Raw genomic sequence first — 56,235 nt, forward strand, 5'->3', positions numbered from 1 at the left:
CTCAAGGTGCGGACGCTTCCTTCGTTCCCGTCTCCGGGCCCTCCGGGCGCTTCCTGCGTTTCCGACTCTATCAGATCTTTCCGATCCGATTTCCTCGGTGCTTTCCGGTCCCTTTCGCTTTCGCTCCGGGCCCTTCCGGCTTTTCCGACTCTATCAGATCCTTTCGGCGTCTGATTCCCCGTCAGAGAGGGTTGTCGTCGCGGCTGTTGGGCCGTTCCGACGAGTGAGACATTAGCGGATTCCCCGGCCCCGAAGCCAATCGGGGCCTGCGTCCGGACTTCGAACGCGGATTCCTCATTTCGCAAAAACGCACGGAAAGCAGAACGGCGCGACGAATCGCGGCCGTCAGGCTCGGTGGTTCTTGCGGAATCGCTGTCCGGGGCCGACCGGAGTCGGTGCTCACGTCGGACAACTCGGAGAACACTACGTAGCGGGTAATCCCGTGTCAACCCCGGGCCAGGGCGTACCCTCTCCGTATGACTACGCATGCGCACACCACCCAGTGGTGGGCCGCCTGAAGGCGGCCCGTACTCACGCATGCACACACGGCCGCCGACTCGGCGGCCGTTCGCGTATCCCCCTCCGGGAGCCGGGCCGTCGGGCCGGCGCGGTACGGAGAAGGAGCGGAACGCGATGACGAGGATCTTCAGCGGGGTCAAGCCGACGGGGCACCTGACGCTGGGCAACTATCTCGGGGCCGTACGGCGGTGGGTCGAGGTGGACCAGCACCGGGGCGAGGCGCTGTTCAGCGTGGTGGACCTGCACGCGCTGACCGTGGAGCACGATCCCGCGCGGGTGCGGAGGCTGAGCAGGCAGGCGGCGACGCTGCTGCTGGCCTCGGGGCTCGATCCGGAGCTCTGCACGCTGTTCGTGCAGAGTCATGTGGACGAGCACGCCCGGCTGTCGTACCTCCTGGAGTGCACGGCCACCGACGGCGAGCTGCGGCGGATGATCCAGTACAAGGAGAAGAGCGTGCGGGCGCGGGAGGCCGGGCAGGGGGTGCGACTGTCGCTGCTCACCTATCCCGTGCTGATGGCGGCGGACATCCTGGCCTACGGGACCGAGGAGGTGCCGGTGGGCGAGGACCAGACGCAGCACGTGGAGCTGACGCGGGACCTGGCGGTGCGGTTCAACCAGCGGTACGGGCACACCTTCACCGTGCCGAGGGCGACGCGGCCGGCGGTGGCCGCGCGGGTGATGGACCTCCAGGACCCCCGCTCGAAGATGGGGAAGTCGCACGAGAACGGGGCGGGGATCGTCTACCTGCTCGACGACGCGGACACCGTGCGGCGGAAGGTCATGCGGGCGGTGACCGACAGCGGGCGGGAGGTCGTCCACGACCGGGAGCTGAAGCCGGGGGTCGCGAACCTGCTCGATCTGGTGGCGGCGGCCACGGGCGGGGATCCGGAGGAGCTGGCCGGCGGGTACGCGTCGTACGGAGCACTGAAGAAGGACGCGGCGGACGCGGTCGTGGAGCTGCTGCGGCCGGTGCGGGAGCGGCATGCCGAGCTCGCGGCGGACCCGGCGTACGTGGACGGGGTGCTGCGGCGGGGGGCCGAACGGGCCCGGGCGATGGCGCGGCCGCTGGTCGACCGGGCCTACCGGGCGATCGGGCTGCTTCCCGCCGCCTGACGGAAGGCGGCGCGGTAGTCGCGCGGGCTGGTGGCGAGGTGCGAGGCGAAGTGCTGGCGCATCGTGACCTCGCTGCCGAAGCCCGCGCGGCGGGCCACCTCGGGGAGGGGGTGGTCGGTGCGTTCGAGGAGTTTCCGGGCGGCGGCCACACGCTGGGTGATGAGCCAGTGGAGAGGGGTGGTGCCGGTGGTGGCCTGGAAGTGGCGGGCGAAGGAGCGGGGGGACATGCCCGCGCGGGCGGCGAGGCTCGCGACGGTGTGCGGCCGGTCGAGGTGGGCGAGCGCGTGGGCGCGTACGGCGGCGAGGGCGTCGGCGTCGCGGTCGGTCCTGGGGGTGGGGCGCTCGATGAACTGGGCCTGGGTGCCGGTGCGGAAGGGGGCGGTGACCATCGAGCGGGCGACGGTGGCGGCGACCTCGGCGCCGTGGGCCGTACGGACCAGGTGGAGGCAGAGGTCGATGCCGGCGGCGGTGCCGGCCGAGGTCCAGATGCCGGTGTCCTCGATGTGGAGCGCCCCGGGTTCGACGCGGACCTTCGGGTGACGGGCGGCGAGGGTGTCGGCGAGGCGCCAGTGGGTGACCGCGCGGCGGCCGTCGAGGAGGCCGGCGCGGGCGAGGACGAAGGCGCCGGCGCACAGGGAGGCGACGGGGACGCCGGCGGTGTGGGCGCGGCGGAGGGCGTCGAGGGCGGGGGGCGGGACGTCGGCGTCGGGGTCCTCGATGCCGGGGACGAGGACGAGGTCGGTGGGGGTGAGGGTGTCGAGCCAGTCGAGGGGACGGTCGGGGCTGAGGCTGAGTCCGCCGCGGAGGGGGATCGGGGCGGCCGGGTCGGCGGCGGCGCGGCGGAGGTCGAAGGCGGGGACGCCGTGGCCGGTGCGGTCGGTGCCCCAGACCTCGGTGACGACGGAGACGTCGAAGGCGCGGATGCCGGGGAAGGCGAGGAGGGCGATGCGCTGGGGGGCTGCCACGGGGTGGCAGTAAACCATCGATCGCCGGCTTTCGCGCCTCTGGGGCGGGTGCCGGGGCGGCGGCAGGATCGGGCGCATGGAGATCCAGGAGAACGCGGCACTGATCGTCGTCGACGTCCAGAAGGGCTTCGAGGACGCGTACTGGGGGCGTCGGGACAACCCGGAGGCGGAGGGGAACATGGCGGCCCTGATCGACCGGTGGCAGGGGACGGGCCGGCCGGTGGTGTTCGTGCGGCACGACTCGGTGCGGGAGGGGTCGCCGCTGGCGTCGGGGGAGGCCGGGAACGCGTTCAAGGACTTCGTGGAGGAGCGGCGGGGCCGGGGCGCCGGGCCCGAGGTGCTGGTGACGAAGACGGTGAACTCCGCCTTCTACGGGGAGCCGGACCTGGACGCGTGGCTGAGGGGCGCGGGGATCGGGCAGGTCGTGATCGTCGGGATCCAGACGAACATGTGCAACGAGACGACGGCCCGGATGGGCGGGAACCTCGGGTACGACGTGGTGTTCCCGCTGGACGCGATGCACACCTTCGACCTGGCCGGGCCGTTCGGGTGGACGCGGACGGCGGAGGAGCTGACCCGGGCGACGGCGGTGTCGCTGCACGGCGGGGGGTTCGCCCGGGTCGTGACGTCGGCGCAGGTGCTGTCCGTCGCCTAGCCGTTGCCGGAGCCTCTCAGCCGTTGCCGGAGGCGAGCTCGCGGCTGCGGTCGCGGGCGGCCTCCAGGGCGGCGATGAGGGCGGCGCGGACGCCGTGGTTCTCCAGCTCGCGGATGGCGCTGATGGTGGTGCCGGCGGGGGAGGTGACGGCCTCGCGGAGCTTCACGGGGTGTTCGCCGCTGTCGCGGAGCATCACGGCGGCGCCGATGGCGGCCTGGACGATCAGGTCGTGGGCCTGGGCGCGGGGCAGGCCGAGGAGGATGCCGGCGTCGGTCATGGCCTCGACGAGGAAGTAGAAGTACGCCGGGCCGGAGCCGGAGAGGGCGGTGGCGGCGTCCTGCTGGGACTCGGGGACGCGGAGGGTCTTGCCGACGCCGCCGAAGATCTCCTCGGTGTGGGCGAGGTGCTCGGGGGTGGCGTGGCTGCCGCCGGAGATCACGGACATGCCCTCGTCGACGAGGACGGGGGTGTTGGGCATGACGCGGACGACGGGGGTGCCGGGGCTGAGCCGCTCCTCGATGAAGGAGGTGGGGATGCCGGCGGCGGCGCTGATGACGAGGCGGTCGGCGGCCACGTGCGGGCCGAGTTCGTCGAGGAGGCGGCCCATGTCCTGGGGCTTGACGGCCAGGATCAGGGTGTCGGCGCGCTTGGCGGCCTCGGCGTTGGTGACGGCCTCGACGCCGTAGCGGTCGCGGAGCTCCGCGGCGCGCTCGGTGCGGCGGGTGGTGACGAGCAGGTGGGCGGGGCGCCAGCCGGCTCGGATCATGCCGCTGAGGAGGGCTTCACCGATCTTGCCGGTGCCGAGGACTGCGACGGTCTGGGTCATGGCTCTGTTCACCTCGCCGGAGGGGGTACGTGCCGTCATCCTCGCACCGGCGGGGAGGCCGGTGCGCGGGGTGTCCGAGGGGCGGTCACGGGGTGCGGCGGCGGAGGGTGGCGGCGCCGAGGGCGAGGACGAGGACGGCGCAGCCGGCGACGACGAGGGCGTCGCGGACGAAGGCGGACGTCACGTCGGGGTGGCGGAGGACCTCGTTCATGCCGTCGACGGCGTACGACATGGGCAGGACGTTCGAGAGCGCTTCGAGGGCGGGGGCCATGGTGTCGCGCGGGGTGAACAGGCCGCAGAGGAGGAGCTGCGGGAAGATCACGGCCGGCATGAACTGGACGGCCTGGAACTCGGAGGCGGCGAAGGCCGAGACGAAGAGGCCGAGGGCGGTGCCGAGGAGCGCGTCGAGGAGGGCGACGAGCAGGAGGAGCCAGGGGGAGCCGACGACGTCGAGGCCGAGGAGGCCGACGGCGAGGCCGGTGGCGAGGACGGACTGGGCGACGGCGACGAGGCCGAAGGCGAGGGCGTAGCCGGCGATGAGGTCGGCCTTGCCGAGGGGCAGGGCGAGGAGGCGTTCGAGGGTGCCGGAGGTGCGTTCGCGCAGGGTGGCGATGGAGGTCACCAGGAACATGGTGATGAGGGGGAAGATGCCGAGCAGCGAGGCGCCGATGGCGTCGAAGGTCTCCGGGCCGCCGTCGAAGACGTAGCGGAGCAGGAAGAGCATCCCGCAGGGGACGAGGAGCATCAGGGCGATCGAGCGCGGGTCGTGGCGGAGCTGGCGCAGGACGCGGGCCGCCGTGGCGAGGGTGCGTGCGGTGCTCATGGGCGGGGCTCCTCGCGGGTGGCGCGGGCGGGGCGGGCGGCGGAGTCGACGAGGTGGAGGAAGGCCTCTTCGACGGTGTCCGTGCCGCTCCGGCGGCGGAGGGCGTCGGGGCTGCCCTCGGCGAGGATCTCGCCCTCGCGCATGAGGAGGAGGCGGTGGCAGCGCTCGGCCTCGTCCATGACGTGGGAGGAGACGAGGAGGGTGGTGCCCCGGTCGGCGGCGAGGCGGTGGAAGAGGTCCCACAGGTCGCGGCGGAGGACGGGGTCGAGGCCGACGGTGGGCTCGTCGAGGACGAGCAGGTCGGGGCCGCCGAGGAGGGCGACGGCGAGGGAGACGCGGCTGCGCTGGCCGCCGGAGAGCCGTCCGGCGAGGGCGTCGGCGTGGTCGGTGAGGTCGACGTCGGCGAGGGCCGCCCCGACGGCGGTGGCGCGGGCGGGGCGGTGGGCGCGGCCGGGGAGGAGGACGGCGGCGAAGTAGGCGAGGTTCTGCCGGACGGTGAGGTCGTCGTAGACGGACGGGGCCTGGGTGACGTAGCCGACGCGGGGGCGGAGGCTCGGGTGTCCGGCGGGGCTGCCGAGGACGGTGAGGGTGCCGGTGACCTTGGCCTGGGTGCCGACGATCGTGCGCATGAGGGTGGTCTTGCCGCAGCCGGAGGGGCCGAGGAGTCCGGTGACGCGGCCGGCGGGGACGGTGAGGTCGAGGGCGCGCAGGACGGTGCGGTCGCCGCGGACGGCGGTGAGGCCGCGGGCGGTGACGGCGGGGGCCCGGTCGGGGGGTTCGGGGTCGGCGGGCACCCCGGAGGCGTAATTCATCATGTGATGAATAGTGGGGACGGAAAAGCCCCCGCGTCAAGGATCGCGGGGGCTCGGGCCCAGGGCGGCGGCGCTGGTGGTCTACGACCGCTTGGGCTTCCTGCGGGCGGCCGGGTTGCCGGTGCGGGCGCCGCGGCGCTTCTCGTGGCGGGCTCGGGCCGTCTCGTACTCGGCGCGGCGGAGCTTCTCGCCGGGGGCCTCCATGAGGCAGCGCAGCGCGTAGGCGAGGAGCGTGCCGATGAAGCCGATGGCCTTCAGGCTCTTGAGCGAGTCCTCGCGGGCCTGGTCGGCGGGGCGGCGGCCGAAGCCCTCCCAGGTCTTGGTGAAGGCGATCGCCGAGCAGATCGCGAACATCAGGATGACCAGGGTGTTCACGAGGCCGCCCACCGCCGCGACCTGGAGCCCCTCGTAGGCGAAGCGCAGCACGAAGGCGCCCGCGACGGCCGCGGCGAGCGCGCCGACGGCGAGGCCGGCGCGCCGCAGTCCGTAATGGGCGCTGTGGTCGACCCAGGTGGTCCCGAAGAAACGGATCTCCTCGGGCCGGGGTCCGCTCGTGCCGCTTCCGGGGTGCTGCTTGTCCTCGCTCACGAGGTCGATTATCCCCGGTGCGGCGCGCCGGGGGCCGAGGCGAAGGTCCTCAGGCGCAGCGCGGCGCGACGTAGTCGTCGCTGCCGGTCCTCACGTACGCGTCGGAGACGTACTGCCCCGGGGCGATGCCGTCCCAGAGGCGGGTGGTGCCGTACGGCCCCGTGACCCACTCGCCGGGCTTCTGGCAGTGGACCGGCACGGTCGCGCCCTCGGAGAGCACCCGGACCACCGGGTGCTGCGTGCTCGGGCCGGAGCGGACGTTGACCCGGTACCCCGGCGCGACCGGGTAGTACTTCACCGCCATGATGTTCTCCCCCTGGTTTCACTCTGTGCGACGCGCGCAGGCTAGCAAGCCCCGCCGACATCGGGAGGACCATCGACTAGGCTCCGTCGCGTCGCGCACGCGCGTGCCGACGGACGGACGCGGAACCACACGGGGGTGGGAGATGCCGCCGTTGAGCAGGACCGGTGCCGAGCGGGACCCGGGGGGTCCCGAGTACGCCGGGGAGTACCGGCTCCAGGCGGTGCTCGGCGCGGGCGGCATGGGCGTCGTCCACCTGGCCTCCTCGCCCTCCGGGCTGCGGCTCGCCGTGAAGGTGGTGCACGAGCGCTACGCCGAGGACCCCGACTTCCGGGCCCGCTTCCGGCAGGAGGTGGCCGCCGCCCGCCGGGTCAGCGGCGCCTTCACCGCGCCCGTCGTGGACGCCGACCCGGACGCCGAGCGCCCCTGGATGGCCACCCTCTACGTCCCCGGCCCCACCCTCGCCGACCAGGTGCGGCAGCGCGGTCCCCTCTCCCCCGCCGAGCTGCGCCGGCTGACCGCCGGGCTCGCCGAGGCGCTGCGCGACATCCACCGCGCCGGGGTGGTGCACCGGGACCTCAAGCCGAGCAACGTGCTCCTCACCGACACCGGGCCCAAGGTCATCGACTTCGGCATCTCCCGGCCGGTCGACAGCGACCTGCGCACGGAGACCGGGAAGCTGATCGGCTCGCCGCCGTTCATGGCGCCCGAGCAGTTCCAGCGGCCGCGCGAGGTCGGCCCCGCCGCCGACGTCTTCGCGCTCGGCTCGGTCCTGGTGCACGCGGCGACCGGACACGGCCCCTTCGACTCGGACAGCCCGTACATCGTGGCCTACCAGGTGGTCCACGACGAGCCGGACCTCACCGGGGTGCCCGACGAGCTCGCGCCGCTGGTCGCGCGCTGCCTGGCGAAGGAACCGGCCGACCGGCCCACACCGGCCCAGATCATGGCGGCCCTGCTCCCGCCCTCGTACGAGGCCGAGGCCTTCATACCGTCCCAGCGGCGGCGGCCCGTGCTGCCCGCCGACCCGTTCGCGTCCGACGGGCCGGACGACGTCCCGGCCCGGGGCCGTACCGACGCCTCCGGCGCGACCACGACCCGGGCCGCCGTGCCCGCCCCGCCCGCGCGGCGCCGGCGGACGCCGCTCGCCCCGCGGCTCACCGTCTCCGCCGTCGTCGTGCTCGTCCTCGCCGGGGCCGGGGCGTACGCGGCGCTGCGGCCGCCGGCCCGGCCCGCGGCCGAGGCGCCCGCCCACCCGGCCGAGGTGGCGACCGCCGTCGACGGCTGGCACACCCGGCTCCAGGAGCACGGCGGGGCCGCCGCACCGGCCTGCCTGCACGAGGCCGGCTCCCTGTACTGCACGGCGCGGGGCGTCACGCTCGCCCGGCTCGACCCGAGGACCGGCGAGGTGCTGTGGAAGCGGACCGGGCCGGTGGCGGCCGATCCGCCGCTCGCGCCGGTGCCGCTGGCCGGCGGGACGGAGCCGCTGGTCGGCGTCGCGTCGGGGCCCGGGCCGCTGCGCGCGCACTCCGTCGAGGACGGGGCTCCCGGCTGGACCGCGCGCGCGGACGTGCCCGAGACCTTCCGCCCGGCGGGCGGGGTGGTGGTCCTCACCGACGGCCACGGCGCGCTGCGCGGGGTCGACGCCCGGACCGGGGACGGGCGGTGGTCGCACCGCCTGCCCGGCTTCGACAACCCGGTGCTCGGCGCCTACGACGCCCCGACCGGGCTCCTCACCGTCTCCGAGACGGCCGGGGACGGGCGGAGCAGCCGGATCGGGGCGCTGCTGCCGGCCACCGGCGAGCTGGTGTGGAGCCGGGTGGTGGCCGGGGACGCCGCCCCGGTCGGCCGCACCGCCGACGGGACGCTGGTGCTCGCCTCGCGCTACGAGGGCGTCCTGGTCGACGCGCTGGTGCTGCTCGCGCCGGGCTCCCCGGACGACCCGGGGAGCGGGCCGGCCGCGGGCTCGGAGCGGCGGGTCGGGATCCACGAGCGGATGCAGCTCGCCGGGATCGCCGTACGGGGCTCGGTGGCGTACCTGCTCTCGCTGGACGGGCGGCTCGTCGCCCTGGACACGGCGCCGGAGAAGGGCAGCCGGCGGTGGGACCTGGAGACGGGGGCCTCGAACGTCTCGGCGCCCGTCCTCGGTCCCGACGAGCGGCTCTACCTCTCCGCGGCGGACGGGCGGCTGTTCGCCGTGGACACCGCGCGCGGTGCGGTCGTCGGGCAGACCCGGCCGCGGCTCGAGAACGGGCGGCTCGGGTACGCGCCGCAGGTGCCGGCGCCGCTGGTCGCCGGGGAGCGGGTCTTCGGGACGGCCCCGGACGGCTCGGTGTTCGCGGTGCACGCGCGCGTGGCGGAGTCCTGGTAGCCCCGGCCCTCCGGCCGCGTCAGCCGCAGTGCTCCCAGGGGCTGGTGTACGCGTACGTGCCGACCCCGGCCTCGATCATGCCGCCCCAGCTGACGCAGCGCCCGGCGGCGTAGGCGCGGACGGGGCCCGCGTAGGAGCCGTACAGGTCCTGGTCCTTGCGGGTGGTGGAGCCCTGCGGGGTGAGCCAGGCGCCGGTGGGCAGCCGGAAGCCGGCGGTGGCGCCGGCGTGCAGGGTGACGACGCAGTTGTGGCCGGTGGCCGCGTTGTGGAGCAGGTGGACGCGGGCGAGGGCGGTGGTGGAGTTCCGCAGGGTCTCGACGTCGATGTGGACGTAGCCGGAGCCGCAGATCGAGGCCGGGGTGGCGGCGTGGGCCGGGGCGGCGGCGAGGGCGGCGAAGGCCGTGGTGGCGGTCGCGAGGACGGCGGAGCGTCGGATCGTGCGGCGTACGGAGGCGCGCATGCGGATCCCCTCACAGGCAGGCGTGGACATGACATCCAGAGCGAGGCGTGAGCGTAGCGCGGGCGCGTCCGCGCGGGGAGCGGGCTTTTCGGCCCGCTCCCGCGCGGGCGACGCGAAATCCCCCCTCACGCGCGCGTGAGGGGGGATTTCCCGGAGATACGGCTCCGGTGACGGGGGGCCGTCGTCAGCCGAGCTTCGAGACGTCGCGGACGGCGCCCTTGTCGGCGCTGGTCGCCATCGCCGCGTAGGCGCGGAGGGCGGCCGAGACCTTGCGCTCGCGGTTCTTCGGGGCGTAGACGCCGCCGAGCGCCTCGCGGCGGGCGGCCAGGGTCGCGTCGTCGACGAGGAGCTCGATCGAGCGGCTCGGGATGTCGATGCGGATCCGGTCGCCGTCCTCGACCAGGGCGATGGTGCCGCCCGAGGCCGCCTCCGGGGAGGCGTGGCCGATGGAGAGGCCCGAGGTGCCGCCGGAGAAGCGGCCGTCGGTCACCAGGGCGCAGGTCTTGCCCAGGCCCCGGCCCTTGAGGAAGGAGGTCGGGTAGAGCATCTCCTGCATGCCGGGGCCGCCCTTGGGGCCCTCGTACCGGATGACGACGACGTCGCCGTCCTTGACCCGCTTGTTGAGGATCTTCTCGACGGCCTCCTCCTGCGACTCGCAGACGACGGCCGGGCCCTCGAAGGTCCAGATCGACTCGTCGACGCCGGCGGTCTTCACGACGCAGCCGTCGACGGCGAGGTTGCCGTGCAGGACGGCGAGGCCGCCGTCCTTCGAGTAGGCGTGGGCGGCGTCGCGGATGCAGCCGCCGGCCGCGTCGGTGTCGAGGCTCTCCCAGCGCTCGGACTGCGAGAAGGCGGTCGCGGAGCGGACGCAGCCGGGGGCCGCGTGGAACAGCTCGACGGCCTCCTCGGTGGCCGCGCCGCCGCGCACGTCCCAGGCGTCCAGCCACTCCTTGATGGAGCGGGAGTGGACCGCGTGGACGTCCTCGTTGAGCAGGCCCGCGCGGTACAGCTCGCCGAGGAGGGCCGGGATGCCGCCGGCCCGGTGCACGTCCTCCATGTAGTACGTGCGGTCCTTGACCACGTTCGGGGCGACCTTGGCGAGGCAGGGCACGCGGCGCGAGATCGCGTCCATGTCCGGCAGGCCGTAGTCCAGCTCGGCCTCCTGGGCGGCGGCGAGCAGGTGCAGGATCGTGTTGGTCGAGCCGCCCATCGCGATGTCCAGCGCCATCGCGTTCTCGAACGCGGCGCGGGTGGCGATGGAGCGCGGCAGGACGGAGGCGTCGTCCTCGTCGTAGTAGCGACGGGTGAGGTCGACGACGGTACGGGCGGCGTTCTCGTACAGCGCCTTGCGGGCGGTGTGGGTGGCGAGGACGGAGCCGTTGCCCGGGAGGGAGAGGCCGATGGCCTCGGTCAGGCAGTTCATCGAGTTGGCGGTGAACATGCCGGAACAGGAGCCGCAGGTCGGACAGGCGCTCTCCTCGATGCGGGCGATGTCCTCGTCCGAGACGTTCGGGTTCACCGCGTCGGAGATCGCGTCGACCAGGTCGAGCGTGCGGACCGAGCCGTCGACGAGGGTCGCGCGGCCGGACTCCATCGGGCCGCCGGAGACGAAGACCGTCGGGATGTTCAGGCGCAGGGCGGCCATCAGCATGCCGGGGGTGATCTTGTCGCAGTTGGAGATGCAGATCAGGGCGTCGGCGCAGTGGGCCTCGACCATGTACTCCACGCTGTCCGCGATCAGGTCGCGGGAGGGCAGGCTGTAGAGCATGCCGCCGTGGCCCATGGCGATGCCGTCGTCGACGGCGATCGTGTTGAACTCGCGGGCGATGCCGCCGGCCGCCGTGATGGCGTCGGAGACGATCCGGCCGACGGGCTGGAGGTGGGTGTGGCCGGGGACGAACTCGGTGAAGGAGTTCGCCACGGCGATGATCGGCTTCCGCCCGATGTCCGCGCCCGGTACACCGGAGGCGCGCATAAGGGCGCGTGCGCCCGCCATGTTGCGGCCGTGGGTGACAGTGCGGGACCTCAGCTCGGGCATCGTCGCTCGCTCCTCGTGATGGATGTGCTTCCTTCGAGCGTACGCCGCCGCTCCAAGATCTGGACAGCCTGTCCGCCATGCGGGACGGGATTCCAGGGAGCGGTCAGGGTCCCGGCCCCGACCGCCTCGGGGTCCTCCCGGATTCCTCCCCGGAGGCGCCCGGCTCCGGTCAGGCCTCCGTCAGGTACCGCTGGAGCGTCGGGGCGACCTCCGCCACGATCGTCTCCGGGTCCGCCGAGGCCAGCGGCTCCACCTGGAGGACGTACCGCAGGATCGCGATGCCGATCATCTGCGAGGCCGCCAGCTCGGCCCGGAACTTCGGGTCCGGCACGGCGAGACCGGAGGCGACCCGCTCCAGGAGCCGGCGCAGCACGAAGGTCCGCAGCACCTTCGCCGCCGCCTCGTGGGTCACCGCGGAGCGGATGACCGCGAGCAGCGGGGCGCGGGTCGCCGGGTTCTCCCAGACGCCGACGAAGAAGCGGGCGAGCCGTTCGCCGACCTCCTCGCGCGGGCCTTCGAGGAGGGCCGGGACGACGAGCGTCGGCTCGAAGGAGACCTCGATCGCCGCCGCGAAGACCTCGTCCTTGGTGCCGAAGTAGTGGTGCACGAGCGCCGGGTCGACCCCGGCGGCCTTGGCGATGCCGCGGACCGAGGTCTTGTCGTAGCCGCGCTCCGCGAACTGGGTCCTGGCCGCCGCCAGGATGCGCTCGCGCGCGCCGGGGGCGGTGTCGTCGGCGGCGACGCGGGCCGGACGGCCGCGGCGCCGGGGGGAGGCCTCGCTCACGCGCGCGTGTTCCGGGCCGCCGAGGCGAGGTGGAGCCGGGTGAAGGCGAGGGCCTCGGCGAGGTCGGCCTCCCGTTCGGCGGCGGACATCGCGCGCCGGGTGTTGACCTCGATGACGACGTGCCCGTCGAAACCGGAGACGGCCAGCCGCTCCAGGAGCTCGGCGCACGGCTGGGTGCCCCGGCCCGGCACCAGGTGCTCGTCCTTGGCGGAGCCGCGCCCGTCGGCGAGGTGGACGTGGCCGAGCCGCTCGCCCATGCGGTCGACCATCGCGAGGGTGTCGGTGCGGGCGGTCGCGGTGTGCGAGAGGTCGATCGTGAAGTGGCGGTAGTCGTCCTTGGTGACGTCCCACTCGGGGGCGTACGCGAGCATCTCGCGGTCCTTGTACCGCCACGGGTACATGTTCTCGACGGCGAAGCGGACGTCGGTCTCGTCGGCCATCCGCCAGATGCCGGTCACGAAGTCGCGGGCGTACTGGCGCTGCCAGCGGAACGGCGGGTGGACGACGACGGTGGACGCGCCGAGCTTCTCGGCGGCCGCCCGGGCGCGCCGGAGCTTGACCCAGGGATCGGTGGACCAGACCCGCTGGGTGATCAGGAGACAGGGGGCGTGGACGGCGAGGATCGGCACCTGGTGGTAGTCGGAGAGCCGGCGCAGCGCCTCGATGTCCTGGCTGACCGGGTCGGTCCACACCATGACCTCGACGCCGTCGTACCCGAGGCGCGCGGCGACCTCGAAGGCCGTCGCCGTCGACTCCGGATAGACCGAGGCCGTCGACAGGGCGACCTTCGCATCCGGGACGCGCACCGCTGGTTCTGCCACGACAGACAGGGTACGGGGCGCACCTGGGCGCGGGAGGGTGGTTCCGGTCACCCTCCGCACGCCGCGGCGCCGCCCCTTCGCGTACGCACGCGCGCGTGGCGCGGCCGTACGTCTCCGGGGCTCACGCGTCGGCGCGGCCGTACGTCCCCGGGGTTCACACGCCGGACAGCGTCTCCGGGAGGTGGTCGAGGCGGCGCAGGATCACGCCCTCGCGCAGGGCCCACGGGCAGATCTCCAGCCGCTCCACGCCGAGCAGGTCCATGGCGCCCTCGGCGACCAGGGCGCCGGCGAGCAGCTGGGCGGCGCGGCCCTCGGAGACGCCGGGCAGGGCGGCGCGCTCGCCACCGGTCATGGCGGAGAGCCGCGGCACCCATTCCTGCAGGGCGGCGCGGGTCAGCAGCCGCTCCACGTACAGGCCCTCGCCGGAGCCGGGGGCGCCGGCGATCCGGGCCAGCTGCTTGAAGGTCTTGGAGGTCGCGACGACGTGGTCGGGCTTCCCGAAGCGGCTGAACTCGCCGACCGTACGGGCGATCTGGGCGCGCACATGGCGGCGCAGCGCCTTGACGTCCTCGGTGTCGGGCGGGTCGCCGGGCAGCCAGCCGGCGGTGAGGCGGCCGGCGCCGAGCGGCAGGGAGACGGCCGCGTCGGGGTCCTCGTCGATGCCGTACGCCACCTCCAGGGAGCCGCCGCCGATGTCGAGGAGGAGGAGCTTGCCGGCGGACCAGCCGAACCAGCGGCGGGCGGCGAGGAAGGTGAGCCGGGCCTCCTCCTCGCCGGTGAGGACCTGGAGGTCGACGCCGGTCTCGTCCTTGACCCGGGCCAGGACGGCGTCGGCGTTGCCGGCCTCGCGGACGGCGGAGGTCGCGAAGGGCAGCACCTCCTCGCAGCCCTTGTCCTCGGCGGCGTGCAGCGCGTCGCGGACGGTCGCGACGAGCCGTTCGACCCCACCGGGCGCGATGGCGCCGCGGGCGTCGAGGAGCTCGGCGAGCCGCAGCTCCGCCTTGTGGGAGTGGGCGGGCAGCGGGCGGGCGCCGGGGTGGGCGTCCACCACGAGCAGGTGCACTGTGTTCGAACCGACGTCGAGGACTCCGAGTCTCATGGCGGAAACGCTACTGCGCCCATCCGCATACGCTTGGTGTCGTGCCGAAGACGAAAAAGGCGAAGCCGGGCAAAGACAGTGCCGCCGGCGACGGAGCCGTGCGCGAGGAGGTCCCGCACGACCCGCGGGACGTGAAGTACGCGCAGAACGTGGAGGGCGGGAAGCCGCCCGTCAAGGGCGTGCGGAAGCAGCGCAGGGGCGAGGAGCCGGACGAGCAGGGGCTCGACTTCCCGCGCGCGTGGGTGGAGTTCGCCGACCCGGCCGACGAGGAGCAGGTCTTCCGCTGCGACCTGACCTGGCTGACCTCGCGCTGGACCTGCGTCTTCGGCAGCGGCTGCCAGGGCATCCAGGCGGGCCGGGCGGCGGACGGCTGCTGCACGCTCGGCGCCCACTTCTCCGACGAGGACGACGAGAAGCGGGTGGCGGAGCACGTGGCGCGGCTGACGCCGGAGCTGTGGCAGTTCCACGACGTCGGCAGCGAGACGGGGTGGACGCAGACCGACGAGGACGGCGACCGGCAGACCCGCCGCTGGAAGGGCTCCTGCATCTTCCAGAACCGGCCGGGCTTCGCGGGCGGCGCGGGCTGCTCGCTGCACATCCTGGCCCTGAAGGAGGGCCGGGAGCCGCTGGAGACCAAGCCGGACGTGTGCTGGCAGCTGCCGGTGCGCCGGACGTACGACTGGATCGACCGGCCCGACGACACGCGCGTGCTCCAGGTGTCCATCGGCGAGTACGACCGCCGGGGCTGGGGTCCGGGCGGTCACGACCTGCACTGGTGGTGCACCTCGGCGACCTCCGCGCACGGCGGCGGGGAGCCGGTCTACGTCTCGTACCGGCCCGAGCTGATCGAGATGATGGGCAAGGACGCGTACGACGTGCTGGTGGGGCTCTGCGAGGCGCGGCTCGCCTCGACGCTGCCGATGGTGGCGCCGCACCCGGCCGACCCGAAGCCCTAGCTCCTCCTTCCAGGAGGAGGGCTTCCGGGAGGGGCTTCAGGGAGGGTCCTCAGGAGGAGGGCTGCGGAGCCGGTTCCTCCGTGGTCGGCGGGGGCGTCGGCTCCGTGGTGGCCGGGTCCGTCGTCGGGGGCGGGTCCGTCGTCGGCGGGGGCGTCGTCGGATCGGTCGTCGGGGGCGGGGTCGTGGGCTCGGTGGTCGGCGGCGGGGTGGTGGGTTCCTCCGTCGCCGGCGGGGTCGTCGGCGGCCGCGTGGGCTCGCCCGGGTCGGTCGGCCGCGGGTCCACCGGGCCGCTCGTGGGCGGCGCGGTCGGCGGGGTCGTGGGCTCCGTGGTGACCGGGGGCGGCGGGATCACCCGGTCGTCGATCGGGGCGACGGGCCCCTGGCCGCTGATCCGCAGCACCGCGCCGGTGGGGTCGACGCCGATCCGGGCGCTCCAGGGGCCGCGCGGTTCCCGCGCCGGGTCGACGCGCACGGCGACGGTGACCGTGGCGCCCGGGTCGAGGGTGCCGGAGGCGCGGGTCACGTACAGCCAGGGGGCGTCCGTCCACAGCGACCAGTCGACCGGGGCGCCGCCCTCCCCGCTGAGCGTGATCAGGGTGACGCCGCCGACGCAGCGGGCGGTGACACCGATCCAGCCCGGCGCCGGCTCGCCGGGGCGCGCGGGCGCGGCCGGGGCGGCGGTCCGGGCGGGGGTGACGACCTCGACGGAGACGTCGGGGGCGCGGCCGCCCCGGACGTCGCCGGGGGCGGGGGTCGCGCGGGCGTTGCCGGCGTTCTCGTACCGGTCGTTGGGGCGGCCGTCGCCGGCCGCCTCGCTCTCGCCCGCGCTGACCCGGGCGGCGTCCCTGGCCTCGGCGCCCGCCGGGACGCCCCGGTAGGAGGTCCACAGGGCGAGCACGGGGGCGGCCACGACGGCGGCGACCACGGTGGTGGTGACCGCGCGGGCCCGCATCCGGTCGCGGCGGGCGACGAGGTCCTTGGGGTCGAGCGGGAAGCCGGTCGGGGCGAAGCGGGGGGCGCCGCCGCGCGCGCGTGGGACGTGCAGCATCGCCATGTACGCGGCGGCCCGGGGCGCCTCGACGAGCGCCGGGCCGTCCTGGGCGGGGCGGGGCCCGGCACCGGGCCAGGGCGCGGCGGCGCCGACCCGCTCGGCGGCGCGGCGGCAGACCGGGCAGTCGTCGACGTGCCGGACGAGTTCGGCGCGCAGGGCCGCCGAGAGGATCACCCGCCGGTCGCCGGTGAGGAGGCGGGCGACGGTGGGGCAGCTGCCGGTGGAGACGACGGCGAGGGCGGCCCGGGTCCGCTCGACCTCGCAGGCGGCGGTGGCGAGGAGCTCGCGGGCGGCCTGCGGGTCGAGGGAGAGGACGGCGGCGACCTGGCGCGGGCTCAGCCCGTGCCGGACGGCCAGCTCGAGGGCCTCGCGCTGTTCGGGGGTGGTGCCGGCCGCCTCGGGCCAGGCGAGGGCGGCGAGTTCGGCGCGGCGGCGCTCGGCGGTCTCGGCGGAGACCGGCGGCGGCCCGGGCGGGGGGACGGCGGGGCGGCCGGTGTGCGCGCCCTGCCGCCGGCGGCGCTGCTCGCCGAGGCTGCGCAGACAGGCCCAGCGGGCCAGCGCGTACAGCCAGGCGGTGCGGCCCTCCTCGTCGGAGGGGCAGCGGCCGTGGTGGCGCTCGGCGGCGGCGAGGACGTCGCCGAGGACGGCGGTGGCGGTGTCGTGGTCGCAGAGGACCGAGAGACAGTACGTGAAGAGTCCGTCGAGGACGTCCTCGTAGCGGGCGGGGGGGCGCTGGCCGAGCGTGCGCGGTCCCTGCTGCGGGCCGCGGCGCGCCCGGTGGGCGCCCGGGGTGCGGGAGGAGTCCAGCCTGCTGCTCGTCACTGGGCGACCGTAGGCGCGCGAGGGGGGACTCTTCATACCGGATCCGCTCTTCTCAGCCTTACGGGTGAAGCCATCACTCGAAAGGGGACAGCGGCGGGGTGTGACGCTGCCGCGGCGACGGGACGGAGGCGGGGCCCGTCCCCCCGACCCGCGGGCGATCGTCCCCGGCCCGGGGGCCGTCCGTCCACAGGCCCTGGGCCGTCCGTCCACAGGCCCTGGGTCGTCCGTCCACAGGCCGGGAGCGGACGGCGGTCCGCTGTCGGTGGCGGCGGCTACGGTGTGGAGCATGGCTGCCCGTACGAAAACCGCCAAGGACCGTCCGTCGTACCGCTGCACCGAGTGCGGCTGGCAGACGGCCAAGTGGCTCGGCCGCTGCCCCGAGTGCCAGGCCTGGGGGACGGTCGAGGAGTACGGCGCGCCCGCCGTCAGGACCACCGCCGCCGGGCGGGTCTCCACGGCCGCGCTCCCCATCGGCCAGGTCGACGGCCGGCAGGCGACCGCCCGCTCCACCGGCGTCGACGAGCTGGACCGGGTCCTCGGCGGCGGCCTGGTGCCCGGCGCGGTCGTGCTGCTGGCGGGCGAGCCGGGCGTCGGCAAGTCCACGCTGCTGCTCGACGTGGCGGCGAAGGCGGCCAGCGACGAGCACCGCACGCTGTACATCACGGGCGAGGAGTCCGCGAGCCAGGTCCGGCTCCGCGCGGACCGGATCCACGCGCTCAGCGACCACCTGTACCTGGCGGCGGAGACCGACCTGTCGGCGGTCCTCGGCCATCTGGACGCGGTCAAGCCCTCGCTGCTCGTCCTGGACTCGGTGCAGACCGTCGCCTCGCCGGAGATCGACGGCGCCCCCGGCGGCATGGCGCAGGTCCGCGAGGTCGCGGGCGCGCTGATCCGCGCCTCCAAGGAGCGCGGGATGTCCACGCTGCTCGTCGGCCACGTGACGAAGGACGGGGCGATCGCCGGTCCCCGGCTCCTGGAGCACCTGGTCGACGTCGTCCTCAGCTTCGAGGGCGACCGGCACGCGCGCCTGCGGCTGGTCCGGGGCGTGAAGAACCGGTACGGGGCGACGGACGAGGTCGGCTGCTTCGAGCTGCACGACGAGGGGATCACCGGGCTCGCCGACCCGTCCGGGCTCTTCCTGACCCGCCGTGACGTGGCCGTGCCGGGCACCTGCCTCACGGTCACCCTGGAGGGCCGCCGTCCGCTGGTCGCCGAGGTGCAGGCGCTGACCGTGGACTCCCAGATCCCCTCCCCGCGCCGGACCACCTCCGGTCTGGAGACCTCCCGGGTCTCGATGATGCTGGCCGTGCTGGAGCAGCGGGGCCGGATCAGCGCGCTGGGGAAGCGGGACATCTACAGCGCCACCGTGGGCGGCGTGAAGCTCTCCGAGCCCGCCGCCGACCTGGCGATCGCGCTCGCCCTGGCCTCCGCCGCGAGCGACACCCCGCTGCCGAAGAACCTGGTCGCGATCGGCGAGGTCGGGCTCGCGGGCGAGGTGCGGCGGGTGACGGGCGTCCAGCGCCGCCTCGCCGAGGCCCACCGCCTGGGCTTCACCCACGCGCTGGTCCCCGGGGACCCGGGGAAGGTGCCGCCCGGCATGAAGGTGACGGAAGTGGCGGACGTCGGCGACGCCCTGCGGGTCCTGCCGCAGAGCCGCCGCGCGGCCAGGAAGACGGAGGAGACGGCGGGCTGACCGCCGGGCGCGGCGGGCCGGCCGCCGCGAGGGCGCCCGGCCCCTCCCCGGGCCCGTGCCGGGACACTCGCGCGTACTCCGGTGGGGGCGCGGAGGGGTAGGCGGGGGGCCGAGCGGGTAGGGCGGTCGCGACCGGGGCGCCCCGGCGGGGCCCGTCCGGAGCACCCCGGACCGGCGTGCGGCCCAGGGCCGCGGGGTGGTGTCGCTAGACTTTGCCCTGGTCTCGCCCATCCGTACGAGCCGGAGGAGTGCAGTGGCAGCCAAGGACGGGGCAGCAGCTCCCGGGAAGTCCGGCGCGGGCTCCGGCAACGAAGCACTGATGCGCGCGGCGCTGAGCGCGGTCGCGCCCGGCACCGCCCTGCGCGACGGCCTGGAGCGGATCCTCCGCGGGAACACCGGTGGCCTGATCGTCCTCGGCATGGACAAGACGGTCGACTCGATGTGCACCGGCGGCTTCGTGATCGACGTCGAGTTCGCCGCGACGCGCCTGCGCGAGCTGTGCAAGCTCGACGGGGCGCTCGTCCTCGACAAGGACATCACCAAGATCCACCGGGCCGGTGTGCAGCTGGTCCCGGACGCCTCCATCCCCACCGAGGAGACCGGCACCCGCCACCGCACCGCGGACCGGGTCTCCAAGCAGTGCAACTTCCCGGTCGTCTCCGTCTCCCAGTCGATGCGCCTGATCGCGCTCTACGTGAACGGCGAGCGGCGCGTCCTGGAGGAGTCGGCCGCCATCCTGTCCCGGGCCAACCAGGCGCTCGCGACCCTGGAGCGGTACAAGCTCCGCCTCGACGAGGTGGCCGGCACGCTCTCCGCGCTGGAGATCGAGGACCTGGTGACCGTCCGGGACGTCACCGCCGTCGCCCAGCGCCTGGAGATGGTCCGCCGCATCGCCACCGAGATCGCGGAGTACGTGGTCGAGCTCGGCACCGACGGCCGGCTGCTCTCGCTCCAGCTCGACGAGCTGATCGCGGGCGTGGAGCCGGAGCGTGAGCTGGTCATCCGCGACTACGTGCCGGAGCCCACGGCGAAGCGTTCCCGCACGGTCGCGGAGGCGCTGACCGAGCTGGACGCGCTCTCCCACACCGAGCTCCTCGAACTGCCCGTCGTCGCACGGGCCCTGGGCTACAGCGGCTCCCCCGAGACGCTCGACTCGGCGGTCTCGCCGCGCGGCTACCGGCTCCTCGCCAAGGTGCCGCGCCTGCCCGGCGCGATCATCGAACGCCTCGTGGAGCACTTCGGCGGGCTGCAGAAGCTGCTCGCGGCGAGCGTGGACGACCTCCAGACCGTGGACGGCGTCGGCGAGGCCCGGGCCCGCAGCGTCCGCGAGGGCCTGTCGCGGCTCGCGGAGTCGTCGATCCTGGAGCGGTACGTCTGACGCCGGGTGGCCGCCCGGCGGGCGCACCCGCACCGGCCGTCACCGGGCCCACCGTCCGCGCACCCTCCTTCACCGGGCCCACCGTCCGCGTGCCCCTCATCGGTGCGGCCCTCATCGGTGCGCCCCTCATCGGTGCGGCCGTCATCAGCGCGGCCGCCGCGGGAGCGGACCCGCTCAGTCCTTCGCGAGGCTGAACGGCGTCGCGACCGTCCGGCCGCCCGCCACGGTCGCCTCGGCCAGGTAGTTGCCCGGGCCGGCCGTGCCCGCGGGGGCGGTGGCGCACTGCGGGGCGCTGCGCCGGAGGTCCCACTCCACGGTGTGGGTGATCGTGGCCCGCGCGGGGAGCCTCAGCAGCACCGGGTCGGCGGGACGCGGGCAGTCGTCGGAGGACCAGAGGCGGTCGCTCTGCGGGTTGCTGATCTTCAGGACGGCGGCGCGGGGCCCGAGGTCGGCCTTGCAGTCGGCATCCGAGGTGTTCTTGAGGACCAGGTGGAAGCGGGGCTTCTCGCCGGGCTCGTACGTGAGCTTGACGCTGCGCAGCGTCAACTCCAGGGACCCCGCGGGGCAGTTGGAGAGCGGGGAGTCGGCCGGGAGGCGCTGTCCCGCGCCCGTTCCGGCCCCGCCGTCGCCGCCCGCGCCGTCGGTGTCGCCGTTCTTGCCCGCCGTACCGGAACCGGACCCGCCGGAGTCCGGGCCCGCGTCCGTACCGGAACCGGCGTCCGCGCCGTCGCCGGAACCCGCGCCGTCACCCGTACCGGAATCGCCCGCGTCGCCGGAGTCGCCCGACTCGTCGCGTCCGCCGGGCTGTTGGCTGATGGCGGGACCGGTACCACCGGGTCCCGGGGTGATGGAGGGCACGGGGGAGGCGCCGTTGGCGGCGTCGTTCGCCTTCTTCCCGTCGCCGTCACCGGAGGTGACGGCCCACAGGGTCAGCAGGGCGAGGAGCGCGATCAGGCACAGCGCGACCGCCCTCCGTCGCCAGTAGATGGTGGAGGGAAGCGGCCCGACCGGATTGCGCAAAGATCCCACGCCCCGAACCTTACGAGAGATCAGGCCCAACTCCCGCCCCACCCGCCGCCCGAGAGCCCAAGTTTTGCCGATGATCACATCCTCCGGAAACGGGAACTCCCCGCGCGGCGCCCGGAAATCACCGCTCTTTCCGTCCATCCCCCACTTTCGTCAGGGGTCGGTCCGTCCCTTGGCCCGGGGCGCGGCGCTCCGGATTCCGGTTAGCGTCATGTCCCATGGAAACCCTCCTCGACCTCTCCGACCGTCTCTACCTCGACGTCCTCGACTTCGCGCACTCCACACCGCACTGGTTCCAGTGGCTCGCCGAAGTGTGGACGGAGCTCGGGCTGCTGCTCTTCGGCGCGCTGTTCCTGGCCGGCTGGTGGCGCTCGCGGACCGGATCGAACCGGGCGATGGCGGTCGCCTTCCTCGCCCCGCTCGCCACCGCCTTCGGCTATGTGGTGAGCGAGTCGCTGAAGTCTCTGATCGACGAGGAGCGCCCGTGCCGGGCCGTCGCCGGGGCGCCGGCCGCGCTGATCGACTGTCCCGTGTACGGCGACTGGTCCTTCCCCAGCAACCACTCCGCGATCGCCGGAGCCGCCGCGGTCGCGCTCGCCCTCTCCTGGCGCGGGATCGTCTGGCTGACCGTGCCGATGGCGGTCCTCATGGCCTTCTCCCGCGTCTTCGTCGGCGTCCACTACCCGCACGACGTGACCGCGGGCCTGCTCCTCGGCGGCCTGGTCGCCTTCCTCTTCATGCGGGCCGCGCGCCGGCCGATGGCGGCGCTGGTGGAGACGGCCCGGTCCAGCCGGAGCACGGCGGTCGTGTGGTGCGCGGGACGGGGGCCCGCGACCCCGGCGCACGCCTCCGCGCGCCCCGAGCGCCGCTCGCGCGCGCGCCACGGCGCGTACTGATCGTCCCCGGGACGTGCCAGGATCGGGGGTGCCATGACTTCCATCGATGCCCCCGCCTCCCTGTCCCGCTCCACCGCCTCCTCCCCGGCCGCCGGTACGGATCCCTCGGGTGCCCGTACGGCTCGCTCCGGCACCGGCACCCGCACGGCGCCGTCCGGCGTCGACCCGGCCGAGCTGCACGGACCGGTCCTCGCCTGGTTCGACCGGCACGCCCGCGACCTGCCCTGGCGCCGTCCCGAGGCCGGTGCCTGGGGCGTCATGGTCAGCGAGTTCATGCTCCAGCAGACGCCCGTCGTCCGGGTGCTGCCGGTGTACGAGCAGTGGCTGGCGCGCTGGCCGCGCCCGGCCGACCTGGCCGCCGAGCCGCCCGGCGAGGCCGTCCGCGCCTGGGGCCGGCTCGGCTACCCCCGCCGGGCCCTGCGGCTGCACGCGGCGGCCGTGGCGATAAGGGACCGGCACCGCGGTGACGTGCCGAGCGACCACGGGCAGCTCCTCGCGCTCCCCGGCATCGGCGAGTACACCGCCGCGGCCGTGGCCTCCTTCGCCTACGGGCAGCGGCACGCGGTCCTCGACACCAATGTGCGCCGGGTCCTCGCCCGCGCGGCGAGCGGCGTCCAGTACCCGCCGAACGCCACCACCGCCGCCGAGCGGCGCCTCGCCCGGGAACTCCTGCCCGACGACGAGGCCACCGCGGGCCGCTGGGCCGCCGCCTCCATGGAGCTGGGCGCCCTGGTCTGCACGGCGAAGAACGAGGACTGCGGGCGCTGCCCGGTCGCCGACCGGTGCGCCTGGCTGCTGGCCGGCAAGCCGGCCCACGACGGCCCGCCCCGCCGCGGCCAGACGTACGCGGGCACCGACCGCCAGGTCCGCGGCCGGCTCCTCGCCGTGCTCCGTGACTCCCCCGGCCCCGTGCCGCAGTCCGCGCTCGACGCGGTCTGGGACGAGCCGGTGCAGCGCGGCCGGGCCCTGGACGGCCTGGTCTCGGACGGGCTGGTGGAGCCGCTGGACGGCGGCCGGTACCGGCTCCCGCTCACCTGAGGCGTCCCCGGGGCCGGGGACGCCCGCCCGGCCCACCGGGCCCGCCCGGCTCCCAGGGCCCACCCCGCCCGTAAAACCTCCCGGCCGCCGCTGTTACACAACCGATGGGTAGCCGTGCGTCCACCGACGGCTGCCCCGCACAGGCCCGTGACAAGCGCTCCGTAGCGTCGTCCACGACACGGAGGACAAGCAGGTCACGGGGATGTGGAGGCGGTCGGGATGAGCCAGGGCGAGGTGCTCGACTTCGAGGAGTACGTCCGCACGCGGCAGGACGCGCTGCTGCGCAGCGCCCGCCGCCTCGTCCCGGATCCGGTCGACGCGCAGGACCTGCTCCAGACCGCGCTGGTCCGTACGTACGGCCGCTGGGACGGGATCGCGGACAAGTCGCTGGCCGACGCGTACCTGCGCCGGGTCATGATCAACACGCGTACGGAGTGGTGGCGGGCGCGCCGCCTCGAAGAGGTGCCGACCGAGCAGCTGCCGGACGCGCGCGTCGAGGACCCGACCGAGCAGCACGCCGACCGGGCCCTGCTCATGGACGTCCTGAAGGTGCTCGCGCCCAAGCAGCGCAGCGTCGTGGTGCTGCGGCACTGGGAGCAGATGAGCACGGAGGAGACCGCGGCGGCCCTCGGCATGTCGACGGGTACGGTGAAGTCGACGCTCCACCGCGCGCTCGCCCGGCTCCGCCAGGAGCTGGAGAGCCGCGACCTGAACGCCCGCGCCCTGGGGCGGCCCGGGGAGCGGACCGGTGGACAGCGGTCGGCTGCGGCGGCCGTGCGAGGTGACGAGGGAGGACGCGAGCGGTGCGCGGCCTAGACGACGGCGACGCCGACGGCGTCAGAACCCACGACGTCAGAACCCACGACGGCGGGAGCGGTACGGATTCCGGTCCCGGCGGTGGGGCGGCGCGGACGGTGGGTCCCAAGGCGGCGGGTGTCACGGCGATGGCCGGGCTCGCCGCCCTCGGCCTGTTCGTGGCCGCGTGCTCCACGGGCGGCACCGGCTCGCGCGACGAGGGCGCGGCCCGCGCCGAGGCGACGGCCGCCGCCGCTCCCACGCCGCCCGCCACGGCCTCGGGCTCCGGTGCGGGCGCGGACGCGGCGAAGGCGGCACCCCGGGTGGACCCGGTCGCGCTCCTGAAGGGCGACCCGAAGATCGGCGCGCGGGTGAAGGCCGACCTGAAGCCGTGCGTGGCCGACGCGTACCCGGTGGACGCCTCGTACGGGAACCTCACCGACGGTTCCGTGCCGGACGTCGTGGTCAACGTGATGACCTGCGGCGACGCGGTCGGCATCGGCACGTACGTGTACCGCGGCAAGAGCGGCGGGGGCACCGGGGCCGACGGCTACGAGAACGTCTTCATGGCCGAGGACGCGGCGGTCTTCGGCACCATCGACCGCGGCGACCTGATCGTCACGAAGCAGGTGTACGCGGAGGGGGACCCGGTCGCCTACCCGTCGGGCGAGGACATCATCACGTACCGCTGGTCGGGGAAGAGGTTCGCCCAGCACGACTGGGTGCACAACGACTACAGCCGCGGCGTCGGCGAGGGGGCCGGCGAGGTGCCGGAGCCGGTGCCGAGCCCGTCCGCCGCCGGCTGACCGGCCTCCCCCGCCCCGCCCGCCGTTCCGTCCCGCCCACCACCCCCGAAGGACCCGCACGATGGCCGAGACCCATGTCCTGTTCGTCGAGGACGACGACGTCATCCGGGAGGCCACCCAGCTCGCCCTGGAGCGGGACGGCTTCCGCGTCACCGCGATGCCCGACGGACTCTCCGGCCTGGACGCCTTCCGCGCCCACCGGCCGGACATCGCGCTCCTCGACGTGATGCTGCCGGGCATGGACGGGGTCAGCCTCTGCCGCCGGATCCGGGACGAGTCGACCGTCCCGGTGATCATGCTGTCGGCGCGCGCCGACTCCATCGACGTCGTCCTCGGCCTGGAGGCCGGGGCGGACGACTACGTCACCAAGCCCTTCGACGGCTCCGTGCTGATGGCCCGCATCCGGGCCGTGCTGCGCCGCTTCGGCCACGCGGCCGGCAACGGCGCGGGCGACGCGGACGGGGCGGCGGCCGGCGACGGCGGGCCGCTGGTCTTCGGCGACGGGGACCTGGAGGTCGACACCGAGGGCATGGAGGTGCGCCGGGGCGGTGCGCCGGTGGCGCTGACGCCGACCGAGATGCGGCTGCTCCTGGAGTTCTCCTCGGCGCCGAACACGGTGCTCTCCCGGGACAAGCTCCTGGAGCGGGTCTGGGACTACGGCTGGGGCGGCGACACCCGGGTCGTCGACGTCCACGTGCAGCGGCTGCGCGCCAAGATCGGCCAGGACCGGATCGAGACGGTCCGCGGCTTCGGCTACAAGCTCAGGGGCTGATCGGTGAGAGCGCTTCCGCTCCGCACCGGCGTCCGCTGGAAGATCGCCCTGGCCATCGCGGCGGTCGGCGCGCTGATCGCGGTCACCCTCAGCGTGGTCGTGCACAACGCCGCCCGGATCTCGATGCTCGACAACGCGCGCGAGGTGCAGATGGAACGGCTGCTCTTCGCCCAGCGCCTCTACGAGACCTCCAAGCCGAGGGAGCCGCGCTTCGGCGCCAAGATCAACGACCCGGCGCTGCCGGACCAGCTCGACCAGCTGATGCGGGACCAGCGGCGGGGCACGTACGTGCAGGAGCACCGGCACGGCGGTCCGCCGGACGTGTGGGCGGCGGTGCCGCTGGCCAACGGCGACGTGCTCTCGCTGCACATCCCCTTCGCCGACCGCAGCGCCACGATCATGAAGGACCTCGACCGGGCGCTCGTCATCGGCTCGGTCTCGGTGGTCTTCGGCGGCTGCGCGCTCGGCATCCTCGTCGGCGGGCAGCTGTCCCGGCGGCTGCGGAAGGCCGCGGCGGCGGCCGGCCGGGTCGCCCAGGGCAACGGGGACGTCCGGGTGCGGGACGCCGTCGGCGGAGTCGTACGCGACGAGACCGACGACCTGGCGTGGGCGATCGACTCGCTCACCGACGCGCTGCACGAGCGGATCGAGGCCGAGCGGCGGGTCACCGCGGACATCGCGCACGAGCTGCGCACCCCGGTGACCGGGCTGCTTACGGCGGCCGAGCTGCTGCCGCCGGGCCGTCCGACCGAGCTGGTGCGGGACCGGGCGCAGGCGATGCGGACGCTGGTCGAGGACGTGCTCGAGGTGGCCCGGCTCGACGGGGCCTCGGAGCGGGCGGAGCTCCAGGAGATCGCGCTCGGCGAGTTCGTGGACCGGCGGGTGCGGTCGATGTTCCCGGACGCGGAGGTCCGGGTGGTCCACGAGTCCTGGGTGTCGACCGACCCGCGCCGCCTGGAGCGGATCCTCGGCAATCTGCTGGCGAACGCGGCCAAGCACGGCAAGGGCCCGGTGGAGGTCACCGTCGAGGGCCGGGTGGTACGGGTGCGGGACCACGGCCCCGGCTTCCCCGAGGCACTGCTGCGCGAGGGCCCGAGCCGCTTCCGTACGGGCACGAGCGACCGCGCGGGCCAGGGCCACGGCCTGGGCCTGACGATCGCGGCCGGCCAGGCGCGGGTCCTCGGCGCCCGGCTGACCTTCCGGAACGTCGCCTCGGAGGGCTCTCCGGAGGGCGTCGGCGGGGCGGTCGCGGTGCTGTGGCTGCCGGACCACGCGCCGACGAACACGGGGAGCTTCCCGATCCTGCGGCTCCCGGAGTAGCGGCGGGGGGACGCGCGCGTGGGGCCGGGCTGATCATGCAACCGCCCCTGATCACCGCGTTCAGCCGGGGTACGCGCGCGTGGGGCCGGGTTCCCGTCGGAACCCGGCCCCACGCGCGCGTGCGACGGCGGTCAGACCGTCTCGGCGACCTTGGCCGTGCCCTCGTCCGCCGGCTTCTCCGCCGTCGCGGGGCCGGCGCCGCGCAGCGCCACCTCCTTGACGAAGAAGGCGAGGACGAAGCCGACGACCGCGACCGCCGAGCCGACGAGGAAGGCGGAGTGGGTGCCGGCGGCGACGGCGTGCTGGTAGGCCTCGCGCAGCGCCTCCGGCAGCTCGGCCAGGCTCGCGGCGTCGAGCTGGGCGGTCCGCTCGGTGAGGCCGGAGCCGCCGCGGGAGGCCATCTCGTCCTGGACCCGGCTGGTGAAGAGGGCGCCCATGACGGCGACGCCGAAGGAGGAGCCGAGGGTCCGGAAGAGGGTGGTGGAGCTGGAGGCCACGCCCATGTCCTTCATCTCGACGCTGTTCTGCGCGACGAGCATGGTGATCTGCATGAGGAAGCCCATGCCGGCGCCGAGCAGGGCCATGTAGACGCCGGAGAGCAGGCGGCCCGTGCCGGTGTCCATCGTGGAGAGCAGGAAGAGGCCGGCGATCATCAGGGCGCCGCCCGCGATGGGGAAGGCCTTGTACTTGCCGGTGCTGGTGGTGACGCGGCCGACGACCAGCGAGACGACCATCATCGACAGCAGCATCGGCAGGAGCAGCAGGCCGGAGTTGGTGGCCGAGGCACCCTGCACGGACTGCTGGAAGATCGGCAGGTAGAGGACCGCGCCGAACATGACGAAGCCGGTGACGAAGCCGATCAGGGACATCAGCGTGAAGTTGCGGCCGCGGAAGATGTGCAGCGGCATGATCGGGTCGCTCGCGCGGGTCTCCACGTACAGGAAGGCGGCGAGGGCGAGCGCGCCGCCGACCGCGAGGCCGACGACGGTGGCCGAGCCCCAGGCGTACTCGGTGCCGCCCCAGGTGGTGACGAGGACGATCGCGGTGATGCCGACGGTCAGCAGCGCGGCGCCGAGGAAGTCGATCCGGGTGCCGGCCGCCCGCCGCTTCTTCGGCAGGTGGAGGACGGCGGTGACCATGGCGAGGGCGACGGCGCCGAGCGGCAGGTTGATGTAGAAGGACCAGCGCCAGCCCCAGTGGTCGGTGATGGTGCCGCCGACCAGCGGGCCGCCGATCATGGCGAGGGCCATCACGCCGGCCATCATGCCCTGGTACTTGCCCCGCTCCCGGGGCGGGATCAGGTCGCCGATGATCGCCATGACGCCGACCATGAGACCGCCGGCGCCGAGGCCCTGGACGGTGCGGAAGCCGATGAGCTGGCCCATGTCCTGGGCCATGCCGCTGAGCGCCGAGCCGATCAGGAAGATGACGATCGAGGTGAGGAAGACGCCCTTGCGGCCGTACATGTCGCCGAGCTTGCCCCAGATGGGGGTGGAGGCGGCGGTGGCCAGGGTGTAGGCGGTGACGACCCAGGACAGGTGCTCCAGGCCGCCGAGCTCGCCGACGATCGTCGGCATCGCGGTGCCGATGATCATGTTGTCCAGCATCGCGAGGAGCATCGCGATCATGAGGGCGAGGAGGACCACGCGCACGCTGCGCTGGGTCTCCGGCTCCCCCGCGGTCTGTTTCGATGGTGCGGTGCCCGTCATGGCCGTCCCCTTACTTGCCGCCCGGCTAGTTACTACACTGGGGGACGGTAGGCGTGTCACTTGCCGGTCGTCAAGTAAGTTTTGTGGAAAGTGGGAGTGAACAGCCATGGCCCGAGGCAACACCCGCCAGCGCATCCAGGACGTGGCTCTCGAACTCTTCGCCGAGCAGGGCTACGAGAAGACCTCGCTCCGGGAGATCGCGGAACGCCTCGACGTCACCAAGGCCGCGCTGTACTACCACTTCAAGACCAAGGAAGACATCATCATCGGGATCTTCCAGGACCTGACGCGCCCGATGGACGAGCTGCTCGCCTGGGCCGCCGAGCAGCCGCGCACCCTGGAGACCAAGCGGGAGATCCTGCGCCGCTACCAGCTCTGCCTGCTCGCCGCGGCCCCGCTGTTCCGCTTCATGCACGAGAACCAGGCGACCGTGCGCGAGCTCAGCATCGGCCTCACCTTCAAGGAGCGGCTGCTCGCGCTCTACGAGTACCTCCAGGACCCCGAGGCGCCGACGAAGGCCCGGGTCCGCGCCATGAGCTCGGTCTTCACCCTGCACGCGGGCACGTTCTTCCTGCAGAACGACGAGGACGACCCCGAGGAGAAGCAGGAAGCCGTCCTCGAGGTCGCCCTCGATCTGATCGAGCAGGCCCACCGGGCCTGACACGCGTCAGCGTCAGATGGTGACGCCGTGGGACCGCAGGAACGCGGCCGGGTTGATGGCGGAGCCGTAGTTCGGGGTCGTACGGATCTCGAAGTGCAGGTGGGGGCCGGAGGAGTTGCCGGTGTTGCCCGAGAGGGCGATCCGCTGGCCGGCGGCGACCTTCTGGCCGATGTGGACCTTGATCTTCGACAGGTGGGCGTACTGCGAGTACGTGCCGTTGGCGTGCTTCACCACGATGGCGTTGCCGTACGCGGGGCCGTCGCCGCCGCCGTTCGGGCCGGCCTTCACGACGGTGCCGGAGCCGGCGGCCTTGACCGGGGTGCCGGTCGGGACGGCGAAGTCCTGGCCGGAGTGCTTGTGGGCCCACATGGCGCCGCCCTGGTTGAAGCTGGCGCTCAGGGCGTACGAGGTGACCGGCTTGACCCAGCCCTTGGCCTTCTTCGCGGCGACGGGCTTGGCGGCGGCCTTCTTGGCCGCGGCCTTCACCTGGGCGGCCTTGGCGGCCTGCGCCTTGACGGCCTTCACCTGGGCGGCGGCCTTGGCCTGGGTCTCGGCCTGCGCCGCGACGGCGGCGGCCGCGGTACCGGCGACCGGGGCGACCTTGCTCTCGGCGGCGAAGGCGGACCCGGCTCCGGCCACCAGCGACGCTCCCATACCCGCGGCGGCGAGGGCGACGGCGGTGGTACGGACGACGGGGTTCATGACGCGCTTCGACATACGGGGGAAGACCTCCGGACAGAACGGGACCCGACGCGATCGGTGCGTTGCGCCGGGCTGGCCGTTCCTTGGTAACCCGCCACCCAGGTCATCCCAAAACACCCCATCTACGACACAAGGTCGTAGCGATCTCCCCAGGAATACGGCTCTTGACGCCTCCACCCCCCACCCCTCAAATCGGACATAACAACCCAAGATTTCAGGTTTAAGGGCGTGTCACCGAGGCCAGGAAAGGCCCGAAAGACGGCCCTGCGCCCGATTCGGGCGACTCGGGACCCAAGTCCTGATGGTTGACGGCTGAACGTCCCGATTAGCCCGGTATCAGCACTACGATCCCGTCTAGTACCCTTCAAAACCCCTGTGCGCCTTGTCACCGGCCGGCCCCTGCCCTTGCGACCTGGGTCACGCAACCGGAGCCTCCCGGAGGCCGTCCCGCACTACGCTGACGGCATCCGGGGACGTACGGGGGGACACACATGGAACCGGCACTCATCGGCACCCGACTCGCATCGGCCGCGATCGGGCCCCTGCTGAAGAAACTGCTGGCCGGCGACGCGCCGGGGGCCGGACTCACCGGCACGGACCGCCCCGTACGGCTCGCCTCCCTCCTCTCCTTCCGCGGCGAGAAGCGCACCCTCACCGAGAAGGACGTCCGGAAACTGGCCGCGACCCTGGTGGCCCGCACCTGCGAGGGCCCCGGCGAGCCGCCCTTCCCCGCCGACGAGACCGAGGCCGTCACCGACGCGCTCGCCGCGAACCTGCTGGCCCTCGGCGACCTCGACATGGACGACGTCCAGGCCGTCCACCTCGGCCACGAGGCCCTCGCCCGGCGCCTGCGCGCCGCCGCGCCCGCCCCCGACGGCCTCTCCGCGGACTCCGTCCACTACCTGGAGGCCGCCACCGACCGGGCCTGCCGCCACATCCTGGAGTTCTTCACCAGCCGCCCCTCCTTCCTCGCCCGCACCCTCGTCGAGCAGACCCGGGGCCAGGCCGCGCTGACCGCGAAGCTCGACGCGGTGGCCGCCGCGAACCCCGGCCCCCTCACCGAGGACGCCGCCTTCGAACGCCGCTACCTCGCCCACCTGGCGCGGAAGCACGGCCACCTGACGATCTACGGCATCGACCTGCGCGACGCGGCGGAGGAGTGGCCGCTCGACGTGGCCTACCTGTCCCTGGAGGCGGCCGGCACGCCCCCGGGCCCCGAACCCGAACCCGCCGCCCATCACCGCCAGGAGTACGCGTCCCTCCGCGCCGACCTCGCCCTCGCCGCCCACGACCGGGTGCTGCTGAGGGGCCTCGCCGGCTCCGGCAAGACGACCCTCGTCCAGTGGCTGACGGTCTCGGCGTGCGCCGCGCCCCCGGCCGACGGCATGGACTACCTCCACGGCCGCGTCCCCTTCGTCCTCCCGCTGCGCACCCTCACCCGCCACGGCGAGCGGCTCCCCGACGCGGAGCGGTTCCTCTCCGCCGCCGACTGCCCGCTCACCCCGCCCGACGGGTGGGCCGACCGGGTCCTCGCCGCCGGCCGGGGCCTCGTCCTCGTCGACGGCATCGACGAGATCCCCGAGGCGGAACGCGGCCGGGCCCGGGACTGGCTGCGCGGGCTCCTCGCCGCGTACGGCACCGGCAACCGCTGGCTCGTCACCTCCCGCCCCACCGCCGTACGCGACGACTGGCTGGCCCGTGACGGCTTCACCGAGCTGACCCTCTCCCCCATGTCCCCCGCCGAGGTCGCCACCTTCGTCCGCCGCTGGCACCGCGCGGCCGGCCCGGCCGCCGCGCCGTACGAACAGCAGCTCCTCGACTCCCTCCGCACGACGGAACACGTGGCCCAGCTGGCGACGAGCCCCCTGATGTGCGGTCTGATCTGCGCCCTCCACCACGAACGCCGCGGCTACCTCCCCCGGGGCCGCAAGCCCCTCTACGACGCGGCCCTCTCCCTCCTCCTCGCCCGCCGCGACCGCGAACGCGGCATGGGCGCTCCCTACGGCGTCGACCTGGACGAGGCCCCCCAGGTCCAGCTGGTCCAGCGCCTGGCGTACTGGCTGACCCTCAACGACCGCCTCGTCATGGACCGCGCCCACGCGCGGTCCCTGGTCACGGAGGCCCTCCCGGCGATGGGCCTCACGGACCACACCCCGGACCAGGTCTTCACCCACCTCCTGCACCGCAGCGGCCTGCTCCGCGAGCCCACCGCCGACACGGTCGACTTCGTCCACCGCACCTTCCAGGACTACCTGGCGGCCAAGGCCCTGGTCGACCACTGGGACATCGGCGTCCTCGTCCGCCACGCGACGGACGACCGCTGGGAGGACGTCATCCGCATGGCCGTCGGCCACGCCCGCCCCCGCGAGGCGGCGGAGATCCTGCGCGAGCTGCTGAGCGCGGCGGACGCGTCCGAGGACCGCCGCACCCGGCTGCGCCTGACGCTGCTGGCCGCGACGGCCCTCGGGCACGCGACGGAGGTCTCCCAGGACGTACGGGAGGAGATCACACGGCGTACGGGGGAGATCATCCCGCCCCGGGACCCGGACGAGGCGCGCGAGCTGGCCCGGGCGGGGCGCATGGTCCTGGACCTGCTGCCGGACCCGGCCGGGCTGGACGGCCGGGCGGCGGAGATGGTGGTGATCGCGGCGAGCCACATCACGGTCGACGCGGCGATCCCCTACCTGGCGCGCTTCGCCGCCCATCCGAGGCTGGACGTACGGGCCCAGCTCGTCTGGGCGTGGCAGCGCTTCGAGACCCGGCCCTACGCGGAGGCGGTCGTCGCCCGGCTGGACCCGACGGAGCTGCGCCACATCGTCAGCGACGACGCGCAGGCGGACGAACTCCTCCGGCTCGGCCTCGCCCCGGCCCGCCTGGAGATCGGCGAAGGCGTGGGCGACGACCGGGTGGCGGCACTGCTGGGGCGCTGCGACCTCACGACGCTGGTCGTCACCCGGGGCGCCGGGCAGGCCTTCCCGGCCGCCCTGAGCCGGCAGGAGAACCTCGAAGAGCTCTCGCTCCTGTGGATGACGGCGACGCCGTGGAAGCTGGCCGACCTGCCGTCGGCGCCCCTGCGCGAGCTGTACGCCAGCCACGCCCCCGAGGACGGCCTCGCCGGTCTCGCCCGCTTCCCGGACCTGCGTCACCTCTCCCTGTGGGGGACGCGCCACCGCCACGAGGAGTACTGGCGGGCCCTCCCCCTCCTGAGCCGCCTGGATTCCCTGGTGCTCGACCCCCACGTCGTCACCCTGTGCCCGGAGGACGTCGTCCTGCCGTCGGTGACGAGCCTCCACCTCCAGGAGGTTCCGCCCGGGGTTCCCCTGGCCCGCGTCTTCCCCCGTCTGCGGCGGGTCGTGGGCCCCCGCCACCTGCTCCTCGTAGGAGTCGACAACCTGCCGCCGTACATCCAGGTCGTATGACGAAGGGGCGGCCCCGGAACCAGCTGGTTCCGGGGCCGCCCCTTCAGACCGCTACACGCTCAGCGCGTGCGTCACGCGTCCTTCGAGAGGTTCGGGCCGCTCTCGCCCGCCACGACCGGCGGGGCGTCGGGGAGGGCCGCCTTCTCCTCGCCGCGGAAGGTGAACTTCTGCTCGTCGCCTTCGCCCTCGGTGTCCACGACCACGATGTGGCCGGGGCGCAGCTCGCCGAAGAGGATCTTCTCGGAGAGCGAGTCCTCGACCTCGCGCTGGATCGTCCGGCGCAGCGGCCGGGCGCCCATGACCGGGTCGTAGCCCTTCTTCGCGAGGAGCTCCTTCGCGGACTGGGAGAGCTCGATGCCCATGTCCCGGTCCTTGAGGCGCTCGTCCACACGGCCGATCATCAGGTCGACGATCTGGAGGATGTCGTCCTGGGTCAGCTGCGGGAAGACGATGATGTCGTCCACACGGTTGAGGAACTCGGGGCGGAAGTGCTGCTTCAGCTCCTCGCTGACCTTCGCCTTCATCCGCTCGTAGTTGGACTTCGTGTCGCCCTGGGCGGCGAAGCCCAGGTTGAAGCCCTTCGAGATGTCCCTGGTGCCGAGGTTGGTCGTCATGATGATGACCGTGTTCTTGAAGTCCACGACCCGGCCCTGGGAGTCGGTCAGGCGACCGTCCTCCAGGATCTGGAGCAGGGAATTGAAGATATCGGGGTGGGCCTTCTCGACCTCGTCGAAGAGGACGACGGAGAACGGCTTGCGGCGCACCTTCTCGGTGAGCTGGCCGCCCTCTTCGTAGCCGACGTATCCGGGCGGCGAACCGAAGAGACGCGACACCGTGTGCTTCTCGCTGAACTCCGACATGTCGAGGGAGATCATCGCGTCCTCGTCGCCGAAGAGGAATTCGGCGAGGGCCTTCGAGAGCTCGGTCTTACCGACACCGGACGGACCGGCGAAGATGAACGAGCCACCGGGACGCTTCGGGTCCTTCAGGCCGGCACGGGTACGGCGGATGGCCCGCGAGAGGCCGATGACGGCGTCCTTCTGGCCGATGACGCGCTTGTGGAGCTCGTCCTCCATGCGGAGCAGGCGCGAGGACTCCTCCTCGGTCAGCTTGAAGACCGGGATGCCGGTGGCGGTCGCGAGGACCTCGGCGATCAGCTCGCCGTCGACCTCGGCGACGACGTCCATGTCGCCGGCCTTCCACTCCTTCTCCCGCTTGGCCTTCGCGGCGAGGAGCTGCTTCTCCTTGTCGCGCAGGGACGCGGCCTTCTCGAAGTCCTGCGAGTCGATCGCGGACTCCTTGTCGCGGCGGACGCCGGCGATCTTCTCGTCGAACTCGCGGAGGTCCGGCGGCGCGGTCATCCGGCGGATGCGCATCCGGGAGCCGGCCTCGTCGATCAGGTCGATCGCCTTGTCCGGGAGGAAGCGGTCCGAGATGTACCGGTCGGCCAGGGTCGCGGCCTGGACGAGGGCCTCGTCGGTGATGGAGACGCGGTGGTGCGCCTCGTACCGGTCGCGCAGGCCCTTGAGGATCTCGATGGTGTGCGGCAGCGACGGCTCGGCGACCTGGATGGGCTGGAAGCGGCGCTCGAGGGCGGCGTCCTTCTCCAGGTACTTGCGGTACTCGTCGAGCGTGGTGGCACCGATGGTCTGGAGCTCGCCGCGGGCCAGCATCGGCTTGAGGATGCTGGCGGCGTCGATCGCGCCCTCGGCGGCGCCCGCACCCACGAGGGTGTGGAGCTCGTCGATGAACAGGATGATGTCGCCGCGGGTGCGGATCTCCTTGAGGACCTTCTTCAGGCGCTCCTCGAAGTCACCGCGGTAGCGGGAGCCGGCGACCAGCGCGCCGAGGTCCAGGGTGTAGAGGTGCTTGTCCTTGAGGGTCTCGGGCACCTCGCCCTTGACGATGGCCTGCGCCAGGCCCTCGACGACGGCGGTCTTGCCGACGCCGGGCTCGCCGATGAGGACCGGGTTGTTCTTGGTGCGGCGGGACAGCACCTGCATGACCCGCTCGATCTCCTTCTCGCGCCCGATGACCGGGTCGAGCTTGGACTCGCGGGCGGCCTGCGTGAGGTTGCGGCCGAACTGGTCGAGGACCAGGGACGTCGAGGGCGTGCCCTCGGCGGGACCGCCGGCGGTGGCGGCCTCCTTGCCCTGGTAGCCGGAGAGCAGCTGGATGACCTGCTGCCGGACCCGGTTGAGATCGGCGCCCAGCTTCACGAGGACCTGGGCGGCGACGCCCTCGCCCTCGCGGATCAGGCCGAGCAGGATGTGCTCGGTGCCGATGTAGTTGTGGCCGAGCTGGAGGGCCTCACGGAGCGAGAGCTCCAGGACCTTCTTGGCACGCGGGGTGAAGGGGATGTGCCCGGACGGGGCCTGCTGCCCCTGCCCGATGATCTCCTCAACCTGCTGGCGGACCGCCTCGAGCGAAATCCCGAGGCTCTCCAGGGCCTTAGCGGCGACACCCTCACCCTCGTGGATAAGGCCCAGAAGGATGTGCTCGGTGCCGATGTAGTTGTGGTTGAGCATCCGGGCTTCTTCCTGAGCCAGGACGACAACCCGCCGCGCGCGGTCGGTGAACCTCTCGAACATCGTTAATCGCTCCTCAGAGCGGTCAGTCAGTTAGGGGTCGATCCCCTCCCTGTCCTTCCGCAGCTTAGTCCCGCAAGCGGGGACCGCTCATTCCAACTGCCGACATCCGTCCGGATCACCCCCTTGTCCATGGGGTGGCCCGCTGCCGAACAGCCGACAAATGCTCCAACTCGATGGTGCGAGACGATGTTCCCGCAGGCCAAGTAGTTACCCCCGCCTTGAGTACGCCGATGGCGAACGCGAGACGGACCGGCCGTACGAGTCACCCCTCTCCACTAGGAATGTCTTACCCGTCGGGTCCGACACTCCATGCGGCGCACCCGGGTTCCCTCCGCTACCAGCGAACAGAGTTGCGTCGCCGAATGCGCGCGTACGCCCCATTACCGGACACCTCGGGTACCCGGACCGGAACGTTACGTCACCGGTCTCGCCCGGGGCCGTAACCTCCCCGGCCCCCCGGGAGTTCCCCGGGCATGGCCCTCGCCGTCCCCTCTCCCCGTCCGCCGCTCGACGGCGGCCGGGAACTCGCGCTCTGGTACGAGCGGGAGCTCGGGTGGGCGACGGTGCCGGGTCCGCCGACGCAGCTGGTGACGGGGCTCCGTTTCGACGTCCTCGACCTGCCCGCCGCGGCCGGCCGGGGGGTGCTGCGCCGGGTGGGCGCGGCGACCGGTCCCGTGGCCCTCCTGGGGCGCCGGATGCGGCTCCTGGTGGCCGCGGGTGGCGCGGAGGAGCTGCCCGGCCTGCTGGAGTGGCTGGAGTGGGGCGGTATCTCACTGGACCTGGTGGCGCTGGGCGCCGACGGCCGGATGACCGCTCCCCCGCCGCCGGGGCGGGGCGGATCCGGCGCGCCGGGCGCCGGCGCCTGGCTGCGGGCCCCCGAGCCGGGGCGCGAGGTGGAGTCCTCGCTGCCGGCTCCGCGGTCCGGGCCGTGGGGCCGTGCGGAGGCCCCGTGTCTGACGCGCCTGGTGGCCGCGGCCGCGGTGGAGTGCCACCGGCTGCGGCTGCTGAGCGCCCGGGCCGGCGGGCCGGCGGCTCAGCGGGGGGCGCCTCAGCGGTTCGCGTCCTCGTAGGCCGCCTTGACGTGGGCGGGGACGCGGCCGCGGTCGTTGACCTCCATGCCGTTCTCCTTGGCCCAGGCGCGGATCTTCGCCGTGTCCTGGCTGCCGGAGGCGGCCACGCGGCCCTTGCCGCGGCCCGCGGTGGTGCGGCCGCCGGTGCGGCGCCCGCTCGTGGTGTACGGCTCGAGCAGGCCACGGAGCTTCTCCGCGTTGGCGGTGGTGAGGTCGATCTCGTAGGTCTTGCCGTCCAGCGCGAACGTCACGGTCTCGTCCGCCTCGACGCCGTCGAGGTCGTCGACAAGAAGGACCTGAACCTTCTGTGCCACCGGATTTCCTTTCATCGAAAATGCAGTACGCGGAAAGGAAACCGCTTTTCCCGGAAAAACACAAACCCCTGGGAGGGGTTCAGATCCCCGGCAACGCGGGAAACGTGCGCGATTCGGACATAGGGTTCCAGCGGGGTTCCGCGGGGTTCCGTCGCGGGGATAGGTCACAGGTGCAGAAGCATCCGGCTGTTGCCCAAGGTGTTCGGCTTCACTCGTTCGAGACCGAGGAACTCGGCGACGCCCTCGTCATAGGAACGGAGGAGCTCGGCGTAGACATCTCCGTCGACCGGGGTCTCGCCGATCTCGACGAAGCCGTGCTTCGCGAAGAACTCGACTTCGAAGGTGAGACAGAAAACCCGGCGCACGCCGAGCCAGCGTGCGGTCTGCAACAACTTGGTGAGCAGCTGATGACCGACGCCGGCGCCCTTGAACTCGGGATCGACGGCGAGCGTGCGGACTTCCGCGAGGTCTTCCCACATGACGTGCAGGGCGCCGACTCCGACGACCTCCGCGTCCTCGTCGCGTTCCGCGACCCAGAACTCCTGGATGGCCTCGTAAAACGTCACCGTCGCCTTGTCGAGGAGGATGCCGCGGCGCGCGTAGGGGTCGACCAGGCGTCGCACAGCGGCGACGTCGGAGGTGCGGGCACGGCGTACGGTGACGGCTTTCGACATGGGGGGACGGTACCGCTAGGAGGGCTCCGGTTCCCCTTCACCCTCCTCGGGCGGGGCGGGGAGCGGGCTGTCGCGCTGCACCATGCGGATGGCGTCGTTCAGGGACACGCGCTGTTCCGGGGACATCATCCCGAAGAAGGCGACGAGGGCGGCCGCGGGGTTGTCGCTCTGCGCCCAGGCCTCGTTCATCAGGGCGGCCGAGTAGGCGGCGCGGGTGGAGACCGCCGTATATCGATAGGCGCGGCCTTCGACTTCCCGGCGCACCCAGCCCTTCTGATGGAGATTGTCCAAGACGGTCATGACGGTGGTGTAGGCGATGGAGCGTTCCTGCTGGAGGTCTTCCAGGACTTCCCGGACGGTCACCGGGCGGTTCCATTGCCAGATGCGCGTCATGACGGCGTCTTCGAGTTCTCCCAAGGGGCGCGGCACAGGCTCACCCTAGTGGGAGGTAACGGGAATAGCGGTTATTGGTGGACGAAGCGTGGCCATAGCACCCCGTCGCATGACAAAAGGGGCGTCGACCGGTGACGGTCGTACGCCCCTCGGGGTCCGGCGGGTGCTACGCCTGGGGCCCGTCCGACTGGCGGGCGGCCTCCGCGCGGGCCATCGCCGCGTCGACCGCGGCGTCCTCCTTGGCCTTGTTCGGGCCACCCTGCGACTTGACGATCACGACGATGAGGGCGATGAAGAACGCGGCCATCACGACGGGCGGCACGAGCGCGGAGACGTAGTCCATGCCGTCCAGGGTAGCTAGCCCGCGGCCCGTTCCTCGGGCGGGGGCGGGGGAACCGGGCGTCGGCGTGGCGGGAAGACCTCGGAGGGCTTGGGGACCGGGCGCTCGGAGGGGGCGGGGGCCGGCTGCTTGGGGCGGGGCTCCTGGGCGGCCCGGCCGCCGGGCAGGGCGAGCAGCCGGGCGCGGGAGGCGGCCGGGGTGCTCCCGGTGGCCTGGGAGACGCGCGCGAGGCGGGACCGCACGGAGCGCTCGGCGAGGGGCTGACAGCGGTCGAGCAGCCGGGCGGCGGCCGGGTCGGCGCGCAGGGCGCGCAGGGCGGCGAGGTCGTCGGCCCCGGGGTCGTACCCGCCGGCCAGCGCCTCCTCCAGGCGCTCCAGGTAGCCGGTGAGCGAACCGGGGAGGCTCTCGCGGTAGCGGACCAGGTCGGCGAGGAGGAAGGCGCGCATCCGGCTCGCCTCGCGCACCGCCTCGTCCAGGGAATCGGCCAGACGGAGGGCGTCGCGGACGTCCTCGTCCGGGAGGGGGGCGGGGTGGAGGGCGTTGGCGAGGGCGCGACGGAGCACACGCAGCTCGTCCGCGCTGAACGCCATGCCGCCGCGGGATCCGTAAGGCGTGGGCATGGGGCGACGATACGCGCTAATCGGACAAATTTCGCTTAGCGATCATCCGACGCGCCGGTACGAGATCCCTTCCACCTGCGAAAACGCCGCCCGCCCGCGAAGGCGCCGTCGCGGTGGCGACGGTCCGCACGCGACAGGCCCGACGGCCGGGCGCACACGGTCCCCGCGCCCACGCGCGCGTGCCCCGGCGGCAGCGACCGCCCGCCGCGACGGGGCGACCGGGGCGCGACGGGGCGACCGGGGCCCGTCCCGCCGCCCACGCGCGCGTGCCTCCCCGTGCGGCGGCCACGGGCGGGCGGCCGAGGGCGGGTTCGCCCGCAGGCGCCGCCGCGTGGGGCACCGCCTTCGCGCGGCCCGCCCGGAGGGGCCTCGCGCCCGTCCGGGCGCTGGGGCCGTGTGGGCGCTGGGGCCGGGCGGGTCACATGCGGGAGACGTTGCGTTCGTAGACCAGGCGGAGACCTATCAGGGTGAGCCAGGGTTCGTGGCGGTCGATCTCGGCCGAGTCGCGGAGGACCATCGGGGCGAGGCCGCCGGTGGCGATCACCGTCACCGTCGAGGGGTCGCCCTTCGGGCCGACGAGTTCGCGCTTCATCCGGGCGACGACCCCGTCGACCTGGCCCGCGTACCCGAAGACGATGCCGGACTGCATCGCCTCGACCGTGTTCTTCCCGATCACCCCGCGCGGCCTGACCAGCTCGATCTTGCGGAGCATCGCGCCCTTCACCCCCAGCGCCTCGACCGAGATCTCGATGCCGGGGGCGATCGCGCCGCCCGCGTACTCCCCGCGCGCGGTCACCGCGTCGTACGTGGTCGCCGTGCCGAAGTCGACGACGATCGCCGGACCGCCGTAGAGCTCGACCGCCGCGACCGCGTTGATGATGCGGTCCGCGCCGACCTCCTTGGGGTTGTCGGTGAGGATCGGCACGCCCGTCTTCACGCCGGGCTCCACGAGGACCGCCGGCACGTCCCCGTAGTAGCGGCGGGTCACCTCGCGGAGCTCGTGCAGGACCGAGGGGACCGTGGCGCAGATCGCGATCCCCTCGATCCCGTCGCTCAGCTCCGCGCCGAGCAGCGGGTGCATGCCCATCAGGCCCTGGAGCAGGACCGCCATCTCGTCGGCGGTCCTGCTGGGATCCGTGGAGATCCGCCAGTGCTCGACGATCTCCTCGCCGTCGAAGAGCCCGAGGACCGTGTGCGTGTTGCCGACGTCGATGGTGAGGAGCATCAGTCGCGCACCTCGCGCAGGTCGAGGCCGATGTCGAGGATCGGGGAGGAGTGCGTCAGGCCGCCGACCGCCAGGTAGTCCACGCCGGTCGCCGCGTACGCCGCCGCGTTCTCCAGCGTCAGCCGGCCGGAGGACTCCAGGACCGCGCGGCCGCCGACCAGGGCCACGGCCTCCTCGGTCTCGTCCGGCGTGAAGTTGTCCAGCAGGATCAGGTCGGCGCCCGCGTCCAGCACCTCGCGGACCTGGTGCATCGTGTCGACCTCGACCTCGATCGGCAGCTCGGGGAAGGCCTCGCGGACGGCCTGGAAGGCCTCGGCGACACCGCCGGCCGCCACCACGTGGTTGTCCTTCACCAGCGCCGCGTCCGACAGCGACATCCGGTGGTTGACGCCGCCGCCGCAGCGGACCGCGTACTTCTCCAGGGCGCGCAGGCCCGGCGTCGTCTTGCGGGTGTCGCGCACCCTGGCCTTCGTGCCCTCCAGGACGTCCGCCCACGCGCGCGTGGCGGTGGCGATGCCGGAGAGGCGGCACAGGATGTTCAGCGCGCTGCGCTCGCCGGTGAGCAGGTCACGGGTGCGGGCGGTGACGCTGAGCAGCAGGTCGCCGGGCTCGACGCGCTCGCCGTCCTCCCGGTGCCGCTCGACCTCGAACTCCTCGGTGCAGACGATCGACAGGACCGCCTCCGCCACCCGCAGACCGGCGACCACGCCGGCCTCCCGGGCCACGAAGTCGGCGGTCGCGACGGCGTCCTCGGGGACGGTCGCCACGGTCGTCACGTCGACGCCGCCGTCGAGGTCCTCGGCGATCGCCAGGTGGGCGATGTCCTCGACCTGGACGGGGTCGAGGCCGGCGTCGGCGAGCAGCTGGGCGAGCGCGGGGTCGAGCCCGCACTCGTACTCCTCCGCGTCGCCGCAGCCGCAGCCGTCGCCGCAGCCGCCGGACTCCTCGTACGAGTTGATCTGGATGAGAGGGACGTCCACGGGCTCGGGACGGGCTTCCTCGGGCGTGCTCACGGCTGCTGCTCCCTGGGGGTGACGGGGCTTCGGGGGGTTACGGGGATGCGGGAGCCCCGGGTCACGGGGCTTCGGGGGTCACGGGCGGGAAGTCCGCGCCCTCGGTGACGCGGACCACCGGGCGGCGGTCGGCGGCGATCCGGACGACCAGGTGGCGGCGCCACTTCTCGTCGTCCCGGTCCGGATGGTCCTCCCGCCAGTGGCAGCCGCGGGTCTCCTCGCGGGCCAGGGCGGCCGCGGCCAGGACCCGGGCGACGCACAGCAGGTTGGTGGTCTCCCAGGAGTCCACGCCCGGCTCGGCCGCCTTGCGCTCCTCCTCGGCGTCCTGCCGGAGCGCTTCCAGGGCGTCGGCGGCGTCGGTCAGGGAGGCGGCCGAACGCAGCACGCCCGCGTCCCTGGTCATGATCCGCTGGATCTCCCGGCGGACCTCGGGGGCGAGCAGCGTCAGCACCGTCGTCCCGGGGTCGGTCCTGACCACGCCCTCGCGGTGCGGGCCGTGCGCGGCGATGTCCTCGGCGATCCGCTCGGCGAAGACCAGGCCCTCCAGGAGCGAGTTCGAGGCGAGCCGGTTGGCGCCGTGCACGCCCGTGCAGGCGACCTCGCCGCACGCGTACAGGCCTGGGACGGTGGTGCGGCCGAGCAGGTCGGTGCGGATGCCGCCGGAGGCGTAGTGGGCGGCCGGGGCGACCGGGATCGGGTCGGTGACCGGGTCGATGCCGTGCGCCCGGCAGGCGGCCAGGATCGTCGGGAAGCGCTGCTCCCACATCTCGGCGCCGAAGTGCCGGGCGTCGAGGTACATGTGCTCGGCGCCCTGCTCCTGCATGCGGCGGGTGATCGCCTTGGCGACGATGTCCCGGGGCGCGAGCTCGGCGAGCTCGTGCTGCCCGAGCATGAAGCGGACGCCGTCGGCGTCGACCAGGTGGGCGCCCTCGCCGCGTACCGCCTCGGAGACCAGCGGCTGCTGGCCCTCGGCGCCCGCGCCGAGGAAGAGCACGGTCGGGTGGAACTGGACGAACTCCAGGTCGGAGACCTCGGCGCCGGCCCGCAGCGCGAGGGCGACGCCGTCGCCGGTGGAGACGGACGGGTTGGTGGTGGCCGAGTAGACCTGCCCCATGCCGCCGGTGGCGAGGACCACGGCGGGGGCGCGGACGGCGCCGACGCCGTCGTGCTGGCCCTCGCCCATGACGTGCAGGGTGACGCCGGCCGTGCGGCCCTCGTCGTCCTTGAGGAGGTCGAGGACGAGCGCGTGCTCGATGGTGCGGACGCCCTGGTCGCGGATGGCCTCGACCAGGGCCCGGGAGATCTCGGCGCCGGTGGCGTCGCCGCCCGCGTGGGCGATCCGGCGGCGGTGGTGGCCGCCCTCGCGGGTGAGGGCGATCTCGCCGTCGTCGGTGCGGTCGAAGTCGGCGCCGGTGGCCATCAGGCGGCGGACGGCGTCGGGGCCCTCGGTGACGAGGAGGCGGACGGCCGGCTCGTCGCAGAGCCCGGCGCCGGCGACGAGGGTGTCGTCCAGGTGCTGCCCCGGGGTGTCGCCCTCGCCGAGCGCGGCGGCGATGCCGCCCTGGGCCCAGCGGGTGGAGCCGTCGTCCAGGTTGGCCTTGGTGACGACGACCGTACGCAGCCCGGCGGCGGAGCAGCGCAGGGCGGCCGTCAGTCCGGCGACGCCCGAGCCCACCACGACGACGTCCGCGTCGATGGCCCAGCCGGGCGCCGGGGCGTGCAGTCGTATTCCGGTCACGAGGCGGCTCCCTGGGAGGCTCCGAAGGTCAGCGGGACGTTGTCGATCAGCCGGGTGGTGCCGACGCGCGCGGCGAGCGCCAGGATCGCCTCGCCCCGGTGGCCGTCCTCGACCTCGGTGAAGTCGGCGGGGTCGATCAGCGCCAGGTAGTCGAGGACCAGCGGCGGCTCGGCCTTCGCGGCCTCGTCGAGGACGCTGCGGGCCGCGGCCCGGACGGCCTCGGCGCCGCCGCCCTCGGCGGCCTGCGCGACCGCGTGCGCGTCGGCGGCGGCCCGGGCCTCGCCGAGCCGGGACAGCCCCTCGGCGCGGTTCCCCGCCCGCCCCTGGGCGCCGGGCAGGGAGACGGCGCGCGCGTGCAGCGCCTCCTGCGCGGCGAGCCGGTCGCGGGCGGCGAACAGGGCCCGGGACAGGGCGAGGGCGGTGTGCCGCTCGGCGGCCGACAGGTAGCGGTTGCGGCTCGACAGGGCGAGCCCGTCGTCCTCGCGGACCGTGGGGACGCCGACGATCTCGACCGGGAAATTCAGGTCCCGCGCCATGCGCCGGATGACGGCCAGCTGCTGGGCGTCCTTCTGGCCGAAGAAGGCCAGGTCGGGCCCGGTGAGGTGGAGGAGCTTGGCGACGACGGTGAGGACGCCGTCGAAGTGCCCGGGCCGGGAGGCGCCCTCCAGGAGGTCGCCCATGGGGCCGGCGGTGATCCGGACCTGCGGCTGCCCGCCGGGGTAGACCTCGTCGACCGAGGGCGCGAAAACGACGCTCGCGCCGGCGGCGAAGGCCAGCTCCAGGTCGGCGTCGAGGGTGCGCGGATAGCGGTCGAGGTCCTCGCCGGCGCCGAACTGGAGCGGGTTGACGAAGACGGTGACGACGACGAAGCCGTCCGCGCCGACCCGCTCGCGGGCGGCCCGGATCAGGGTGGCGTGCCCCTCGTGGAGGGCGCCCATGGTCATGACGACGGCGTTGCGTCCGGGCGGGCCGCCGAAGCCCGCACGCGCGCGTGCCAGTTCCGCGACCGTGGAGACCAGCTCCGCCGGCGCGTGGCGCCCGGGGTTCTTCCGGTCGGTCAGGGTCATCGGTCGTCTCCTCGCGGCCCGTCGGCGGGGCCGGTCGTGTCGGCGGGGCCGGCCGGGCCGGCGGCGGGGTCGGCGGCGAGGACGCCCAGCAGGTCCTGGGCCAGTTCCGGCTTGAGCAGGCCGTGCGCGAGGGCCCGGTCGGCGGTCGTCCGGGCCATCGCCAGGTAGCCGGCGACGGTGCCGGGCGCGTGCTTGCGGAGCTCGGCGACGTGGGCGGCGACCGTGCCGGCGTCGCCGCGCGCGACGGGGCCGGTCAGGGCCGCGTCGCCGGACCGCAGCGCGTTGTCGAGAGCGGCGCCCAGGAGGGGGCCGAGCATCCGGTCGGGGGCGGCGACGCCGGCCGTGCGGAGCAGCTCCATCGACTGGGCCACCAGGGTGACGAGGTGGTTCGCGCCGAGGGCGAGGGCCGCGTGGTAGAGCGGCCGGGCCTCCTCGGCGATCCACTCGGGCTCCCCGCCCATCTCGATGACCAGCGCCTCGGCGGCGAGCCGCAGCTCCTCGGGCGCGGTCACCCCGAAGGAGCAGCCGGCGAGCCGCTGCACGTCCACGGCGGTGCCGGTGAAGGTCATCGCCGGGTGCAGGGCCAGCGGGAGCGCGCCCGCGCGCCGGGCCGGGTCCAGGACCCGGGCGCCGTACCGCCCCGAGGTGTGCACGACCAGCTGGCCGGGCCGGACGGCGCCGGTCCCGGCGAGCCCCTCGACGAGGCCCGGCAGGGCGTCGTCCGGGACGGTGAGCAGGACGAGGTCGGCGAGCGCGAGCACCCGCGCGGGCTCCACCACCGGCACGTCCGGCAGCAGCGCGGCGGCCCGGCGCCGGGAGGCGTCGGAGACCGCGGAGACGGCGACGGGGCGGTGTCCGGCGAGCCGGAGGGAGGCGGCGAGCGCGGGGCCGACGCGGCCGGCGCCGACGACTCCGACGGTCAGCCGGGCGGGCCGGTCCTCGGCCCTGGGCTCTGGCGCTGCGGGTGCGTTCACGGTGGTTACGGGCCTTCCGTTCCAGTCCTCGGCGGGTACCGGACGATTTCTCGTCATGCTACGCCAGCGTTTCGTCCCTCCTCCCGGCCGCCCGAAACCCGCGGGCGGGGGCGCGGGCGGCGGTGTGATGATCTCTCCATGAACAGGGATCAGCTGCCACCGGAGACGCCCGGAGAGGTGACCGGCGGGGTACGGGGCGAGGTGACCGGCGGGGCGGCCGGGGAGGTGGCCGGCGGGCACGGCGCGGAGGCTCCCGACGAGGCCGCGGCCCGGCGCTACCGGGCCCGGGTGTGGGGCGGGGCAGCGCGCTCGCTGTGGCGCCCGTCCGTGGACGGCACGGTCGGCGCGCGGCTGCGCGAGCTGGCCGAGTGGACGGACGCGGCGGGCCTCGCGGACGCGCTCCCCGACACGTACGGCGACGGTCTCGTGGAGGTCCTGGAGGGCCGGGTCGCCGAGGAGCTGGGGATGGAGGCCGCCGTCTTCTTCCCCAGCGGCACCATGGCCCAGCAGGTGGCGCTGCGCTGCTGGGCCGGGCGCACCGGCAGCCCGGTCGTCGCGCTCCACCCGCTCGCCCACCCCGAGGTCCACGAGGACGACGCCTTCACAACCGTGTCGGGGCTGCGGACGGTCCACCCGACGGACGCGCCCCGGCTGCCGACGGCCGAGGAGGTACGGGACCACCCGGAGCCCTTCGGGACGCTGATGCTGGAGCTGCCGCTGCGGGACGCGGGCTTCGTGCTGCCGTCCTGGGAGGAGCTGACCGCGACCGTCGGGGCGGCCAGGGAGCGGGACGCGGTGGTCCACTTCGACGGCGCCCGGCTGTGGGAGTGCCCGACGCACTTCGGACGCCCGCTCGCGGAGATCGCCGGGCTCGCGGACAGCGTGTACGTGTCGTTCTACAAGTCCCTCGGCGGGATGTCCGGGGCGGTGCTGGCCGGGCCCGAGGAGCTGGTGGCGGAGGCCAGGGTCTGGCTCCACCGGTACGGGGGCCTGCTCTTCCAGCAGTACCCTGCCGCGCTCACGGCGCTGCGCGGCCTGGACGCCGAGCTGCCCCGGCTGCCCTCGTACGTGGCGCACGCGCGCGTGGTCGCGGAGGCGCTGCGCGAGGCGCTCGCCGGGAAGGACGGTCCCGGCTGGTTCCGGATCCATCCGGAGGTGCCGCACACCCACCAGTTCCAGGTGTGGCTGCCGTACGAGCCGGACGTCCTGACGGCGGCGGCGCTGGCCCTGACCGAGCGGACCGGGGCGTGTCTCTTCCGCCGCTGGTCCGCCCCGGGCGCGGGCGGCCCGCCGGGGACCGCGTACACCGAGGTGACGGTGGCCGGGGCGGGCCTGGAGTGGACGGCCGGGGACGTCGGGCAGGCCGTACGGGACTTCCTGGCGCTCGTCGAGGGCTGAGGCGGCGGCCGCCCGGGTCGTACGGCCGAGGCCCGGTCAGGGCCACCCGGACCGAACGGCCGAGACCCGGTCGCCACCCGGGTCGTACGGCCGAGACCCGGTCAGGAGCCATCCAGGTCGTACGGCCGAGACCCGGTCAGGAGCCATCCAGGTCGTACGGCCGAGACCCGGTCAGGAGCGGCCCGGCGGGCGGCGGAGGCCCAGGCGGGACAGGAGGCGGGCGCGGGCCCGGTGGAGGGGGCCGGTCGCGGGGCGGCCGGCGAGCACGCGCGCGAAGCGGCGGTGGTCGCGGAGTTCGCGGAGCACGGCCAGGTCGCGGGTGCCGGGGGCGGGCGGCGCGGGCTCGCCCCGCCGCGCGGCCCGGTAGCTGTCGAAGAGGTGCTGTTGCAGCGCGTCCATGGGCTCACCCTGGGCCCGCCCCCGCCCGGCCCGCGCGCCGATTGACGGCCCCCGTCAATCGGCGCGACGGCCGCCCGGGGGCGTCCCGCACCATGGGGGCGTGAGCGTGACCATCGACATCACCGGCGTGCCGCCCGAGCGGATCGCCTTCAGCCCCTCGCCGCTGGCCGAGCTCGGCAACGCCGTCCACGTCCTCGCCGAACCGGGCCACCATCCCGCCCACCACGCGTGGGCGACGGCGACCAGCGCCGCGCTCGAACCCGGCCTCGCGGACCGCCTCCTGGAAGCCGACTTCATGTGGCGGTCGACCCGCTCGGACTTCCTGCTGCCCGCCCGGCCCCGCGAGACGCTGGCCGAGGAGCTCGACGACCTCGACCGCATCGACGACGAGACCTTCGTCGGCGCCGCCCTGGAGATCTCGTGCAGCCCCCGCTACGCCCGGGGCGGCATCCCGTCCCCGCTGGTCGACGAGGGGTCCCGCCGGCGCGCCCTGGACCTGGCCGCCGCGCGCGGCCCGCGCCAGGCCGCGTTCGCGGAGCGGATGATCACCGCGCCCACCGCCACGCGCGCGTGGCTCCGGCGACTCCTGGAGGACTGCGACGAGGCCTTCTTCGCCGACACCTGGCGGCGGGTCCGGGTCCAGCTCGCCGCCGACGCCCGCCACAAGACGGAGCTGATGCGCCGCAAGGGCCTCGCCGACGCCCTCGCGGACGCCTCCCCCGCGCTGTGCCTGGAGGAGGACCACGAGGGCCGCCGGATCGTGGTCGACAAGCTGGTGGAGGCCCGGACGGAGGCCAGGGCCGGGGCCCTGACGCTGGTGCCCAGCGCCTTCGGCCGGCCGCACCTCATCGCCCTCTACACGCCCGGCTGGCAGCCGGTGATCATGTATCCGGCGGCCAGCCGCGAGGTCGGCGGCCTGGAGTCCGTCGGCACCGTGGGGCTCCGTCTCGAAGCGCTCGCCCACCCGGCGCGGATGCGGATGTGCCGGAGCCTGGCGCGCGGCCCGTACTCGACGAGCGAGCTGGCGGACACCCACGGCATCACCGCCCCCGAGGTCTCCCGCCACCTGGCCGTCCTGCGGAAGGCCGGCCTGCTCACCACCCGCCGCCGGGGCCGCTACGTCCTGCACCAGCTCGACTTCTCCGTCGTCGCCCGCCTGGGCAGCGACTTCCTGGAGTCGGTGCTGCGCTGAACCGCCGGCCCGCCGGGGCTCCGCGGTCAGCCCTTGGCGCCGCCCGCGCGGACCAGGCCCGTCTCGTACGCGAGGACGACGACCTGCACGCGGTCGCGCAGGCCCAGCTTGGTGAGGATGCGGCCCACGTGGGTCTTGACCGTCGCCTCCGACAGGACGAGCCGGGCGGCGATCTCGCCGTTGGACAGCCCCTGGGCGACGAGGAGCATGACCTCGCGCTCGCGCTCGGTCAGCTTCTCCACCTCGCGGTGCTCGGGCTCGCGGCCGGAGGACGGCAGCATCGGGGAGAAGCGGTCCAGGAGGCGGCGGGTGGTCGAGGGGGCGACGACGGCGTCGCCGCTGTGCACCGAGCGGATCGCGCCCAGCAGCTCGCCCGGCGGCACGTCCTTCAGCATGAAGCCGCTCGCGCCCGCCTTCAGGCCAGAGAAGGCGTACTCGTCGAGGTCGAAGGTGGTCAGGATGAGCACCTTCGGGGCGTCGGGCGCCGCGCAGATCCGACGGGTCGCCTCCACCCCGTCGAGGCGCGGCATCCGGACGTCCATGAGGACGACGTCGACCTCGGTGGTCCGCAGCACCTCCAGGGCCTCCGCGCCGTCGCCCGCCTCCGCCACGACCTCCATGTCCGGCTGGGCGGCGAGCACCATGCGGAAACCGGTGCGCAGCAGCACCTGGTCGTCGACGAGCATCACGCGGATGGACATGGGGTTCCTTCGGTCTGGGGACGGGGCTCGGGCTCTCAGTGTGCGGGCTTGAGCGGCAGCAGGACGCTGATCCGGAAACCGCCGCCGGGCCGCGGTCCCGCGTCCAGGGTGCCGCCCACCATGCCGACCCGCTCCCGCATGCCGATGAGACCGTGGCCGCGCCCGTCGGCGCCGCCGTCCTCGTACATCTCCTGGGGCGCGCCCCGGCCGTCGTCCTCGACGAGGAGGCCGAGGCCGTCGTCGAAGTAGACGAGCCGGACGCTGGCGCCGGCGTCGGGGCCGCCGTGCTTGCGGGTGTTGGTGAGGGCTTCCTGGACGATCCGGTAGGCGGTCAGTCCGACGCCGGTGGGCAGCTCGCGCGGGGTGCCCTCGACGGCGAGGTCGACGGCGAGCCCGGCGCCGCGCACCTGCTCGACGAGCTCCTCGATCTGCTCCACGTCGGGCTGCGGCACGTACTCCCCCGCCTCCTGGTGCTCGCCGGTGCGCAGGATGCCGAGGAGGCGGCGCATCTCGGCGAGCGCCTGCCGGCCGGTGGTGGAGATGGTCTCCAGGGCCTGCTTGGCGGTGTCCGGGGAGGAGTCCATGACGTAGGCGGCGCCGTCGGCCTGCACCACCATCACCGACACGTTGTGGGCGACGACGTCGTGGAGCTCGCGGGCGATCCGGGCCCGCTCGGCCGCCACCGCCACCTTGGCCTGGGCCTCCCGTTCCCGTTCCAGCCGGGCGGCCTTCTCCTCCAGCTGGGCGAAGTAGGCGCGGCGGGTGCGCAGCGAGTCGCCGAGGACCCAGGCGAGGGCGAACGGCACGGCCATGATCACCGTGAAGAAGACCCGGGCGGGCACCGAGACCGTCTCCTCCAGCGGCCACCGCAGCTGGGAGAGCGGGGCGGCGCACAGGCCGCCGGCGAGGGCGAGCCGGGAGGCCCAGCGGGGGCCGTCGTGCGCGGCGACGGTGAAGACGATGACGAGCATGGCGAAGTCCGCCATGAAGACCTGGACGTCGAGGGCCAGCTGGACGACGCCGAGGGCGACGGCCAGCAGCAGCATCTTCTCGGGCATCCGCCGCCGCAGCGCGACGACCAGGGAGAAGAGCGTGGCGACCGCCCCGTAGCCGACGGCGTGGTCGAGGGCCGGGTACATCGACCCGATCCACAGCCCGGAGAACCCGAGGAGGACGACGGCCCAGAAGACGTCGACGCCCGTCGGGTGGCTGCGGATGAAGTCGTAGAGGCGCTGCACGTAACCCAGAGTAGGGAAAGCCCGCGGGCGGGGGATCAACCGAGCGGTCGATCCTCGCGGCGGGACCCGTACACCCCGGGGTGGAGACTGGGGCGCGTGACGAATGAGGTGACGGGCGGGACGGCACGGCCGCGGGGCGGTCGGGAGTGGCGGGGCTGGCGGGAGGCCACCGAGGAGGCGCTGTACGGCCCCGGGGGGTTCTTCCTGCGCCCCGAGGGCCCCGCGGGGCACTTCCGCACCTCGGTGCACGCCTCGCCGCTCTTCGCGGAGGCGGTGGCCGGGCTGCTCGTGGCGACGGCGGAGGAGCTGGGCACCGACGAGGTCGACCTGGTGGACGTGGGCGCGGGCCGGGGCGAGCTGACGGCCGGGGTGCTGGCGGCGGTCCCGGCGGGGCTGCGGGTGCGGGCGTACGCGGTGGAGCGGGCCGCCCGGCCGGACGGGCTGCACGCGCGCGTGCGGTGGACCGACCGGTTCCCCGAGGGCGTGCGCGGCCTGCTCTTCGCGAACGAGTGGCTGGACAACGTGCCGGTGGACGTCGCCGAGACGGCCGAGGACGGCACGGTCCGGTACGTGGAGGTCCGCGCCGACGGCACCGAGCGGCTCGGCGCCCCGGTCACGGGCCCGGACGCGGAGTGGCTGGCCCGCTGGTGGCCGTCGGCGGGGCCGGGCGGGCGGGCCGAGATCGGCCTGCCCCGGGACGAGGCGTGGGCGGCGGCGGTCGGCTCGCTGGCGGCGGGCCTGGCGGTGGCCGTGGACTACGGGCACGTACGGGACTCCCGGCCGCCCTTCGGCACGCTGACCGGCTTCCGGGCGGGCCGGGAGGTCCCGCCGGTCCCGGACGGCACCGGCGACCTGACCTCCCACGTGGCCCTGGACGCCTGCGCGGCCGCGGTCCACGCGCGCGTGCCGGCGGAGCTGACGACCCAGCGCGAGGCGCTGCGCGGCCTCGGCGTCTCCGGCGGGCGCCCGCCGCTGGCGCTCGCCTCGACGGACCCGGCGGCGTACGTGCGGGCCCTGTCCCGCGCCGGGGAGGCGGCCGAACTGACCGCGCGCGGAGGCCTGGGCGACTTCCTGTGGCTGAGCCAGCGGGTGTGAGCCGTCCGCGGTGCGGCGGTATCCACAGCGCCGTGCTTTTCCGCGGTGCGGAGGTATCCACAGCCCCGTGGTTTTTCCACAGGGCGGGAGTTGTCCACAGGTCGGGGGCTCGCCCGTCGGCGGGGCGGGTGGCGGGGGATACTGTCCGGCATGACGGAGACCACGGTCGGCATCGGCGGCGCGGCGGAGAGCACCGACATGGTGCTGAACATCGGCCCGCAGCACCCCTCCACGCATGGCGTGCTCCGGCTGCGGCTGGTGCTCGACGGCGAGGTGATCCGGCACGCGGAGCCGGTCGTCGGCTACATGCACCGGGGCGCCGAGAAGCTCTTCGAGGCGCGCGACTACCGCCAGATCGTCATGCTGGCCAACCGTCACGACTGGCTCTCCGCCTTCTCCAACGAGCTCGGCGTGGTGATGGGCGTCGAGCGGATGCTCGGCATGGAGGTGCCGGAGCGGGCGGTCTGGCTGCGGACGCTGCTCGCGGAGCTGAACCGGGTCCTGAACCACCTGATGTTCCTGGGGTCCTACCCGCTGGAGCTGGGCGGGATCACGCCCGTCTTCCACGCCTTCCGGGAGCGCGAGGAGCTCCAGACGGTGATGGAGGAGGTCTCCGGCGGCCGGATGCACTACATGTTCAACCGGGTCGGCGGCCTCAAGGAGGACCTGCCGGCGGGCTGGCTGGGCCGGGCCCGGCAGGCGGTCGCGGACGTGCGGTCGCGGATGGACGTCTACGACCGGCTCGTCCTCGGGAACGAGATCTTCCGGGCCCGCACCCGCGGCGTCGGCGTCCTGGCCCCGGAGACCGTGCACGCCTTCGGGGTGTCCGGGCCCATCGCCCGCGCCTCCGGCGTCGACTTCGACCTGCGGCGCGACGAGCCGTACCTGGCCTACGGGGAACTCCAGGACACCCTGCGGGTCGTGGTCCGGCAGGAGGGCGACTGCCTGGCCCGCTTCGAGTGCCTCCTCGACCAGACGCACAACTCCCTGGAGCTGGCGGACGCCTGCCTGGACCGGCTCGCCGAGCTGCCGCCCGGCCCGGTCAACCAGCGGCTGCCGAAGGTCCTGAAGGCGCCGGAGGGGCACACGTACGCCTGGACCGAGAACCCCCTGGGGCTGAACGGCTACTACCTGGTGTCGAAGGGCGAGAAGACCCCGTACCGGCTGAAGCTGCGCTCGGCCTCGTACAACAACATCCAGGCGCTGGTGGAGCTGCTGCCGGGGACGCTGGTCGCGGACATGGTCGCGATCCTGGGGTCGTTCTTCTTCGTCGTCGGCGACATCGACAAGTGACCGCCCGGGCCGCTCAGCCCCGGCGCATCACCACGTAGTCGCGGTCCTCCCGGGCGGGGCGGCGGCGGTCGACGACCGTCCAGCCCCAGCGGGCGTACCGGTCCCTCAGTTCCGGCACGTCGAGGGTCATGAGCAGCGCGGGCCCGGTCCCCGCGGCCGCCAGGAGGGCGTCGTGGAGGGCCCGGCCGAGGCCGCGGCCCTGGTGGGCGGGGGCGACGAGGAGTTCGGCGAGCTCGAAGGCGGGGTCCGCCCCGGAGAGGGCCGTGCCGGTCCAGCCGGCGGCGAGCCCGAGGAGTTCGCCTTCGGGGCCGAGGGCCGTCACCGCGTGGAAGCCGTCGCTCCGGGCGGCGGACTCCAGGAGCCGGTCCGCGGTCCGTACGGCGCCGAGCGGGGTGTCGTGCCAGGGGGCGCCGGCGAAGGCCTGGGCGCACAGGGCGATCAGCTCGTCGCGGCGGGCCGGGGCCTCCTCCGGGCGGAGGAGGCCGAGGCGGTGGGTCACCGGTTGACGGCGCCGCGCAGTTCGGCGAGGTCGAGCTGCTCGGTCTCGTCGTGCGCGGTCAGGTCGATGACCTGGCCGATCGGTCCGGCGGCGGAGGGGCGGGGCACCACGGGCTCCTCGTCGGCGCGCTCGGGGCGCGGGGCGACGGCGGCCGAGGCCGGGACCGGGGTGAGGGCGGGGCCCCGCGCCGGGAGGGCGGCGGCCGCGCGGGCCTCCTCCAGGACCTCCTCGCCCACCACGTCGGCGAGGTCGGTGCCCTCGACGGCCTCGATGGCCGCCTTGTCCGTACCGGCCCGCGTCCCGGCCCGGCCGGTCTGCGTCCCTGCCTGGCCGGTCTGCGTGCCGGTCTGCGTGCCGAAGAAGTCGAAGCCGCCCTCGGGGCGGGGGGCGGGCCGGCGGGCCGCGTACGGGGCGATCGCGCTGGCCGCCGGGACGGCCGGGGTCCGCTCCGGGGCCGCCGGGGGCAGGACCTTCGCGGTGGCCGCGGGGGCGAGCGCCGCCGGGGCGTCCTGGCCCGCCGGGTGGTCGTGCTCGGCGGCGTGCCGGCCGCGCGGCTCCTCCGCCTGCGCGGCGCGCTCGGCGAGGTCGCGGGCGCGGGCCGCCTCGGCGGTGCGGCGGGCCTGCTGGGCGGCGGCGTTGCGGGGCAGGTCGCGGAGCGCCTGGGCGGCGCGGCGGTACGCCTCCGGGGTGGGCGTCGACCCGCCGGCGGGCAGCTCCTTGGGGGCTTCGGCGTTGGCCTGGGCCAGGACGCGCTGCCCTTCGAGGGCGCTGGCGCGCTCGGTCTCGGCGGTCGCGTAGCGGCGCAGCAGGTCGGCGTGTTCGCCGCGCAGTCCGGCCAGTTCGACGCGCTTGGCGCGGAGCTTGGCGTCGAGGCGGATGCGCAGGGCGCGGGACTCCTCCAGGTCCGCCTCCAGTTCGGCGAGGCGCTCCTCGGCCTTCCACTGGTCGGCGGTGCGGGCGCGGGTCAGCTCGGCGACCTGGCGGCCGGCGCTGCGGTCCCAGCCGCGCATGAGGACGGCACCGGTGACGGCGGCCGCCGACGCCGCGACGGCGAGCAGCCGCACGACCACGAGTTCCCCGGGGATCCAGGCCGCCGCGGCGCAGACGACCGCGACGCCGGCGACCGCGGAGGGCGGCATCAGCTTGTGCAGAGGCGGGGAATGACGGTGGCGTCCACGTGGCATGGCCTGAAATTTACCGTGCGTAGGCGCGGAGTGGGGGGTCGGCCCGGCAATCATTTGGCCACTTCTCGTCAACGGAATCGGGCAGACCGCGTTCCGCTTCCGCTTCGGGCCGACTTCCCCTCTCCGGCGACTACTTGCCGACCAGCCCCTTCTCCTTCAGATAGGCGGCGGCGACGTCCTCCGGCTTCGCCCGCTCGGCGTCGACCTTGCGGTTGAGTTCGGCGAGATCCGCGGTGGTCAGCACCTTGGTGATCTTGTCGAGGGCGGCGGCGACCTCGGGCGCGCCGGCCTCCTTCGCGTTCACCACCGGCAGCACGTTGTCCGCGTTCTGCAGGTGCTTGTCGTCCTCCAGGAAGACCAGGCCGAAGCCGTCGATCGTGGCGTCCGTGGTGGTGGTGAGGACCAGCTGGTCCACCCCGTCCTTGACGGCCTGCTTGGCCTGCGGGGTGCCGACGCCCTTGGGGTCGACGCCCGTCACGTCGATGCCGTAGGTCTTCTTCAGACCGGGGGCGCAGAAGGGGCGGACCGCGCATTCGTCACCCGCCGCGATCTTCACCTTCAGCTTCGCCGCGCCGAGATCCGAAAGCGTCTTCAGCTTGTTCTTCTCGGCGAATTCCTTGGACACCGCGAAGGCGTTCTGGTCGACCGCCCCACCCACTTCCAGGACCTTCAGTCCGCGCGGCTCGGCGAGCTTCCGCAGCGCCTCCACGGTGGCCTTCGCGTCACCGGAGGCGACCGGCTTCTCCTCGGGCGCCTTCGGGCCGTTCGCCTTGGCGTTGAGGAATTCCGCGAGCGTCGCCGCGTATTCCGGTACGACGTCGATCTCGCCCTTCTCCAGGGCGGGCTCGTACAGCTCGCGGTTCTTCACGGTGGTGACCGAGACCGAGTAGCCCGCGTCCCGCAGCGACTGCGCGTACAGCTCGGCGAGCACCTTCGACTCGGTGAAGGCGGCGGCCCCGACCACCAGGGAGCCCTTGTCGCCGCCGGAGCTCGTCTCCTTGCCCTTCTCCAGGCTGTCGCCGCCGCACGCGGTGAGCGAGACGGCCAGCACGGCGGCACCCAGCAGCGCGCCGGTGGCGCGCGAGATCCTGTTCACGTCTTTCCGTCCTTCTCTTTCGGTGTTCCGAGTACGTCAAGTCCGGGGCGGCCGGGGCACCAGGAGCCGGTCCACGCCGACCAGCACGCCCTCCACCACGAGCGCGAGCAGCGCCACCAGGACGGCGCCCGCGACCACCTGGGCGGTGTCGTACAGCGCGAAGCCGGCGGTGATGATCCGGCCGAGGCCGCCCTGGCCGACCATGGCGGCGATGGTCGCGGTGGCGACCACCTGCACGGCGGCGGAGCGTACCCCCGTCATGACCACCGGGGCCGCCAGCGGCAGCTCCACCCGGCCGAAGACCTGAAGGCCCGTCATCCCCATGCCCCGGGCGGCCCGGACGGCCGCCCGGTCGACCTCGCGCACGCCCACGTACGCGTTGGTCAGCAGCGGCGGTATCGCGAAGAGGACCAGCGCGGTCACGGTCGGCACGTATCCCGCGTTCCGCAGCGGGGAGACCATGAAGAGGGCGAGGACCGCGAAGACCGGGACGGCCCGCCCCACGTTCGACACGTTCACCGCCAGCGCGCCGCCGCGCCCGAGGTGGCCGAGCCAGAGGCCCAGCGGCAGCGCGACCGCGCCGGCGATCAGCAGCGCGAGCCCGCTCACGTACACGTGCTCGGCGAGGCGCGCCCCGATGCCCTCCTCGCCGGTCCAGTGCGCGCCGGTGGTGAGCCAGGTCCACGCGTCCGTCACGACCCCCACCTCACTCACCCCCCGGCGCGCCCTGGGCCCTGGACCAGGGCGTGAGCAGCCGCTGGAGGCCCAGGAGCAGCACGTCGGCGACGACGGCGAGCAGCACGCAGAGCACCGAGGCGGCGAGCACCTGCGCCTTGAAGAAGGTGGGCAGGGCGTCCTCGATGAGATTGCCGAGGCCTCCGCGGCCGACGACCGAGCCGATG

The 56,235-nt window shown here is 74.1% G+C and carries 53 protein-coding genes (1 of these 53 only partly in view); 19 read left to right on the forward strand and 34 right to left on the reverse strand.

The features are described from left to right. Positions 1–633: 633 nt before the first annotated feature. A complete protein-coding gene (gene trpS, locus IE245_RS00005) occupies positions 634–1,632 on the forward strand; it encodes a tryptophan--tRNA ligase (RefSeq protein ID WP_189944468.1) in 999 nt (332 codons plus the stop codon). Here trpS and IE245_RS00010 read toward each other — a convergent pair. Continuing rightward, on the reverse strand, positions 1,599–2,615 hold the full coding sequence (locus IE245_RS00010) for a GlxA family transcriptional regulator (protein WP_189944469.1): 1,017 nt from the start codon (positions 2,613–2,615) through the stop codon (positions 1,599–1,601). The genes trpS and IE245_RS00010 overlap by 34 nt on opposite strands. A gap of 58 nt (positions 2,616–2,673) precedes the next feature. On the opposite strand from IE245_RS00010, the gene IE245_RS00015 reads away from it, so the two are divergent. After that, positions 2,674–3,252, forward strand: a complete 579-nt coding sequence (locus IE245_RS00015; protein WP_189944470.1) for a cysteine hydrolase family protein — start codon at positions 2,674–2,676, stop codon at positions 3,250–3,252. Positions 3,253–3,268: 16 nt separating this feature from the next. On the opposite strand, the gene proC is transcribed toward IE245_RS00015, so the two are convergent. From proC to IE245_RS00040, 5 genes are all read right to left on the reverse strand, one after another. Next, positions 3,269–4,078 (reverse strand): pyrroline-5-carboxylate reductase, encoded by an 810-nt coding sequence (gene proC, locus IE245_RS00020; protein WP_189944471.1) that lies wholly within the window; start codon positions 4,076–4,078, stop codon positions 3,269–3,271. 85 nt (positions 4,079–4,163) lie between these two features. Further along, complete coding sequence (locus tag IE245_RS00025) at positions 4,164–4,901, reverse strand: ABC transporter permease (RefSeq protein ID WP_189944472.1); 738 nt, start codon at positions 4,899–4,901, stop codon at positions 4,164–4,166. Further along, positions 4,898–5,716, reverse strand: a complete 819-nt coding sequence (locus IE245_RS00030; RefSeq protein WP_189944473.1) for an ABC transporter ATP-binding protein — start codon at positions 5,714–5,716, stop codon at positions 4,898–4,900. Before IE245_RS00030 ends, IE245_RS00025 begins: the two co-directional genes overlap by 4 nt. A 78-nt stretch (positions 5,717–5,794) precedes the next feature. Next, positions 5,795–6,301, reverse strand: coding sequence for a hypothetical protein (locus tag IE245_RS00035; RefSeq protein WP_189944474.1), 507 nt, complete (start codon positions 6,299–6,301; stop codon positions 5,795–5,797). A 49-nt stretch (positions 6,302–6,350) separates the two neighbouring features. Continuing rightward, positions 6,351–6,605, reverse strand: a complete 255-nt coding sequence (locus IE245_RS00040) for an SH3 domain-containing protein (RefSeq protein WP_189944475.1) — start codon at positions 6,603–6,605, stop codon at positions 6,351–6,353. A gap of 142 nt (positions 6,606–6,747) precedes the next feature. Between IE245_RS00040 and IE245_RS00045 the strand changes: the two genes are divergently transcribed. Then, the gene (locus tag IE245_RS00045; protein ID WP_189944476.1) at positions 6,748–8,973 is read left to right on the forward strand and encodes a serine/threonine-protein kinase; all 2,226 of its coding nucleotides are present in this window, start codon (positions 6,748–6,750) and stop codon (positions 8,971–8,973) included. A 19-nt stretch (positions 8,974–8,992) separates the two neighbouring features. On the opposite strand, the gene IE245_RS37620 is transcribed toward IE245_RS00045, so the two are convergent. From IE245_RS37620 to IE245_RS00070, 5 genes are all read right to left on the reverse strand, one after another. Next, a complete protein-coding gene (locus IE245_RS37620) occupies positions 8,993–9,433 on the reverse strand; it encodes an acetyltransferase (RefSeq protein ID WP_268256503.1) in 441 nt (146 codons plus the stop codon). A 184-nt stretch (positions 9,434–9,617) separates the two neighbouring features. After that, positions 9,618–11,471, reverse strand: a complete 1,854-nt coding sequence (gene ilvD, locus IE245_RS00055) for a dihydroxy-acid dehydratase (RefSeq protein WP_189944477.1) — start codon at positions 11,469–11,471, stop codon at positions 9,618–9,620. Between the two features lie 169 nt (positions 11,472–11,640). After that, positions 11,641–12,255 carry a TetR/AcrR family transcriptional regulator gene (locus tag IE245_RS00060; protein WP_189944478.1) on the reverse strand — a complete coding sequence of 205 codons (615 nt, stop codon included), beginning with the start codon at positions 12,253–12,255 and terminating at the stop codon, positions 11,641–11,643. Beyond that, positions 12,252–13,076, reverse strand: coding sequence for a sugar phosphate isomerase/epimerase family protein (locus IE245_RS00065; protein WP_189944479.1), 825 nt, complete (start codon positions 13,074–13,076; stop codon positions 12,252–12,254). The genes IE245_RS00060 and IE245_RS00065 overlap by 4 nt, the downstream gene beginning before the upstream one ends. Positions 13,077–13,230: 154 nt before the next feature. Continuing rightward, positions 13,231–14,175 carry a Ppx/GppA family phosphatase gene (locus tag IE245_RS00070; protein WP_189944480.1) on the reverse strand — a complete coding sequence of 315 codons (945 nt, stop codon included), beginning with the start codon at positions 14,173–14,175 and terminating at the stop codon, positions 13,231–13,233. Between the two features lie 149 nt (positions 14,176–14,324). Between IE245_RS00070 and IE245_RS00075 the strand changes: the two genes are divergently transcribed. After that, positions 14,325–15,131: a DUF3109 family protein gene (locus tag IE245_RS00075; protein ID WP_189944803.1), complete on the forward strand. Its 807-nt coding sequence runs from the start codon at positions 14,325–14,327 to the stop codon at positions 15,129–15,131. Positions 15,132–15,180: 49 nt separating this feature from the next. On the opposite strand, the gene IE245_RS00080 is transcribed toward IE245_RS00075, so the two are convergent. Further along, the gene (locus tag IE245_RS00080; protein WP_189944481.1) at positions 15,181–17,004 is read right to left on the reverse strand and encodes a BACON domain-containing protein; all 1,824 of its coding nucleotides are present in this window, start codon (positions 17,002–17,004) and stop codon (positions 15,181–15,183) included. Positions 17,005–17,290: 286 nt separating this feature from the next. On the opposite strand from IE245_RS00080, the gene radA reads away from it, so the two are divergent. After that, entirely contained in the window at positions 17,291–18,697 is a 1,407-nt protein-coding gene (radA, locus tag IE245_RS00085) for a DNA repair protein RadA (RefSeq protein ID WP_189944482.1), read from the forward strand. Positions 18,698–18,950: 253 nt separating this feature from the next. Beyond that, positions 18,951–20,075, forward strand: a complete 1,125-nt coding sequence (gene disA / locus IE245_RS00090) for a DNA integrity scanning diadenylate cyclase DisA (protein WP_030497825.1) — start codon at positions 18,951–18,953, stop codon at positions 20,073–20,075. A gap of 174 nt (positions 20,076–20,249) precedes the next feature. On the opposite strand, the gene IE245_RS00095 is transcribed toward disA, so the two are convergent. Next, a complete protein-coding gene (locus tag IE245_RS00095) occupies positions 20,250–21,104 on the reverse strand; it encodes a hypothetical protein (protein ID WP_189944483.1) in 855 nt (284 codons plus the stop codon). Positions 21,105–21,319: 215 nt separating this feature from the next. Between IE245_RS00095 and IE245_RS00100 the strand changes: the two genes are divergently transcribed. From IE245_RS00100 to cseC, 6 genes are all read left to right on the forward strand, one after another. Continuing rightward, on the forward strand, positions 21,320–21,997 hold the full coding sequence (locus IE245_RS00100) for a phosphatase PAP2 family protein (RefSeq protein WP_189944484.1): 678 nt from the start codon (positions 21,320–21,322) through the stop codon (positions 21,995–21,997). A 33-nt stretch (positions 21,998–22,030) separates the two neighbouring features. Continuing rightward, complete coding sequence (locus IE245_RS00105; RefSeq protein WP_229851000.1) at positions 22,031–23,035, forward strand: iron-sulfur binding domain-containing protein; 1,005 nt, start codon at positions 22,031–22,033, stop codon at positions 23,033–23,035. A gap of 219 nt (positions 23,036–23,254) precedes the next feature. Further along, positions 23,255–23,851 (forward strand): SigE family RNA polymerase sigma factor, encoded by a 597-nt coding sequence (locus IE245_RS00110; protein WP_189944485.1) that lies wholly within the window; start codon positions 23,255–23,257, stop codon positions 23,849–23,851. Continuing rightward, positions 23,839–24,636 (forward strand): hypothetical protein, encoded by a 798-nt coding sequence (locus tag IE245_RS00115; protein WP_189944486.1) that lies wholly within the window; start codon positions 23,839–23,841, stop codon positions 24,634–24,636. The genes IE245_RS00110 and IE245_RS00115 overlap by 13 nt, the downstream gene beginning before the upstream one ends. A 61-nt stretch (positions 24,637–24,697) precedes the next feature. Continuing rightward, entirely contained in the window at positions 24,698–25,408 is a 711-nt protein-coding gene (gene cseB, locus IE245_RS00120) for a two-component system response regulator CseB (RefSeq protein ID WP_189944487.1), read from the forward strand. A gap of 3 nt (positions 25,409–25,411) precedes the next feature. Continuing rightward, the gene (gene cseC, locus IE245_RS00125; protein ID WP_189944488.1) at positions 25,412–26,728 is read left to right on the forward strand and encodes a two-component system sensor histidine kinase CseC; all 1,317 of its coding nucleotides are present in this window, start codon (positions 25,412–25,414) and stop codon (positions 26,726–26,728) included. A 131-nt stretch (positions 26,729–26,859) separates the two neighbouring features. On the opposite strand, the gene IE245_RS00130 is transcribed toward cseC, so the two are convergent. Continuing rightward, entirely contained in the window at positions 26,860–28,437 is a 1,578-nt protein-coding gene (locus tag IE245_RS00130) for an MDR family MFS transporter (RefSeq protein WP_189944489.1), read from the reverse strand. Between the two features lie 106 nt (positions 28,438–28,543). Here IE245_RS00130 and IE245_RS00135 point away from each other — a divergent pair, with 106 nt between their 5' ends. Further along, positions 28,544–29,098, forward strand: coding sequence for a TetR/AcrR family transcriptional regulator (locus tag IE245_RS00135; protein ID WP_189944490.1), 555 nt, complete (start codon positions 28,544–28,546; stop codon positions 29,096–29,098). A gap of 12 nt (positions 29,099–29,110) precedes the next feature. Here the strand turns inward: IE245_RS00135 and IE245_RS00140 are convergent, their stop codons facing one another. Then, on the reverse strand, positions 29,111–29,815 hold the full coding sequence (locus IE245_RS00140; RefSeq protein WP_189944491.1) for a M23 family metallopeptidase: 705 nt from the start codon (positions 29,813–29,815) through the stop codon (positions 29,111–29,113). 476 nt (positions 29,816–30,291) lie between these two features. On the opposite strand from IE245_RS00140, the gene IE245_RS00145 reads away from it, so the two are divergent. Further along, entirely contained in the window at positions 30,292–33,219 is a 2,928-nt protein-coding gene (locus tag IE245_RS00145) for an NACHT domain-containing protein (protein ID WP_189944492.1), read from the forward strand. 71 nt (positions 33,220–33,290) lie between these two features. Here IE245_RS00145 and IE245_RS00150 read toward each other — a convergent pair whose 3' ends face one another. After that, positions 33,291–35,810: an ATP-dependent Clp protease ATP-binding subunit gene (locus IE245_RS00150; protein ID WP_189944493.1), complete on the reverse strand. Its 2,520-nt coding sequence runs from the start codon at positions 35,808–35,810 to the stop codon at positions 33,291–33,293. A 473-nt stretch (positions 35,811–36,283) separates the two neighbouring features. Between IE245_RS00150 and IE245_RS00155 the strand changes: the two genes are divergently transcribed. Then, positions 36,284–36,880, forward strand: coding sequence for an SCO3374 family protein (locus IE245_RS00155; RefSeq protein WP_189944494.1), 597 nt, complete (start codon positions 36,284–36,286; stop codon positions 36,878–36,880). Here the strand turns inward: IE245_RS00155 and IE245_RS00160 are convergent. The 10 genes from IE245_RS00160 to IE245_RS00205 form a co-directional block, all read right to left on the reverse strand. Then, positions 36,859–37,194, reverse strand: coding sequence for a histone-like nucleoid-structuring protein Lsr2 (locus IE245_RS00160; protein ID WP_189944495.1), 336 nt, complete (start codon positions 37,192–37,194; stop codon positions 36,859–36,861). The genes IE245_RS00155 and IE245_RS00160 overlap by 22 nt on opposite strands. A 164-nt stretch (positions 37,195–37,358) precedes the next feature. After that, entirely contained in the window at positions 37,359–37,868 is a 510-nt protein-coding gene (locus tag IE245_RS00165; protein ID WP_150229043.1) for an amino-acid N-acetyltransferase, read from the reverse strand. Positions 37,869–37,883: 15 nt separating this feature from the next. Next, complete coding sequence (locus tag IE245_RS00170; RefSeq protein WP_189944496.1) at positions 37,884–38,297, reverse strand: BlaI/MecI/CopY family transcriptional regulator; 414 nt, start codon at positions 38,295–38,297, stop codon at positions 37,884–37,886. A gap of 130 nt (positions 38,298–38,427) precedes the next feature. Beyond that, positions 38,428–38,604 carry a hypothetical protein gene (locus tag IE245_RS00175; RefSeq protein WP_189944497.1) on the reverse strand — a complete coding sequence of 59 codons (177 nt, stop codon included), beginning with the start codon at positions 38,602–38,604 and terminating at the stop codon, positions 38,428–38,430. Positions 38,605–38,618: 14 nt separating this feature from the next. Then, entirely contained in the window at positions 38,619–39,191 is a 573-nt protein-coding gene (locus tag IE245_RS00180) for a hypothetical protein (protein WP_189944805.1), read from the reverse strand. 448 nt (positions 39,192–39,639) lie between these two features. Continuing rightward, entirely contained in the window at positions 39,640–40,446 is an 807-nt protein-coding gene (locus IE245_RS00185) for a type III pantothenate kinase (protein WP_169093168.1), read from the reverse strand. Beyond that, a complete protein-coding gene (nadC, locus tag IE245_RS00190) occupies positions 40,446–41,459 on the reverse strand; it encodes a carboxylating nicotinate-nucleotide diphosphorylase (protein ID WP_189944498.1) in 1,014 nt (337 codons plus the stop codon). The genes IE245_RS00185 and nadC overlap by 1 nt, the downstream gene beginning before the upstream one ends. Before the next feature lie 61 nt (positions 41,460–41,520). After that, positions 41,521–43,197, reverse strand: a complete 1,677-nt coding sequence (locus IE245_RS00195; protein WP_189944499.1) for an L-aspartate oxidase — start codon at positions 43,195–43,197, stop codon at positions 41,521–41,523. Next, positions 43,194–44,264 (reverse strand): pantoate--beta-alanine ligase, encoded by a 1,071-nt coding sequence (panC, locus tag IE245_RS00200; protein WP_189944500.1) that lies wholly within the window; start codon positions 44,262–44,264, stop codon positions 43,194–43,196. The genes IE245_RS00195 and panC overlap by 4 nt, the downstream gene beginning before the upstream one ends. After that, positions 44,261–45,238 (reverse strand): Rossmann-like and DUF2520 domain-containing protein, encoded by a 978-nt coding sequence (locus IE245_RS00205; protein WP_189944501.1) that lies wholly within the window; start codon positions 45,236–45,238, stop codon positions 44,261–44,263. The genes panC and IE245_RS00205 overlap by 4 nt, the downstream gene beginning before the upstream one ends. Positions 45,239–45,376: 138 nt before the next feature. Here IE245_RS00205 and IE245_RS00210 point away from each other — a divergent pair, with 138 nt between their 5' ends. Then, positions 45,377–46,636: a threonine aldolase family protein gene (locus IE245_RS00210; protein WP_189944502.1), complete on the forward strand. Its 1,260-nt coding sequence runs from the start codon at positions 45,377–45,379 to the stop codon at positions 46,634–46,636. A 171-nt stretch (positions 46,637–46,807) separates the two neighbouring features. Here IE245_RS00210 and IE245_RS00215 read toward each other — a convergent pair whose 3' ends face one another. Next, on the reverse strand, positions 46,808–47,035 hold the full coding sequence (locus IE245_RS00215; RefSeq protein WP_189944503.1) for a hypothetical protein: 228 nt from the start codon (positions 47,033–47,035) through the stop codon (positions 46,808–46,810). A gap of 100 nt (positions 47,036–47,135) precedes the next feature. Here IE245_RS00215 and IE245_RS00220 point away from each other — a divergent pair, with 100 nt between their 5' ends. Beyond that, positions 47,136–48,227: a DUF5937 family protein gene (locus IE245_RS00220; protein WP_189944504.1), complete on the forward strand. Its 1,092-nt coding sequence runs from the start codon at positions 47,136–47,138 to the stop codon at positions 48,225–48,227. A 26-nt stretch (positions 48,228–48,253) separates the two neighbouring features. Here IE245_RS00220 and IE245_RS00225 read toward each other — a convergent pair whose 3' ends face one another. Together IE245_RS00225 and IE245_RS00230 are read right to left on the reverse strand one after the other, a co-directional pair. Next, positions 48,254–48,928 (reverse strand): response regulator, encoded by a 675-nt coding sequence (locus IE245_RS00225; RefSeq protein ID WP_189944505.1) that lies wholly within the window; start codon positions 48,926–48,928, stop codon positions 48,254–48,256. A 35-nt stretch (positions 48,929–48,963) separates the two neighbouring features. Then, positions 48,964–50,166, reverse strand: coding sequence for a sensor histidine kinase (locus IE245_RS00230; RefSeq protein WP_189944506.1), 1,203 nt, complete (start codon positions 50,164–50,166; stop codon positions 48,964–48,966). A gap of 96 nt (positions 50,167–50,262) precedes the next feature. On the opposite strand from IE245_RS00230, the gene IE245_RS00235 reads away from it, so the two are divergent. Beyond that, a complete protein-coding gene (locus IE245_RS00235; protein WP_229851001.1) occupies positions 50,263–51,261 on the forward strand; it encodes an SAM-dependent methyltransferase in 999 nt (332 codons plus the stop codon). 150 nt (positions 51,262–51,411) lie between these two features. Next, on the forward strand, positions 51,412–52,554 hold the full coding sequence (locus IE245_RS00240; RefSeq protein WP_189944507.1) for an NADH-quinone oxidoreductase subunit D: 1,143 nt from the start codon (positions 51,412–51,414) through the stop codon (positions 52,552–52,554). A gap of 13 nt (positions 52,555–52,567) precedes the next feature. On the opposite strand, the gene IE245_RS00245 is transcribed toward IE245_RS00240, so the two are convergent. The 5 genes from IE245_RS00245 to IE245_RS00265 all read right to left on the reverse strand — a co-directional run. Next, positions 52,568–53,053 carry a GNAT family N-acetyltransferase gene (locus tag IE245_RS00245; protein ID WP_189944508.1) on the reverse strand — a complete coding sequence of 162 codons (486 nt, stop codon included), beginning with the start codon at positions 53,051–53,053 and terminating at the stop codon, positions 52,568–52,570. Beyond that, positions 53,050–54,237: a hypothetical protein gene (locus IE245_RS00250; protein ID WP_189944509.1), complete on the reverse strand. Its 1,188-nt coding sequence runs from the start codon at positions 54,235–54,237 to the stop codon at positions 53,050–53,052. The genes IE245_RS00245 and IE245_RS00250 overlap by 4 nt, the downstream gene beginning before the upstream one ends. A gap of 130 nt (positions 54,238–54,367) precedes the next feature. Next, entirely contained in the window at positions 54,368–55,333 is a 966-nt protein-coding gene (locus IE245_RS00255) for an ABC transporter substrate-binding protein (protein ID WP_189944510.1), read from the reverse strand. Positions 55,334–55,369: 36 nt separating this feature from the next. Further along, positions 55,370–56,038, reverse strand: coding sequence for an ABC transporter permease (locus IE245_RS00260; protein ID WP_189944511.1), 669 nt, complete (start codon positions 56,036–56,038; stop codon positions 55,370–55,372). Position 56,039: 1 nt separating this feature from the next. Continuing rightward, positions 56,040–56,235, reverse strand: partial view of an ABC transporter permease gene (locus tag IE245_RS00265; RefSeq protein ID WP_189944512.1) — the 3' end only. Its footprint extends 491 nt past the window's final position; only the last 196 of its 687 coding nucleotides appear in the window; its start codon lies beyond the right edge, outside the window; its stop codon occupies positions 56,040–56,042.

It is taken from the genome of Streptomyces roseolus, from assembly GCF_014649855.1.
Classification (GTDB): Bacteria; Actinomycetota; Actinomycetes; order Streptomycetales; family Streptomycetaceae; genus Streptomyces; species Streptomyces roseolus.

Excerpts from the sequence above, each read along its gene's own strand:
- trpS (WP_189944468.1), top strand. The coding sequence starts at position 634 with ATGACGAGGATCTTCAGCGGGGTCAAGCCGACGGGGCACCTGACGCTG.
- IE245_RS00010 (WP_189944469.1), bottom strand. The coding sequence starts at position 2,615 with ATGGTTTACTGCCACCCCGTGGCAGCCCCCCAGCGCATCGCCCTCCTC.
- IE245_RS00015 (WP_189944470.1), top strand. The coding sequence starts at position 2,674 with ATGGAGATCCAGGAGAACGCGGCACTGATCGTCGTCGACGTCCAGAAG.
- proC (WP_189944471.1), bottom strand. The coding sequence starts at position 4,078 with ATGACCCAGACCGTCGCAGTCCTCGGCACCGGCAAGATCGGTGAAGCC.
- IE245_RS00025 (WP_189944472.1), bottom strand. The coding sequence starts at position 4,901 with ATGAGCACCGCACGCACCCTCGCCACGGCGGCCCGCGTCCTGCGCCAG.
- IE245_RS00030 (WP_189944473.1), bottom strand. The coding sequence starts at position 5,716 with ATGATGAATTACGCCTCCGGGGTGCCCGCCGACCCCGAACCCCCCGAC.
- IE245_RS00040 (WP_189944475.1), bottom strand. The coding sequence starts at position 6,605 with ATGGCGGTGAAGTACTACCCGGTCGCGCCGGGGTACCGGGTCAACGTC.
- IE245_RS00045 (WP_189944476.1), top strand. The coding sequence starts at position 6,748 with ATGCCGCCGTTGAGCAGGACCGGTGCCGAGCGGGACCCGGGGGGTCCC.
- IE245_RS37620 (WP_268256503.1), bottom strand. The coding sequence starts at position 9,433 with ATGCGCGCCTCCGTACGCCGCACGATCCGACGCTCCGCCGTCCTCGCG.
- ilvD (WP_189944477.1), bottom strand. The coding sequence starts at position 11,471 with ATGCCCGAGCTGAGGTCCCGCACTGTCACCCACGGCCGCAACATGGCG.
- IE245_RS00070 (WP_189944480.1), bottom strand. The coding sequence starts at position 14,175 with ATGAGACTCGGAGTCCTCGACGTCGGTTCGAACACAGTGCACCTGCTC.
- radA (WP_189944482.1), top strand. The coding sequence starts at position 17,291 with ATGGCTGCCCGTACGAAAACCGCCAAGGACCGTCCGTCGTACCGCTGC.
- IE245_RS00100 (WP_189944484.1), top strand. The coding sequence starts at position 21,320 with ATGGAAACCCTCCTCGACCTCTCCGACCGTCTCTACCTCGACGTCCTC.
- IE245_RS00105 (WP_229851000.1), top strand. The coding sequence starts at position 22,031 with ATGACTTCCATCGATGCCCCCGCCTCCCTGTCCCGCTCCACCGCCTCC.
- IE245_RS00110 (WP_189944485.1), top strand. The coding sequence starts at position 23,255 with ATGAGCCAGGGCGAGGTGCTCGACTTCGAGGAGTACGTCCGCACGCGG.
- cseB (WP_189944487.1), top strand. The coding sequence starts at position 24,698 with ATGGCCGAGACCCATGTCCTGTTCGTCGAGGACGACGACGTCATCCGG.
- IE245_RS00130 (WP_189944489.1), bottom strand. The coding sequence starts at position 28,437 with ATGACGGGCACCGCACCATCGAAACAGACCGCGGGGGAGCCGGAGACC.
- IE245_RS00135 (WP_189944490.1), top strand. The coding sequence starts at position 28,544 with ATGGCCCGAGGCAACACCCGCCAGCGCATCCAGGACGTGGCTCTCGAA.
- IE245_RS00140 (WP_189944491.1), bottom strand. The coding sequence starts at position 29,815 with ATGTCGAAGCGCGTCATGAACCCCGTCGTCCGTACCACCGCCGTCGCC.
- IE245_RS00145 (WP_189944492.1), top strand. The coding sequence starts at position 30,292 with ATGGAACCGGCACTCATCGGCACCCGACTCGCATCGGCCGCGATCGGG.
- IE245_RS00150 (WP_189944493.1), bottom strand. The coding sequence starts at position 35,810 with ATGTTCGAGAGGTTCACCGACCGCGCGCGGCGGGTTGTCGTCCTGGCT.
- IE245_RS00155 (WP_189944494.1), top strand. The coding sequence starts at position 36,284 with ATGGCCCTCGCCGTCCCCTCTCCCCGTCCGCCGCTCGACGGCGGCCGG.
- IE245_RS00165 (WP_150229043.1), bottom strand. The coding sequence starts at position 37,868 with ATGTCGAAAGCCGTCACCGTACGCCGTGCCCGCACCTCCGACGTCGCC.
- IE245_RS00175 (WP_189944497.1), bottom strand. The coding sequence starts at position 38,604 with ATGGACTACGTCTCCGCGCTCGTGCCGCCCGTCGTGATGGCCGCGTTC.
- IE245_RS00180 (WP_189944805.1), bottom strand. The coding sequence starts at position 39,191 with ATGGCGTTCAGCGCGGACGAGCTGCGTGTGCTCCGTCGCGCCCTCGCC.
- IE245_RS00185 (WP_169093168.1), bottom strand. The coding sequence starts at position 40,446 with ATGCTCCTCACCATCGACGTCGGCAACACGCACACGGTCCTCGGGCTC.
- panC (WP_189944500.1), bottom strand. The coding sequence starts at position 44,264 with ATGACCCTGACCGACCGGAAGAACCCCGGGCGCCACGCGCCGGCGGAG.
- IE245_RS00210 (WP_189944502.1), top strand. The coding sequence starts at position 45,377 with ATGAACAGGGATCAGCTGCCACCGGAGACGCCCGGAGAGGTGACCGGC.
- IE245_RS00215 (WP_189944503.1), bottom strand. The coding sequence starts at position 47,035 with ATGGACGCGCTGCAACAGCACCTCTTCGACAGCTACCGGGCCGCGCGG.
- IE245_RS00225 (WP_189944505.1), bottom strand. The coding sequence starts at position 48,928 with ATGTCCATCCGCGTGATGCTCGTCGACGACCAGGTGCTGCTGCGCACC.
- IE245_RS00240 (WP_189944507.1), top strand. The coding sequence starts at position 51,412 with ATGACGGAGACCACGGTCGGCATCGGCGGCGCGGCGGAGAGCACCGAC.
- IE245_RS00250 (WP_189944509.1), bottom strand. The coding sequence starts at position 54,237 with ATGCCACGTGGACGCCACCGTCATTCCCCGCCTCTGCACAAGCTGATG.